The 57,671-nt window shown below is 42.5% G+C and carries 52 protein-coding genes (2 of these 52 cut by a window edge); 20 read left to right on the top strand and 32 right to left on the bottom strand.

Features of this window, described 5'->3' with window-relative positions:
- Nucleotides 1-410 carry the start of a YicC/YloC family endoribonuclease gene (locus DXD68_RS21505; protein ID WP_122363511.1) on the bottom strand. The gene continues 463 nt to the left of window position 1, outside the view, so only the first 410 of its 873 coding nucleotides appear in the window; it begins with the start codon at nucleotides 408-410; its stop codon lies off the left edge, out of view.
- 198 nt (nucleotides 411-608) lie between these two features.
- Between DXD68_RS21505 and tsaB the strand changes: the two genes are divergently transcribed.
- On the top strand, nucleotides 609-1,304 hold the full coding sequence (gene tsaB, locus DXD68_RS21500) for a tRNA (adenosine(37)-N6)-threonylcarbamoyltransferase complex dimerization subunit type 1 TsaB (protein ID WP_122363510.1): 696 nt from the start codon (nucleotides 609-611) through the stop codon (nucleotides 1,302-1,304).
- A 1-nt stretch (nucleotide 1,305) separates the two neighbouring features.
- Here the strand turns inward: tsaB and DXD68_RS21495 are convergent, their stop codons facing one another.
- On the bottom strand, nucleotides 1,306-3,039 hold the full coding sequence (locus DXD68_RS21495) for an ATP-binding protein (protein ID WP_122363509.1): 1,734 nt from the start codon (nucleotides 3,037-3,039) through the stop codon (nucleotides 1,306-1,308).
- 481 nt (nucleotides 3,040-3,520) lie between these two features.
- Between DXD68_RS21495 and DXD68_RS21490 the strand changes: the two genes are divergently transcribed.
- The 3 genes from DXD68_RS21490 to DXD68_RS24680 all read left to right on the top strand — a co-directional run bounded on the left by DXD68_RS21490 (nucleotide 3,521) and on the right by DXD68_RS24680 (nucleotide 6,344).
- Nucleotides 3,521-3,910 (top strand): HU family DNA-binding protein, encoded by a 390-nt coding sequence (locus tag DXD68_RS21490; protein ID WP_122363508.1) that lies wholly within the window; start codon nucleotides 3,521-3,523, stop codon nucleotides 3,908-3,910.
- Nucleotides 3,907-5,988 carry a BT4734/BF3469 family protein gene (locus DXD68_RS21485; protein WP_122363507.1) on the top strand — a complete coding sequence of 694 codons (2,082 nt, stop codon included), beginning with the start codon at nucleotides 3,907-3,909 and terminating at the stop codon, nucleotides 5,986-5,988. Before DXD68_RS21490 ends, DXD68_RS21485 begins: the two co-directional genes overlap by 4 nt.
- A 224-nt stretch (nucleotides 5,989-6,212) precedes the next feature.
- Complete coding sequence (locus DXD68_RS24680) at nucleotides 6,213-6,344, top strand: hypothetical protein (protein ID WP_255419298.1); 132 nt, start codon at nucleotides 6,213-6,215, stop codon at nucleotides 6,342-6,344.
- A gap of 114 nt (nucleotides 6,345-6,458) precedes the next feature.
- Here DXD68_RS24680 and DXD68_RS21480 read toward each other — a convergent pair whose 3' ends face one another.
- The 6 genes from DXD68_RS21480 to DXD68_RS21455 form a co-directional block, all read right to left on the bottom strand.
- A complete protein-coding gene (locus DXD68_RS21480) occupies nucleotides 6,459-7,619 on the bottom strand; it encodes a sodium ion-translocating decarboxylase subunit beta (protein ID WP_122363506.1) in 1,161 nt (386 codons plus the stop codon).
- Between the two features lie 4 nt (nucleotides 7,620-7,623).
- Nucleotides 7,624-8,055, bottom strand: coding sequence for a biotin/lipoyl-containing protein (locus DXD68_RS21475; RefSeq protein ID WP_075558371.1), 432 nt, complete (start codon nucleotides 8,053-8,055; stop codon nucleotides 7,624-7,626).
- A 22-nt stretch (nucleotides 8,056-8,077) separates the two neighbouring features.
- Nucleotides 8,078-8,962: an OadG family transporter subunit gene (locus tag DXD68_RS21470; protein WP_075560077.1), complete on the bottom strand. Its 885-nt coding sequence runs from the start codon at nucleotides 8,960-8,962 to the stop codon at nucleotides 8,078-8,080.
- A 21-nt stretch (nucleotides 8,963-8,983) separates the two neighbouring features.
- Entirely contained in the window at nucleotides 8,984-10,537 is a 1,554-nt protein-coding gene (locus tag DXD68_RS21465) for an acyl-CoA carboxylase subunit beta (protein WP_075558370.1), read from the bottom strand.
- Nucleotides 10,538-10,575: 38 nt separating this feature from the next.
- Nucleotides 10,576-10,986: a methylmalonyl-CoA epimerase gene (gene mce / locus DXD68_RS21460; protein WP_075558369.1), complete on the bottom strand. Its 411-nt coding sequence runs from the start codon at nucleotides 10,984-10,986 to the stop codon at nucleotides 10,576-10,578.
- Nucleotides 10,987-11,188: 202 nt separating this feature from the next.
- The gene (locus tag DXD68_RS21455) at nucleotides 11,189-13,603 is read right to left on the bottom strand and encodes a TonB-dependent receptor (protein ID WP_122363505.1); all 2,415 of its coding nucleotides are present in this window, start codon (nucleotides 13,601-13,603) and stop codon (nucleotides 11,189-11,191) included.
- A 145-nt stretch (nucleotides 13,604-13,748) separates the two neighbouring features.
- On the opposite strand from DXD68_RS21455, the gene DXD68_RS21450 reads away from it, so the two are divergent.
- Genes DXD68_RS21450 through DXD68_RS21435 form a run of 4 tightly spaced genes read left to right on the top strand, consistent with a single transcriptional unit; the run spans nucleotide 13,749 to nucleotide 16,178 of the window.
- On the top strand, nucleotides 13,749-14,303 hold the full coding sequence (locus tag DXD68_RS21450) for a nitroreductase family protein (protein WP_122363504.1): 555 nt from the start codon (nucleotides 13,749-13,751) through the stop codon (nucleotides 14,301-14,303).
- Entirely contained in the window at nucleotides 14,300-15,067 is a 768-nt protein-coding gene (locus DXD68_RS21445) for a Rossmann-like and DUF2520 domain-containing protein (protein ID WP_122363503.1), read from the top strand. Before DXD68_RS21450 ends, DXD68_RS21445 begins: the two co-directional genes overlap by 4 nt.
- Nucleotides 15,060-15,581 (top strand): KdsC family phosphatase, encoded by a 522-nt coding sequence (locus tag DXD68_RS21440; RefSeq protein ID WP_122363502.1) that lies wholly within the window; start codon nucleotides 15,060-15,062, stop codon nucleotides 15,579-15,581. Before DXD68_RS21445 ends, DXD68_RS21440 begins: the two co-directional genes overlap by 8 nt.
- Nucleotides 15,582-15,596: 15 nt before the next feature.
- The gene (locus DXD68_RS21435) at nucleotides 15,597-16,178 is read left to right on the top strand and encodes a Maf-like protein (protein WP_122363579.1); all 582 of its coding nucleotides are present in this window, start codon (nucleotides 15,597-15,599) and stop codon (nucleotides 16,176-16,178) included.
- Nucleotides 16,179-16,182: 4 nt separating this feature from the next.
- On the opposite strand, the gene DXD68_RS21430 is transcribed toward DXD68_RS21435, so the two are convergent.
- A complete protein-coding gene (locus DXD68_RS21430) occupies nucleotides 16,183-16,998 on the bottom strand; it encodes an MBL fold metallo-hydrolase (protein ID WP_122363501.1) in 816 nt (271 codons plus the stop codon).
- 204 nt (nucleotides 16,999-17,202) lie between these two features.
- On the opposite strand from DXD68_RS21430, the gene rplU reads away from it, so the two are divergent.
- On the top strand, nucleotides 17,203-17,520 hold the full coding sequence (gene rplU, locus DXD68_RS21425) for a 50S ribosomal protein L21 (protein WP_007657805.1): 318 nt from the start codon (nucleotides 17,203-17,205) through the stop codon (nucleotides 17,518-17,520).
- Between the two features lie 22 nt (nucleotides 17,521-17,542).
- Nucleotides 17,543-17,809, top strand: a complete 267-nt coding sequence (rpmA, locus tag DXD68_RS21420; RefSeq protein ID WP_075558364.1) for a 50S ribosomal protein L27 — start codon at nucleotides 17,543-17,545, stop codon at nucleotides 17,807-17,809.
- Nucleotides 17,810-17,886: 77 nt separating this feature from the next.
- Here the strand turns inward: rpmA and DXD68_RS21415 are convergent, their stop codons facing one another.
- Both DXD68_RS21415 and DXD68_RS21410 read right to left on the bottom strand, forming a co-directional pair.
- Nucleotides 17,887-19,110 carry a sensor histidine kinase gene (locus DXD68_RS21415; RefSeq protein ID WP_122363500.1) on the bottom strand — a complete coding sequence of 408 codons (1,224 nt, stop codon included), beginning with the start codon at nucleotides 19,108-19,110 and terminating at the stop codon, nucleotides 17,887-17,889.
- Nucleotides 19,107-20,459 (bottom strand): sigma-54-dependent transcriptional regulator, encoded by a 1,353-nt coding sequence (locus DXD68_RS21410; RefSeq protein ID WP_122363499.1) that lies wholly within the window; start codon nucleotides 20,457-20,459, stop codon nucleotides 19,107-19,109. Before DXD68_RS21410 ends, DXD68_RS21415 begins: the two co-directional genes overlap by 4 nt.
- A gap of 213 nt (nucleotides 20,460-20,672) precedes the next feature.
- Between DXD68_RS21410 and DXD68_RS21405 the strand changes: the two genes are divergently transcribed.
- From DXD68_RS21405 to DXD68_RS21385, 5 genes are all read left to right on the top strand, one after another.
- Nucleotides 20,673-21,371, top strand: coding sequence for an ABC transporter ATP-binding protein (locus DXD68_RS21405; protein ID WP_122363498.1), 699 nt, complete (start codon nucleotides 20,673-20,675; stop codon nucleotides 21,369-21,371).
- A gap of 13 nt (nucleotides 21,372-21,384) precedes the next feature.
- Entirely contained in the window at nucleotides 21,385-23,766 is a 2,382-nt protein-coding gene (locus tag DXD68_RS21400) for an FtsX-like permease family protein (protein WP_122363497.1), read from the top strand.
- A gap of 282 nt (nucleotides 23,767-24,048) precedes the next feature.
- Nucleotides 24,049-25,266, top strand: a complete 1,218-nt coding sequence (locus DXD68_RS21395) for an ATP-binding protein (protein WP_122363496.1) — start codon at nucleotides 24,049-24,051, stop codon at nucleotides 25,264-25,266.
- A gap of 59 nt (nucleotides 25,267-25,325) precedes the next feature.
- Complete coding sequence (locus DXD68_RS21390) at nucleotides 25,326-27,050, top strand: ATP-binding protein (protein WP_122363578.1); 1,725 nt, start codon at nucleotides 25,326-25,328, stop codon at nucleotides 27,048-27,050.
- Nucleotides 27,051-27,064: 14 nt separating this feature from the next.
- Nucleotides 27,065-27,517, top strand: a complete 453-nt coding sequence (locus tag DXD68_RS21385) for a DUF6078 family protein (RefSeq protein ID WP_122363495.1) — start codon at nucleotides 27,065-27,067, stop codon at nucleotides 27,515-27,517.
- 174 nt (nucleotides 27,518-27,691) lie between these two features.
- Here DXD68_RS21385 and DXD68_RS21380 read toward each other — a convergent pair whose 3' ends face one another.
- The gene (locus tag DXD68_RS21380) at nucleotides 27,692-28,060 is read right to left on the bottom strand and encodes a helix-turn-helix transcriptional regulator (protein ID WP_158585919.1); all 369 of its coding nucleotides are present in this window, start codon (nucleotides 28,058-28,060) and stop codon (nucleotides 27,692-27,694) included.
- Nucleotides 27,999-28,223, bottom strand: a complete 225-nt coding sequence (locus DXD68_RS24870) for a WYL domain-containing protein (protein WP_353934109.1) — start codon at nucleotides 28,221-28,223, stop codon at nucleotides 27,999-28,001. The genes DXD68_RS21380 and DXD68_RS24870 overlap by 62 nt, the downstream gene beginning before the upstream one ends.
- Before the next feature lie 368 nt (nucleotides 28,224-28,591).
- Here DXD68_RS24870 and DXD68_RS21365 point away from each other — a divergent pair, with 368 nt between their 5' ends.
- Nucleotides 28,592-29,512, top strand: a complete 921-nt coding sequence (locus tag DXD68_RS21365) for a leucine-rich repeat domain-containing protein (RefSeq protein ID WP_122363491.1) — start codon at nucleotides 28,592-28,594, stop codon at nucleotides 29,510-29,512.
- On the opposite strand, the gene DXD68_RS21360 is transcribed toward DXD68_RS21365, so the two are convergent.
- Together DXD68_RS21360 and DXD68_RS21355 are read right to left on the bottom strand one after the other, a co-directional pair.
- Entirely contained in the window at nucleotides 29,509-30,762 is a 1,254-nt protein-coding gene (locus DXD68_RS21360) for an MBL fold metallo-hydrolase (RefSeq protein WP_122363490.1), read from the bottom strand. The genes DXD68_RS21365 and DXD68_RS21360 overlap by 4 nt on opposite strands.
- Nucleotides 30,759-31,733 carry a hypothetical protein gene (locus DXD68_RS21355; RefSeq protein WP_122363489.1) on the bottom strand — a complete coding sequence of 325 codons (975 nt, stop codon included), beginning with the start codon at nucleotides 31,731-31,733 and terminating at the stop codon, nucleotides 30,759-30,761. Before DXD68_RS21355 ends, DXD68_RS21360 begins: the two co-directional genes overlap by 4 nt.
- A gap of 248 nt (nucleotides 31,734-31,981) precedes the next feature.
- Between DXD68_RS21355 and DXD68_RS21350 the strand changes: the two genes are divergently transcribed.
- The 3 genes from DXD68_RS21350 to DXD68_RS21340 all read left to right on the top strand — a co-directional run bounded on the left by DXD68_RS21350 (nucleotide 31,982) and on the right by DXD68_RS21340 (nucleotide 35,275).
- Nucleotides 31,982-32,515 carry a C40 family peptidase gene (locus tag DXD68_RS21350; protein ID WP_122363488.1) on the top strand — a complete coding sequence of 178 codons (534 nt, stop codon included), beginning with the start codon at nucleotides 31,982-31,984 and terminating at the stop codon, nucleotides 32,513-32,515.
- A 92-nt stretch (nucleotides 32,516-32,607) separates the two neighbouring features.
- Nucleotides 32,608-33,882: a serine--tRNA ligase gene (serS, locus tag DXD68_RS21345; protein ID WP_122363487.1), complete on the top strand. Its 1,275-nt coding sequence runs from the start codon at nucleotides 32,608-32,610 to the stop codon at nucleotides 33,880-33,882.
- A 97-nt stretch (nucleotides 33,883-33,979) separates the two neighbouring features.
- Nucleotides 33,980-35,275, top strand: a complete 1,296-nt coding sequence (locus tag DXD68_RS21340; protein WP_122363486.1) for a DUF3472 domain-containing protein — start codon at nucleotides 33,980-33,982, stop codon at nucleotides 35,273-35,275.
- A 77-nt stretch (nucleotides 35,276-35,352) separates the two neighbouring features.
- Here DXD68_RS21340 and DXD68_RS21335 read toward each other — a convergent pair whose 3' ends face one another.
- The 7 genes from DXD68_RS21335 to DXD68_RS21300 all read right to left on the bottom strand — a co-directional run bounded on the left by DXD68_RS21335 (nucleotide 35,353) and on the right by DXD68_RS21300 (nucleotide 42,535).
- Nucleotides 35,353-37,809 carry a CoA-disulfide reductase gene (locus DXD68_RS21335; RefSeq protein ID WP_122363485.1) on the bottom strand — a complete coding sequence of 819 codons (2,457 nt, stop codon included), beginning with the start codon at nucleotides 37,807-37,809 and terminating at the stop codon, nucleotides 35,353-35,355.
- A gap of 65 nt (nucleotides 37,810-37,874) precedes the next feature.
- Entirely contained in the window at nucleotides 37,875-38,240 is a 366-nt protein-coding gene (locus DXD68_RS21330) for a MarR family winged helix-turn-helix transcriptional regulator (protein WP_122363484.1), read from the bottom strand.
- A 156-nt stretch (nucleotides 38,241-38,396) separates the two neighbouring features.
- Nucleotides 38,397-39,374: a dihydroorotate dehydrogenase-like protein gene (locus DXD68_RS21325; RefSeq protein WP_075558340.1), complete on the bottom strand. Its 978-nt coding sequence runs from the start codon at nucleotides 39,372-39,374 to the stop codon at nucleotides 38,397-38,399.
- Between the two features lie 22 nt (nucleotides 39,375-39,396).
- Nucleotides 39,397-40,065, bottom strand: a complete 669-nt coding sequence (locus DXD68_RS21320; RefSeq protein WP_122363483.1) for a YggS family pyridoxal phosphate-dependent enzyme — start codon at nucleotides 40,063-40,065, stop codon at nucleotides 39,397-39,399.
- Nucleotides 40,062-40,571 carry a DUF4494 domain-containing protein gene (locus tag DXD68_RS21315; protein WP_075558338.1) on the bottom strand — a complete coding sequence of 170 codons (510 nt, stop codon included), beginning with the start codon at nucleotides 40,569-40,571 and terminating at the stop codon, nucleotides 40,062-40,064. The genes DXD68_RS21320 and DXD68_RS21315 overlap by 4 nt, the downstream gene beginning before the upstream one ends.
- A 285-nt stretch (nucleotides 40,572-40,856) precedes the next feature.
- Entirely contained in the window at nucleotides 40,857-41,318 is a 462-nt protein-coding gene (ndk, locus tag DXD68_RS21310; protein WP_122363482.1) for a nucleoside-diphosphate kinase, read from the bottom strand.
- A 614-nt stretch (nucleotides 41,319-41,932) separates the two neighbouring features.
- Nucleotides 41,933-42,535 carry a master DNA invertase Mpi family serine-type recombinase gene (locus DXD68_RS21300; protein WP_122363480.1) on the bottom strand — a complete coding sequence of 201 codons (603 nt, stop codon included), beginning with the start codon at nucleotides 42,533-42,535 and terminating at the stop codon, nucleotides 41,933-41,935.
- Between the two features lie 279 nt (nucleotides 42,536-42,814).
- On the opposite strand from DXD68_RS21300, the gene DXD68_RS21295 reads away from it, so the two are divergent.
- On the top strand, nucleotides 42,815-45,652 hold the full coding sequence (locus tag DXD68_RS21295; protein ID WP_122363577.1) for a bifunctional fucokinase/fucose-1-phosphate guanylyltransferase: 2,838 nt from the start codon (nucleotides 42,815-42,817) through the stop codon (nucleotides 45,650-45,652).
- Here DXD68_RS21295 and DXD68_RS21290 read toward each other — a convergent pair.
- The 10 genes from DXD68_RS21290 to DXD68_RS21245 form a co-directional block, all read right to left on the bottom strand.
- On the bottom strand, nucleotides 45,639-46,679 hold the full coding sequence (locus DXD68_RS21290) for a GNVR domain-containing protein (RefSeq protein WP_122363479.1): 1,041 nt from the start codon (nucleotides 46,677-46,679) through the stop codon (nucleotides 45,639-45,641). The genes DXD68_RS21295 and DXD68_RS21290 overlap by 14 nt on opposite strands.
- A 5-nt stretch (nucleotides 46,680-46,684) precedes the next feature.
- Entirely contained in the window at nucleotides 46,685-49,078 is a 2,394-nt protein-coding gene (locus DXD68_RS21285) for an SLBB domain-containing protein (RefSeq protein WP_122363478.1), read from the bottom strand.
- Complete coding sequence (wecB, locus tag DXD68_RS21280) at nucleotides 49,075-50,235, bottom strand: non-hydrolyzing UDP-N-acetylglucosamine 2-epimerase (protein ID WP_122363477.1); 1,161 nt, start codon at nucleotides 50,233-50,235, stop codon at nucleotides 49,075-49,077. The genes DXD68_RS21285 and wecB overlap by 4 nt, the downstream gene beginning before the upstream one ends.
- An 11-nt stretch (nucleotides 50,236-50,246) precedes the next feature.
- The gene (locus DXD68_RS21275) at nucleotides 50,247-50,954 is read right to left on the bottom strand and encodes a WecB/TagA/CpsF family glycosyltransferase (RefSeq protein ID WP_122363576.1); all 708 of its coding nucleotides are present in this window, start codon (nucleotides 50,952-50,954) and stop codon (nucleotides 50,247-50,249) included.
- Nucleotides 50,955-51,023: 69 nt separating this feature from the next.
- Nucleotides 51,024-52,100 carry a glycosyltransferase family 4 protein gene (locus DXD68_RS21270; RefSeq protein ID WP_122363476.1) on the bottom strand — a complete coding sequence of 359 codons (1,077 nt, stop codon included), beginning with the start codon at nucleotides 52,098-52,100 and terminating at the stop codon, nucleotides 51,024-51,026.
- Complete coding sequence (locus DXD68_RS21265) at nucleotides 52,101-53,471, bottom strand: glycosyltransferase family 39 protein (RefSeq protein ID WP_122363475.1); 1,371 nt, start codon at nucleotides 53,469-53,471, stop codon at nucleotides 52,101-52,103. It lies immediately after the preceding gene.
- Nucleotides 53,449-54,543 (bottom strand): glycosyltransferase family 1 protein, encoded by a 1,095-nt coding sequence (locus tag DXD68_RS21260; protein ID WP_122363474.1) that lies wholly within the window; start codon nucleotides 54,541-54,543, stop codon nucleotides 53,449-53,451. Before DXD68_RS21260 ends, DXD68_RS21265 begins: the two co-directional genes overlap by 23 nt.
- A 12-nt stretch (nucleotides 54,544-54,555) precedes the next feature.
- Complete coding sequence (locus tag DXD68_RS21255) at nucleotides 54,556-55,719, bottom strand: glycosyltransferase family 4 protein (protein WP_122363473.1); 1,164 nt, start codon at nucleotides 55,717-55,719, stop codon at nucleotides 54,556-54,558.
- A 14-nt stretch (nucleotides 55,720-55,733) separates the two neighbouring features.
- Nucleotides 55,734-56,723, bottom strand: a complete 990-nt coding sequence (locus DXD68_RS21250; protein WP_122363472.1) for a hypothetical protein — start codon at nucleotides 56,721-56,723, stop codon at nucleotides 55,734-55,736.
- An 11-nt stretch (nucleotides 56,724-56,734) separates the two neighbouring features.
- Nucleotides 56,735-57,671 carry the 3' portion of a lipopolysaccharide biosynthesis protein gene (locus tag DXD68_RS21245; RefSeq protein ID WP_122363471.1) on the bottom strand. It continues 581 nt past the right edge of the window, so the window shows 937 of its 1,518 coding nt (coding positions 582-1,518); its start codon lies beyond the right edge, outside the window — the gene reads right to left on this strand; the stop codon is at nucleotides 56,735-56,737.

The following is a 57,671-nucleotide window of genomic DNA, read 5'->3' as shown; positions in this document are numbered from 1 at the left end:
TTTACTGCTGTGAAAACAACTTCCCATTCGCTTTCGTCTACCTCTACAATTTCCGACTTGATAACATCCGGCATTTTCAGTAATGTCTGGAACCAGTCTGTAGGAAGTGCGATATTCAGTTTGTCTGCGATGTCTTTGATCTGGCTGTAATAACTTTCAAAAGCTGTGAGGTTAATCTGAGTAGGAGTATCTTTTCCTATATATTCAATGTAAATGCTGAAATCGACCTTACCCCGTTCGAGCGACTGAAGCAGCTGGCTACGGATTTGCATTTCTTTATCTTTGTAGATAGACGGAATGCGGGTTGATAAATCCAGTTGCTTGCTGTTGAGCGCTTTTATTTCTACGGTTACCTTTTTTGAAGGAAGTTCGGCTGTAACCTTACCGAATCCAGTCATTGATTGTATCATTGTTCTAAAAATTTGTGCAAAGATAAATTAATCAATTGACAATTGACAATTGACAATTGACAATTAATTGAAAAGGTGAATAAAATAGATGTTTTCGTCCGTTCTGTTCTGTTTATTTTATACTTTTGCATCCATTATCAAAAGATTGGCTTTTGACAAATATAATTGTCAATTGTCAATTATCAATTGTCAATTAATATGTCTTGTATTTTAAATATTGAAACATCGACCTCTGTCTGCTCCGTTGCTCTGTCAGCCGGCGGTGAGGTGCTTTTTGAGAAAAGTTCGTTTGAGGGCCCTTCACATGCAGCCTTGCTGGGCGTTTATGCGGAAGAAGCTATTGCGGTAGTGAAAGCGAAAGGTTTGAAGCTGGAGGCTGTAGCTGTCAGCAGCGGTCCCGGTTCATATACCGGATTGCGTATCGGCGTATCGGTTGCCAAAGGATTATGTTTCGGATACGGTATCCCGTTGATCAGCATTCATACACTGGAAATACTGGCTGTTGCTGCTTTGAAACAGCAACCTGCCGACAAAGATACTTTGTATTGTGCGATGCTGGATGCCCGTCGGATGGAAGTATATGCAGCTATTTACGATACAGATTTGAAAGAAGTTCGCGGAACTTCGGCTGATATAGTAGATGCCGATACCTATGCTTCTTATCTGGAAAAAGGCAAAGTTTGTTTCTTCGGCAATGGTGCTGCCAAATGCCGTGAAGCGATCGCTTCCCCGAATGCGATTTTCCTGGATGATATTCATCCGTTGGCGGTTAATATGATTCCCCTGGCAGAAAAAGCATTTACAGCCGGTCAGTTTGAAGATGTAGCTTACTTCGAGCCATTCTACTTGAAAGAGTTCCAGGCTACGATCGCTAAGAATAAAGTGCTGGGGTAGGTTATACCTCTTCGCACTTTACCATATCCCACCCCCGGAACTGCAATAGCAGCCGGTGGAGGGTTGTCCCTTCCGTCAATTCTTGTACTTTTTTGTCTTCACTATATTGGTATAATTGACTACGTCCTTCTTCTGCCTGTGCTTCAAGCTCCTTGTCGGTTGCATTACGGGTTGCATATTTTAGTTCGAGGATGTAGCTGTGTTTTATATCGGGATAACGCTGTTTGTTTGGCAAAAGGAAAAAGTCGCAATATCCGTAATTCATTTCCAGTTCAGGCTCTACCAGATAATAGGAAGACAATGCCAGGTACGCTTTCAGAAAACCCTGTAAATTCCTTTCCCCTTCCATTGCATCACGTACGGACGAATTTTCATGATAAGCACGTGCAACAGCTTCAAAGAATGGTTTCCAAAGACCGTCGAAAGCAAGGTTGTCAATCAAATCTTGTAGGTAAGATAAATTGACAGGGAATGTTTGCTGGTAGTAATCGCGAAGGAAACCTAAATATTGTTCTCGAACGCAATTATTAGGAATACACATCTTCAGGCGGTCACCGCGTGTACCGCATATCGTGAGTAATCCGTAATAATAGAGTAGGCTTCTGAAATTGTCGTGCTCTGCTATTTTCTCTGCTGGAAACGAGGTATGCAAATCAACAATGATTTCGCCTTTTGCGGCAATCTCTTCGATTGTACTCATACGATTCCCTTCGTGTGCACTATCATGATCGATGCGAGCAAGCATTTTCAATTTGCTGTAATCCGTACGAATATTTTTGTCTACCATCTCATCCGGCGCACGATGTCTCTGTATTTGAAAATTCAGATAATAAAGCGTCATATCACAATTGAACACCCTGTCCTCATTCAAGCTTTTAGGTGCAAAACAATAGTTGTTATACCATGGCTTCATCTCTGTTATCATTGTTTCAATGTCGCCAGTTAACACATTATTCTGATGATAATAGTGGAACATTTCGCGAACTTCCGTTTCGTTAAATCCCATCATGGAGTTGAATGTCTCGTCTGTTGAAATATTCCAGTCGATATTATATCCGCTGGAAAGATCGTCCAGTGTAACGGGACTGACACCCATCATGAAGATACGATCGAACATTCCCTTGAATTGTTTAAAATATTCGCGGTAGAAACCACTGGCATGTGTAAGGTCACGGAACATTTTTTGCCCGTGTTCGCTTAGTATGACATTCGTGAAGTTATCGTATTCATCAATAATAAGGTACAACGGATGATTTTTCTCTTTTGCTTTTATTTCTATGTAGGAAAGTTTAGCCTTTGCGCTTTCCAGGCTTTCTACCGTTGTCTTGAAGTCGGCATCATAGAAAGGGGCATATTCGTGTGCAAACTGGTTAATGATAATACTGCAATACTCATTAAAACTTGACATCATATCGCTTCCCGGCAATGAACATCCTGCCTTCGAGAAGTCGAAATAAAGGACCTGATAGCGGTTACGCTGGTCGGTCGGATGTTTTCCGATCCATAGATCTCCGAAATATTTGTCGAAATTCTTCTGTTGCAAAATGTCATAGTAGGTACGCATCATACTTAAGAACAGGCTTTTCCCGAAACGCCTCGGACGAATGAGGAAAAGATAGCTGGGCATCTTTTCAATAAGCGGCAAATACTCCGTCTTATCCACGAAATAAAAATTATCGTTCCTCATCCGGTTGAAATCGGATATTCCGTATGGTATACCTTTTACTTGATTCATAATGGCAACTTTTTAATAATGAATACAAAGTTAATTTATTCCGGTAAATAAAGCAATGATCGGGAAGATTCCATTATCATATTCCTATCATCTTGTCCAAAATAATTTTTGAAAATAACTATCATACTATCATTATTTTGTTTAACATATTGTTTATTAGTATTTTATATTATGATGGTTGCCGTTTTAAACTATCATTCAACTATCATCAACCATCATTCATGATAAGTGCGTTGTAATACTGAAATCTATAAATAGACAGGTCGGAAATATATTGTCTAAAATGAAATAAACTATTGAAAAACATTGCTTATGTGCTATGTTTTTATTATATTTGTAAGGAGGAAAAGGTGTTGGCCTCCGGGTCTGAATACCCCTGAGACCCGGGTGTGAGCATCGTTCAGATCCGGGTGTAAAATGGGGTAAAATGCCCGTTTTGGTGAAGTTTTCTAGTATTATTATTAAAATAAAGTACCGACCTATGGCACATTTCTATGTAGTTCGCACAAAATCGGATAAGACAGGTCCGATAGAAAAGAAACTGTTTTATGGAGTACCCGTTACGACGGGGCGGGTCACTACCGAGGAGTTGGCGGAAGAGATCGCTGCTCGCTGCTCATTGACGCGCGGAGATGTGCTTGCCACAGTCTGCGAGATGAGTGATATTATTCTTGAACGTTTGAAAGAAGGCTATTCCGTCGAACTGAAGGATATGGGTGACCTGTATCTCTCGGCAGGGAGTGAAGGGTATGAGAAAGCGAAGGATTGTACGCCGCATCGGGTAAAAGCGAAACGCGTCTGTTTCAGGATGGGGGCACGATTACGTAAGGAAATGCAGTTTTTTAAATTTGAAAGATACCCGTTCGAATGAAAGTAAGCCAATATCGTTATAAGAAAGACCAGCTTATGTTGCAGATACGTAGCCTGGAACCTGTGATGGAGATGTTACGCTCAGATAAAATGGGGGTACAGGTGGCTAATGTCCGTACCAGTTTACGCTTTTCATTGCCGGGGCGTACGAACGAGTGGATACGGAAATTGCCTGTGATCGTGTGGGGAGCAACATTTCTGCGGAAAGACGGGAAGGTACAGATGAAAAACTATACCGGGTATATCCTTTTGGAAGTGAACGGTTTGTCCGGTCCGGAAGAAGCCGCATCGATACGTGAGGAGGCGGCTGCCATGCCTCAGACCTTGCTGGCTTTCATTGGATTGAGCGGCAAGTCCGTGAAGATTGTCGTGCCTTTTACGCTGCCCGATGGCAAGTTGCCGCGTAGCCGGGAGAAAGCCGTTCTCTTTCATGCGGCGGCCTATCAGTTGGCGGTCAGGCATTTTCAGCCTCAGTTGAGCAGCATGATCACATTGAAAGAGCCGTCGCCGGAGCGGGGGACACGTGTCAGCTATGATACCGGGCTGTATTATAATCCGGCGGCGATATCGATCCGAATGGAACAACCGATACGGATGCCGGAGGAAAGCGAACTCCGTATCGTGCAGGAGGTTCCGCTCGATCCGATCGAACGTCTGTTGCCGGGCGTGAAACGTAATACGCAGATTGCAACCCTGTTCAGTATCGTGCTTTTGGAAGCGGTCCGTAAATTTGCCGGAAAGGAGAGTGACGATCTGCATGCATTGTTTACGGAGATGGCACAAAATAGTTGCCGTCTGGGGATTCCCGAGGAAGAGGCGGTAGGGTGGACCTTACGGTATGAGGCTTTGAAGTCGCATGAATTACTGGTGAGGCAGGTATTCCGGGGAGTTTATCTGCTGAAGAAAGCGATCGGAGGTAAATTACCTTTGCCGGAATGTCTTTCGATGGTGATGCAACTGGATGAATTCATGGCAAGACGTTATTTCTTCCGGATGAACGAGATGAGTGGGGAGGTGGAATATCTCGACCGTTCGGTCATACAGTTCGCGTACCGGCCTTACACCCTGAAAGTGCGTAACAGTATTTGCCTGGAGGCTCAGAAAGAGGGGTTGAATGTGTGGGATAAAGATATCGACCGGTATGTATATTCAGATCAGATACCCTTGTTTCATCCTATCGATGCTTTTCTTGCGAATCTTCCGGTATGGGATGGCAAGTCGCATATTCATGAGATGGCTGCGCGGGTTCCTAACAATAACCCGTTATGGAGTGATTGCTTTTATCGTTGGTTCCTGAGCATGGTAGCTCATTGGATGCAGCTGGATAAAGAACACGGAAACAGTACGACGCCGTTGCTGGTTGGTGACCAGGGATGCGGAAAATCGACCTATTGCCTGAACTTGTTGCCTCCGTCGCTTCGTCCTTTTTATACCGACAGCATCGATTTCGGTAATAAGAAGGAGGCAGAACTGGCTTTGCATCGCTATGCCTTGATCAATATCGACGAGTTCGATTCGGTAAAGGCTTCGCATCAAAGTTTTCTGAAGCATGTTTTGCAAAAGGCCGTGGTCAATGCTCGCTTACCTTATCAGAGTACGACGCGCAGCCTGCGACGTTATGCAACCTTTATCGCTACCAGCAATAATTTCGATCTGCTGACCGATCCGACCGGAAGCCGTCGTTTTATCTGCGTGGAAGTGGAAGGTCTGATCGACTATCTCCAGCCGGTCGATTACGAGCAGCTGTATGCCGAAGCAAAAGAGATGTTGCGCCGTGGCGAACGGTATTGGTTTACGCATGAGGAGGAGGCGGCAATCGTTGAGAACAACTGGCGTTTCCAGCAAATTCCGGCGGAAGAGCAATTGTTCCTGCGTTATTTCTGTATTTCAGAGGATACGGAAGGGATAGAACCTTTGCTGGCATCGGAGATATTGGATATAATTGCAGAGAAACAACCCGGTTTTGTTATTACGAAGAAGATGATACTCAACTTTGGTAAACTTTTGAAGCGAAACAATGTACCTAATAAACGGATGACGCGAGGGACTTGTTATTATGTAAAGGGTGTAAATAACTGAATATCACTATGTTTATGAAGTGTGATATGATAGTATGATAGATGTTATGATGGTTTAAATGAATAACTATCATAAGGCTAATTCCTTTATAATCATTGTTTTATGTTTGATTGATGATAGTATGATGGTTGTTTTGTGAAAAAAGAATTATGATAGCTGGTTTTAAACCAAATCATTGTATCTGCTGTTTTATGCTCATATAATAGAAACAGAGTAGCATAAATATGAAAAAGAAAAATGTATGGTTGGTCATCGGGGTAGTTGTAGCAATTGTCCTCCTGATGGTATGGTTATTCGTCGGAACAACAGTGGAAGAAGTGGCTGATCCGGTAGTGAGTCCGATGGTGGTTGAATAAAGTATGTAAGTGAACTGCTATTAATGCAAGGATGGCATGCTAAATGGAGTCTTAAACCCATTTCACATGCCATCTTTTATTTTTAGAATATCTATTGAATATCCCTATTGAATCTTATCCCAAGAATCCTAACAGGATACCGGCAGCTACAGCAGAACCGATCACACCTGCTACGTTCGGACCCATAGCGTGCATCAACAGATAGTTGGTCGGGTCATATTCCAAACCTACGATCTGGGAGATACGTGCAGAGTCAGGAACGGCGGATACACCGGCGTTACCGATAAGCGGATTGATCTTGTTACCTTGTTTCAGGAACAGGTTGAAGAACTTAACGAACAATACACCGGCACATGTTGCGATAACGAATGACAACGCACCCAGACCGAAGATCTTAACAGAGTTCAAGGTCAGGAACTGAGTTGCCTGTGTAGAAGCACCTACCGTGATACCTAACAGGATTGTGATTGTATCGATCAGCGGACCGCGGGCAGTTTCTGCCAGACGACGTGTCACACCACTTTCTTTCAACAGGTTTCCGAAGAACAGCATACCCAACAGAGGTAGACCGGAAGGAACCAGGAAACAAGTCAGCAACAGACCAATAATCGGGAAAACAATCTTTTCCGTAGAAGAAACGGCTCTCGGCGGTTTCATACGGATCAGACGTTCTTTCTTTGTGGTAAGCAGACGCATGAATGGCGGCTGGATAATAGGTACCAATGCCATATACGAATAGGCTGACACCGCAATAGCACCCATGAGGTTTGGAGCCAGTTTTGAAGACAGGAAGATAGCCGTAGGACCGTCGGCACCACCGATAATACCGATAGCACCAGCCTGGTTCGGTTCGAATCCCATCTGAAGAGCAATAATGTAAGCACCAAAGATACCGAACTGGGCTGCAGCACCGATCAACATCAACTTTGGATTGGATATCAAAGCGGAGAAGTCGGTCATGGCCCCGATACCGAGGAAGATCAATGGTGGATACCATCCGGAGGTTACCCCTTGATAGAGGATGTTCAGTACAGACCCTTGTTCATAAATACCTACCTGTAATCCTGCATCTTTGAAAGGAATATTACCGATCAGGATACCGAATCCGATAGGAATCAGAAGCATAGGTTCAAACTCGTATTTTATCGCAAGGAATATAAAGAGCAAACCTACCAAAATCATGACGATATGGCCCGGAGTTGCATTATATACCCCTGTATAGGTGAGGAACAACTGTAGGTTGTCACCCAGGAATGACATAAAACTCTCTTGCATATTCTTATCCGATTACGACGAGATCGGCACCTTCCAGTACAGAATCTCCTTTGTGTACTTTAATTTCAATAATCTTACCATCGCGGTCTGCGTTGATGTTGTTTTCCATCTTCATGGCCTCAAGGATAAGAAGAGTTTGTCCTCTTTTTACAGTGTCGCCTACATTACATTTGATCTGCAGGATAACACCGGGCAGCGGAGTTTTAACAGCTCCCTGTGTGGTAGAGGCAGCCGGGCGTGTGATAACCGATTCTCCTGAAGGGGTTGTCGGAGCCTGAGCCGGACGTTTCAGAGTAACCATTTGTTTTTTTGCCGGTTTCTCCATCTTTACATTATAGGGTGTACCGTTTACTTCTACTTCAGCGATATCGTCAACCACTGAATTGATGTGTACTTTATATACGTTACCGTTGATGGTATATTTAAAACTTTTCATTCTTGTTTGTTTTTAGAGATAATCACTTTCTGGGAGTTTCACGTAAGCTATAGATCTTTGAACTCCATGGAGAATATGCACGACGGACTTTACGGATCGTAAGTACTGTATGTTCGATGTCATGGTTGTCATCGCTCATTTCATACAGAGCCGTGGCGATAGCTGCAAAGACTTCTCCTGAAACCTCGTCAGGTGCACTGGCACTGACTGGAGCTCCGGCTTTCTCTGCATTACGTTTGCTGGCGGCAATCGCAGCTTTACCGACCTGTTTGAAGATAAGGTAAAGAAGGAGCAGTCCCAGGAATACAACAGCCATGGCTGTAATCGTCATACCGATACCTAAAGAGTCATTGTTTTTGAAGTTTTCGATCTTTTCATTCGAGTCGAGTGTCAGGTTGTTTGTGCTGGGAGTTACTTTTGTAAGCTGTGCCCATTCTTCCTGACCGTCTATTACTCTACCATAGCTCACATCCGGTCTTTGTGCAGCCGGAACCGTGATTTCGTCGATCAGTGTTCTACCATCCGCATCGTATAAAGCGATATAGTTTTCTTTCGACGGGTCTAGTGTGAAATTAACATGGAAAGTTCCGCGATCCGGCTCTCCGTCAGCCCAAAATAATGTGTGCTGATGAGGAGGAATCTGAGTTAATACATCACCCTTCGGGATCGGATATTTTTTTGGGTTGTTTTTGTCGTCTGTCAAATAACAACCGGCAATGTTTACCGTTCCGGCAGAAGTATTGAATAATTCTATCCAGGCGTGACGTTTGCCGTAGTCGTCAACGAAGTTGTCTTCGTTGATAACCAACACTTCATTTATTCGCATGGAGGTTGCACGCTGTGCTTTTGCTCCGAATGAAACGAGCAAAACGAACAACAGCAATACTCCAATTCTTTTGTTAATCATATTCATTTCCTGTTTTAAGAATTATAGAGGCAGATTGTCATGTTTCTTAGCAGGATTGCTTAACTTCTTAGTCTGCAATTGTTGTAATGCGCGAATAATACGGAAACGAGTGTTACGCGGTTCGATCACATCGTCGATATAACCGTACTGAGCAGCATTGTATGGGTTTGCAAATGCTTTCTTGTATTCTGCTTCTTTTTCAGCAGTTGCTTTTGCCGGATCTTCCGATGCAGCAACTTCTTTTGCGAAGATAACTTCTACTGCACCGCTCGGGCCCATTACTGCGATTTCTGCAGTCGGCCATGCGTAGTTCATATCGCCACGCAGGTGTTTAGAACTCATCACGCAGTAAGCTCCACCATAAGATTTACGCAGGGTAACTGTGATTTTAGGTACAGTTGCTTCACCGTAAGCATAAAGCAATTTAGCTCCGTGAAGGATTACACCATTGTATTCCTGTCCTGTTCCCGGAAGGAATCCCGGAACGTCAACCAATGTTACCAGAGGAATGTTGAATGCGTCGCAGAAACGAACGAAACGACCAGCTTTACGTGATGCATTGCTGTCGAGACATCCGGCCATAACTTTTGGCTGGTTGGCTACGATACCAACTGTCTGTCCGTTGAAACGAGCGAAACCAACGATAATATTTTTGGCATAATCGGCGTGTACTTCAAGGAATTCGCCGTTGTCGATAATTGTTCCGATCACTTCATACATATCGTATGACTGGTTAGTGTTATCCGGAATAATATCATTTAATACATCATCCAAGCGATCGATAGGATCGTTACATTCGATCAGCGGTGTTTCTTCCAGGTTATTCTGCGGAAGGAAGCCGATCAATTTGCGGATCAGTTGCAGACCATCTTCTTCTGTATCGACAGCGAAATGAGCAACACCCGATTTGGTCGTGTGTACGCTTGCGCCACCCAGTTGTTCCTGGGTTACGTCTTCTCCGGTAACAGTTTTTACAACTTTCGGACCAGTCAGGAACATGTAGCTTGTTCCGCGTGTCATGATGTTGAAGTCTGTCAGTGCAGGAGAATAAACGGCACCGCCGGCACATGGGCCAAAGATACCGGAAATCTGTGGAACAACACCTGATGCCAGAATGTTACGCTGGAAAATTTCGGCATAACCGGCCAAAGCGTTGACACCTTCCTGGATACGTGCTCCACCTGAATCGTTCAGACCGATGACAGGGGCACCCATCTTCATGGCCTGATCCATTACTTTACAGATCTTCATAGCTAATGACTCTGACAAAGCACCGCCGAATACTGTGAAATCTTGTGCATAGACGTAAACAAGGCGGCCGTCGATCGTACCATAACCTGTTACAACGCCATCACCCAGGAATTTTGTTTTTTCGATACCGAAGTTGGTACAACGGTGTTGAACGAACATATCGAACTCCTCGAAACTACCTTCGTCAAGTAACATGGCGATACGTTCGCGTGCTGTGTACTTGCCTTTTTTGTGCTGAGACTCGATTCTTTTTTCTCCACCACCGAGACGGGCTTGTTCGCGAAGAGCGATAAGCTCTTTTACTTTTTCAAGTTGGTTACTCATTGTATTTCTGATTTGTTGTTAGAAATGAAGTGTTTTTGTTATTTGTTACCAGGCATGCAAAGTTCTGTCAGAACGCTGCAGGTTGATTTCGGGTGAAGGAAAGCGATGTTCAAACCTTCTGCACCACCACGGGGAGCTTTGTCGATCAGCTTAACGCCTTTTTCTTCAGCTTCATTTAAAGCAGCCTGTACATCGGGTACAGCAAATGCGATATGATGAATGCCTTCGCCTTTCTTTTCGATGAATTTAGCGATAGTGCTGTCTTCGCTGGTCGGTTCCAGTAATTCAATTTTGGTCTGGCCTACTTTAAAGAAAGCAGTTTTCACTTTCTGGTCAGCTACTTCTTCGATGTTGTAGCATTTCATGCCTAAAATTTCTTCGTAATACGGCAGACAAGCTTCGATGCTTTTTACTGCAATGCCCAGATGTTCAATATGTGTAATTTCCATGTCAATAATAATTTATTAATTGATAAATGCTTTTTGTTCTGATGGCAAAGGTACATTCTTTTTGAAGAATCAAGAAATATTTCATTAATAATAATTTGCCAATATATCAATATGTCAATGTGCCAATGAAAGCTTTAACTTCTCATTGACACCCCCTGTCTTTTTATTGGCATATTGGCAAATTATCTCATTGACATATTATTTAGAAATCCACTATCAGCCGAGCGTTGAGTTGTCGACCAGTCAGATAGTTAGGTACTGCGTACTGCTGGTTGTCGATGTTGGTGATCCAGTAGTAGGAGCTGACATTTTTTATATCAAATAAGTTAAAGACATCGAGTCCGATCCAGATGTTTTTCAGGTGGCGGAAAAAGCCGCGGTCCATGATCGCATCGGTGCCTCCGGCCAACTGGTAAGAGAAGCCTAAGTCGACACGTTTATAGGCGGGGGGACGGAATGTTCCTTTGACATCTTCGTATTTTGTACGCGGTGCTATAAAAGGAAGTCCGCCGGAGATGACGCCTTTCAGATTCAGTTTTACACGTTTGTATCCCGGGAAATAATCCTGGAAGAACAAGGAAACGTTATATCCCTGGCTGTTTGGCATGGGTACGGTTACTTTGTCGCGAATGGTTTGCTGGGCTTTCATCAACGAGAAACTGATCCAGGAGTCGGTTCCGGGAACAAACTCGCCGAAGAATTTGACATCGATACCCATAGCATGCCCTTTGGCACAGTTTTCACCGTAATAACGGATCTTTACATTGTCGACGGTATAGGGGATCAAGTCATCCAGTTTCTTGTAATACAGGTCGGTGCTGACTTTGAAGTTACGGTTGCCAGCCTTAAAGGTATAATCGCCCCCCAGAATGAAATGGATGGAACGTTGCGATTTGATATCTTTATTCAGCGCGATGACATCATTGCCTGCCGCATCCTGTACCGTGGTACGCAATTCTTTATAGAACGGTGATTGATAATATATACCCGTTGCTGCACGGAATGTCAGCCGCTGGTCGAAATTAGGAATGAATCCTAGAGAGACACGCGGACTGAAGATAAACTCTTTGTTATAGCTCCAATAGCTTCCGCGAACGCCTCCGATAAGCGTGAACATACCCTGTTTGGTACGGAATTTGAAAACATCCTGAATGTATCCCGATACGCGTGTGCTGGATAAATCGTTATCCGAATATAGGTTGGAGATTACATTGACACCGTTTCCTGTCTGGGGCAGTGAGTAACCTGCCGAGTCACGTTTTTCCCACTCGCTGATGCGGTCGTTTATCTTTTCCATCTGTACGGTCGCTCCCCATTGAAGTGTATGGTTTTTGATTTTGCTGCTACCGAAATGACCTACGTTCATGATCGTAGAGCTTAGTCGGTTGCGGGCATGTTCGTGATAACGGGCTACCTCAAGAGCTTCTTGTCCGCTATTGTTTTCTGTTGTTGCGTCACCCAGCCAGTATTCACCGGTGATGTCGTACGTTTCTATTTCTTTGCTGGAGAATGCCGAAGCCTGAATACCCAGCTCGGTTTTCTCGTTCGGATTATGTTTCAGGGTCAGCGCTCCGAATAAAGTCTGGAACTTATCCCGTTCGCGGCTGTTAGGGAAATATACTTCAAAGCGCTGGGCGTTTTCAACCGTACCGAAGTTGGTTTCACGTTTATTTGGTGTGAATTTGAACGTGTTGGATGCCAGGTTTCCCAGGAAGTTCACTTCCCATTTCGGAGCCAGCTGATAGGTCATGTACGACTGCAGGTCGACGAAGTCCGGTTGGTATTCTGCGTCCGTATCCATTGTTTTCAGCAGGGAGCGTCCGGTCTTGTAACGAATACCTGTTACCTGGGTAAACTTGCCGATCGAACTGCCGATATAGGCATTGGCTCCCAGCAGACTGGCGGATGCCGAACCTTCGAACAATTTCGGTTTTTTATAAGTGATATCGAGAACGGAACTCATCTTATCGCCATACCGTGCTTCGAATCCTCCGGCAGCGAAGTTGACGGCTTCTGTCAGGTCCGGATTGATAAAGCTCAAACCTTCCTGCTGCCCGGAACGGATCAGCAACGGGCGGAACACTTCCAGGCCGTTTACGTAGACTATATTTTCATCGTAGCTACCGCCGCGAACCGAATATTGGGAGCTCAGCTCGTTACTGGAAGAGACCCCGGCAAAGGTGACTACCAGGCTTTCTATACTACCTCCGGCAGGGTCGGGGAGCAGCTTGACACGGTCTGCATTGAGCGATTCTAGCATCGATGTTTGCTTGCGGATAGCGGTAGCGACGACTTCGCCCAGGTCGATACTGGTGTAGTTCATCTGCACATTCAGCCTCATGTCCTGTTGCAGGCTGGGCAGAATGCGTTCCGCTTTGTTGTAACCCAGGCAGGAGAATATGACCGAAACGGAATCACCCGGAGAAGTTGTGATCGAATAATATCCCTTTTCGTTTGTCATTGCTCCGTTCAGGGTATTTTTAATCTGGACAAGTACCAGTTCGAGCGGACTACCGTCGGCATCCCGTACATATCCCGTTATTTTGACATGCTTTTGTCCAAAAGCGCTGATTGAAACCAATATAAATAGCAGTGCAGCTATCGCACGAATCTTCATAATATATAATGTTATAGCTTTACTAACGCGAAAAATGAATGAAGCGTATATTCAGCGTGTAAAAAATCTTTATCTTTGTCCTGTTCGGAAATATCTTCCCTGTAGGATGAAGATGATTAATTAACAGTACAAAAGTAAGATAAAAATGGAGAGTTTTGCATCACTGATCAAGAATAGAAGAAGCACGCGTAAGTTTACCGACCAGTTGCTTTCACCTGAACAAGTCGAAATGATTTTAAAAGCAGCCTTGATGGCTCCCGCTTCCAAGCGTAAGAATCCATGGCAGTTTATCGTGGTGGAGGATAAGGAAATGCTAAAGAAGCTGGCGGGATGCAAGGCGGCAGGTTCTTCATTCCTTGAAGGGTGTGCACTGGCCGTTGTGGTACTGGCGAATGTGATGGAAAGCGATGTTTGGGTAGAGGATGCCTCTATTGCTTCCATTTATATGCAGCTTCAGGCAGAAGATCTGGGATTGGGAAGTTGCTGGTGCCAAATACGTAACCGTCAGACGGAGGACGATACGGATGCCAATACGTATGTGCGTAATCTGCTTGATATCCCTTATCAGCTGGAGGTTCTTTCAATAATCGGTTTCGGTTATAAGGACCAGGAGCGTAAGCCGTTTGACGAAGCTCATCTGCAGTGGGAAAAGATTCACCTGGACAGTTTTAAAATGCCGGAAGAAAATAAGGAAGCATGAAAATAGTTTTTGTTGGAGCCGGAAATTTGGCGACACGTTTGTCACTTGCCATGCAGCGGGTCGGTATGCAGATAGGACAGGTGTACAGCCATACGGAAGAGAGCGCCCGTCAGTTGGCTGCACAACTGGGTTGTCCGTGGACCAACGATCTGTCAGCATTGCAGGCTGATGCGGACCTGTATGTTTTTTCATTGAAAGATACGGCTTTGCAGGAGGTGATTTCCAAGGTTAAATCGAATAACGGAATGTGGATTCATACTGCCGGAAGTATGCCTATGAGTGTTTTTGAAGGATATGCCGGACGGTTCGGGGTGCTTTATCCTTTGCAGACGTTCAGTAAGGGGCGGAATGTGAATTTTGAGGTGATCCCGTTTTTCATCGAAGCCAATACGGAAAAAGATGCGGATTATCTGAAGAATATAGCGAGTGCCCTTTCAGAGAATGTCCGTTTCATGTCTTCTGAAAAGCGTAGGAGTCTGCATCTGGCAGCTGTGTTCGCTTGTAATTTTACCAATCATATTTATACGTTATCTTATAAATTGCTGGAAAACGAATCCATCCCGGCAGAAGTCCTGTTGCCGCTTATCGACGAGACGGCAGCAAAGATACATTCCATGTCGCCGGTAGCTGCTCAAACCGGTCCGGCGATCCGGTATGATGAAAATGTAATTAACAAACATGTGGCTATGCTGGACGATCCGGATATGAAAGCGATCTATCAGCTTCTTAGCCAAAGCATACATAAGGAGGCCCAAAATGAGTAGTATCAATTATGACCTGACGAAGATAAAAGCATTTGTGTTTGATGTAGACGGTGTGTTGTCGTGTGATGTGATTCCGCTCCATCCGGACGGTGATCCGATGCGTACCGTCAATATTAAAGACGGTTATGCCCTGCAGCTGGCTGTAAAGAAAGGCTATCAGGTGGGAATCATCACCGGTGGGTATACAGAGGCTGTTCAGATCCGTTTTTCCCGCCTGGGTATTGAACATATCTATATGCGTAGTGCCGTGAAGATACATGACTTCCATGATTTTCTGCAAAAGACCGGGTTAAAGCCTGAAGAGGTCATGTATGCCGGAGACGATATTCCGGATTATGATGTAATGAAGCTGGTTGGATTGCCTGTCGCTCCTGCAGATGCAGCGCCGGAAATCAAACAGATAGCCAAATATATCTCCTTACGTAACGGGGGTGAAGGTGTTGCCCGCGATGTGATAGAACAAACAATGAAAGCACAAGGCCATTGGATGAGCTCGGAAGCCTTCGGATGGTAAATAACAATGAAGCATATGTTGACTAACCTACTAAAATACCGTATTGTGCTGGGATCGAACTCACCCCGCCGAAAAGAATTATTGTCCGGGCTGGATCTCGACTTTGAGGTCGAAGTCATTCCCGGTATCGATGAGTCGTATCCCGAAACATTGACGGCTGAAGAGATCCCTTTGCATATTGCCCGTAAGAAAGCGGAAGCATATATGGGGAAAATGACTGATAACGAACTGCTGATCACGGCTGATACGATCGTTGCCACTTACGATCGTATTTTGGGTAAACCAGCCAATCGTGAAGAGGCGATCGAAATGTTACGTTATTTGTCTGACCATGTGCATGAAGTTGTGACAGGCGTTTGTTTGACTACCAGGGAAAAGAGTGTTTCTTTTTCTGTTGCTTCGGCTGTCTGCTTTGCGAAGCTGGAAGATGATGATATTATCTATTATGTAGATAAATATCGTCCGTTCGACAAGGCTGGCAGTTATGGTATACAGGAATGGATCGGATACGTCGGAGTGGAAGCCATCAACGGTTCGTTTTATAACGTAATGGGCTTACCCGTACAACGTTTGTACCAGGAATTAAAAAAGTTCTAAGTTGTCATAACTCTTCTATTCCGATAACACTTCCTGTATAATTATAGAATACACGGTCGTTGAATTGCTGATGGAAGAGAGCATATTTATCGACACCCGTACAATGGCAAGTACCCATTCGTTCGGGCGGATTCGCAGCCAAATAGTGAGCGATCACATTGAATTTTTCAGTTTCCGCATTATGAATATGAAAACCTCCCAGAATCAGATCGGGAGATAAAGCCGGAAATCTGTTTTGTATGGTTCGGATCATATTGGTGATTCCCCGATGGGAACAGGCACTGATGACGGAAAAAGAATTATTTGTTATCAGGGCGATCGCCAGTTCATCTTCAAAGGTATCGGGGATTTTACTTTCGGCTTTTCGTGTATAGAAACGGTCGAAGTGCGTGTCTTCCGGATCGACGATTTCTATATGTGGAAAAATAAAAAGACCGGGAACCAGCTCTGTTGTATTATTTATGTATAAGAAGCGGGAACGTTCAGACAGTTCTGTTTCCCTGATTCCGTTTTCCCTGTTTTCTTTAAATTTCGGATATAATATTTCTTTCTTACAGGCTATTTTTGCTGTTTCATTCAGTGTCATGAAATGTTGCAAACCTCCGGTATGGTCGCTGTGCCCGTGCGAAAGGATGAGGTAGTCTACTTGTTTCAAATCAATATTCAGTACATTTGCATTATGGATGAACAAATCCGATGCTCCTGTATCGAAAAGTATTTTGTGTTCAGGAGTTTCTATATATAACGACAAGCCATGTTCTGCACGGAGTTGGCGTCCGTACACGCAATTTTCTACTAGAGTGGTTATTTTGTATTTCATACGAGTGTATTTTGGATGTGTTGAATAGAATTTAGTGATAAAGATAAATAAATATTTCGGGAAGAATAAAAAAATACCAGTAATCCTTGCATAATATATTCGGAAACAGTAATTTTGCGGTCTGAAATTCTGCAGAGGGTAAACAAGTGATACTTAATATGTATCCACCCCCGGGACATAACCTGTTTAAATATAAAAAGACAGATGTACGTAATCGTAGAAATTAACGGACAGCAGTTCAAAGCTGAAGAAGGAAAGAAATTATTCGTTCATCACATTCAGAACGCAGAAAGCGGAGCTGTTGTTGAGTTTGACAAAGTATTGTTGGTTGACAACAATGGTGAAGTTAAAGTAGGTGTTCCTACCGTAGAAGGCGCAAAGGTAGTATGTGAAGTACTGTCTCCGCTGGTAAAAGGTGATAAAGTGCTGATCTTCCACAAGAAGAGAAGAAAAGGTTATCGTAAACTGAACGGTCACCGTCAGCAGTTCACTGAAGTGAGTATTAAAGAAATTGTTGCTTAACGTTTAAAGGAGAAAAGAAGAAATGGCACATAAGAAAGGTGTGGGTAGTTCTAAGAACGGCCGTGAATCACAAAGTAAAAGATTAGGTGTTAAGCTTTTTGGTGGTGAAGTTGCTAAAGCTGGTAACATTTTAGTTCGCCAGAGAGGTACAGTTCATCATCCGGGTGAAAACGTTGGTATCGGTAAAGATCATACGTTGTACGCTTTGAAAGATGGTGTTGTTACTTTCCGTAGAAGTAAAGAAAACAGATCTTTCGTTTCTATCCAGGAAATCGTAGCAGAAGCATAATTCGCTTTACTCGAAAGAATAAGAAAAGCGGAATGTCCGAAAGGATGTTCCGCTTTTTGTGTTTCCCCGGGAGGAGGCTAATGTTTGTTTGGGGAGCTGAATAAAACGGTGAAAGCACTTCCTGCACCTTCCTGGCTTTGCACATGCAGCTTTCCGTTATGAAGTTTGACGATTTCCCGCGAAATACTCAGTCCGATGCCGTTACCGTTCTTTTTAGAACTGAAGAATGGGATAAATATCTTGTCACGTATCGTATCGGATATACCGCATCCATTGTCTGCAACGGTGATGTAAGGATGTCCTTCGTTATCACATCCGGAAAAAAGATGGATTTCCGGATTCTCCTTTTCTTTTACGGCATAAGTCGCATTGGTGACAAAATTAATTATCACCTGTTCGATCAGATCCCTGTCCATATAGGCTGTCACGTCGGGATTATCTGTTTTAAGGGTGAATCCGATTCCTTTCTGCTGCAAAGACGGGTTCATCAGGGAATGAATAGCGTTTAACAGCTCGTAGAGGTTGTAGAATTTCATGTCAGGCACTATCTTCTGGCTTAGACTACGATATGTCTCGGCAAAACGTAGTAATCCGTCACTCCGCCGGTGAATGGTGTCCAACGCAAATTCCATATCTTCCACATCCGGTTCCGACAGTGGGGAAGAAGTTTCTTTCAGTGCATGTATCTTCCTTCTGAGCGTATCCGAAAGAGAGGAGACGGGTACGATAGAATTCATTATCTCATGGGTCATCACATTAAGCAATCCTTTCCATGCGCCCGATTCGACCTCTTCCATTGTGGCGCTTACGTTGTGGAAAGCTATCAGCTTATAGGTTTTTCCTCCTGTTTGAAAGACGGAAGCATTGGTCATTGTTTTGATGGTTTGTTTCCGGGCATGGATAGTCAGCAGGGTACTTTCGTTTACCGGAATATCGAGCAATTCATTGAACAAGCCTTCGTTCTGTTTTTTTAGCCAGTTGATATTTTTGATATGAGGAATGTTGAGCATCGTTGTAAAAGCGTCGTTCATCCATAATGTTTCATAGGTTTCTATATCGTAGGCGAGAATGCCGGTGTCGACCAGTTCCAACATTTCTTTCAGATAATGTTGCTGGGCTTCTTTTTCACGTGCCAGGTTCAGGAATGCATCCGTGATGGTTTGGAAGCGCGGATATTTTTTGGAAAAGTCTTTGTAAAGAATCGACTCGGCAAACTCGTCGATTTCCCGGTTTGTTTTTCTCCGTACATATAGTATATATATAAGGAGCAGGACGATTAGGGTGGATAACAGGATGGTCATAGTCCGTATTTTTCTAACCGGCGGTATAAAGCTCCCCGGGTCAGTCCCAGTTCTTTGGCCGCCTGTGATATGTTTCCGTTATGTTTTTGGATCACCTGCTCGATAGCGGCTCTTTCCAGATCTTCCAGGTTGTGGGTAGGTATCGGCTGATTGTTCCCTTCCGGCTGTTCCATAGGAGAGAAGGTGATATCCTCGGCTTTCAGAACATTGCTGTCTGACATGATAACACCTCTTTCAATGGTATATTGCAGTTCGCGTACGTTTCCCGGGTAATGATACAGCATCAGTTTCTTTTTGGCTGAGTCGGATAAACGGAACTTTTGCTTGAAATACTTTTTCTCATACATCTCCAGGAAATGTTCTGCCAACAAGATAATATCTTCACCCCGCTCACGGAGAGGGGGCACCGTTATTTCCACCGTATTGATCCGGTAGATCAGGTCTTTACGAAAACGTGTCTCATTAGCCAGTTCCCGTAATGGTAGATTGGTGGCGGATAACAGACGGATATCCACCGGTGTCGGTGCATTGGCTCCCAGACGTGTTACCTCCCGGTTCTGTAATACGGTCAGCAGTTTGGCCTGTTGTTGTAAAGTGATATTACCTATTTCATCCAGAAAGAGTGTGCCCTTGTCAGCAGCCTCGATCAACCCGGTTCGATCTTCGCGTGCATCTGTAAAGGCTCCTTTTTTATGTCCGAAAAGCTCATTTTCGAAAAGAGTTTCTGTCAGGGAACCTACATCCACTTTTATATACGGGTAGTTACGGCGCAGGGATAACTGATAGATATAACGGGCTACCAGATCCTTACCCGTCCCGTTTTCTCCCAGTATTAGTATATTGGCATCGGTAGGTGCGATCTTTTGTAATTTATGAAACAATTGTTGCATACTTTCCGAAGCTCCTACAATCTTTACATCTGTTTTCCTTTCATTTATTTTTTCTTTGACATCGGAAGATGTCTGCTTGTGAAGCGTTTCCCTCAGGATATTTATCAGGTTTTCATTATGCCAGGGTTTGACGATAAAGTCGGCGGCCCCTTCTTTCAGGCTTTTGATAGCCAGATCGATATCTGCATAGGCGGTGATCATGATGACAGATTGGGCAGGCTTCCATTTCTTTATTTCCTTCAGCCAGAAAATACCTTCATTGCCCGTGTTGATGGAACTTCTGAAATTCATATCTAACATGACAATGTCGATGTCGTTGGTCATGATCAGCTTATGGATATTTTCAGGATTCGTTTCGGTCAATATCGTTTTTACTTCCATCTTCAGCAAGAAACGTACTGCGGTCAGAACGTCTTTATCATCATCAACAATCAGTATATTTGCCTGGTGTAAGTTCATAATAACTCTTTTTAGTAGATTGCAAATATATCAAGAATGAGGTGAATCCCAAAGTTGTTTCTGTTTTTTGTCCACAGACATACAGAAGGTGTCCGGTAATGGACACTTTGGAAATTTGTGTGTTAGACTAATGCTTTAATAGATAGGGTGTTAATGTTTTGGTACGCTGCTTGTTTTCGAATATAGGTAATATGCTGAATAACTTATAATACTATGATTAGAATAAATGATTTGAGAAAAGTATACCGGACGGATGAAGTAGAGACAATTGCGCTGGACAGTATGTCGCTCCATGTAAAGGAACATGAATTTGTTGCTATCATGGGGCCTTCGGGATGTGGTAAATCCACTTTATTGAATATCCTGGGATTGCTCGACGATCCGACTTCGGGTTCTTATCTTCTTAATGGTGTCGAAGTGACCGGCCTGAATGAAAATAAACGATGCGATTTGCAACGGGAGAATATAGGGTTTGTTTTCCAGAGTTTCAACCTGATCGAAGAACTTACCGTATTTGAGAATATTGAATTACCCCTGGAGAATTGCGGAATGAAGGCTTCTTTGCGGAAAATGAAAGTGGAGAAGGCTTTAAAAAGCGTTCTGCTTAATCACCGCCGTAACTATTTCCCGTCACAACTTTCCGGTGGACAACAGCAACGGGTGGCAATTGCCCGCGCCATAGTCAATGACCCGAAACTGATCCTGGCGGATGAACCGACCGGCAATCTGGACAGCCGGAATGGTTTGGAAGTCATGGATCTATTGACATCTCTCAATGATGCGGGTACTACCGTCGTTATGGTGACGCACAGCGAACATGATGCCCGTTATAGTCATCGTGTCGTTCACATGCTGGATGGAAAACCGGTTACGGAAAACTTCTTGAAAGAATTGGCTTACACTACAAACTAAAAAAGTAATACGAATGAATATAAGAAGATCTATCCGGATTATTTTCCGGAGTAAAACATATAGTTTTTTGAATATCATCGGGCTGGCAATCGGAATTACTTCGGCAGCGCTTATCTTTCTTTGGGTCGAGAGTAAGGTGAATTTTAATAAGGCTATTCCCAACTACCGGAATATGTATATCGGAGCTTATACCTATTATCCAACTACGGGAGATTGCGTCACTGTTTTTGAAACAAATAATTCGCTGGCGAAAACACTGGATGACGAGTTTCCGGAAGTGGAAAACAGTACGAGATACAATGACAAGACACTTATTTTTGTACCGGAAAATACAACGGATTCTTTTCAGGAAAAAGGAGCTTATGCCGATTCTACTCTCTTTAATATGATCGGTATGAAGTTTATTTATGGTGATGCGTCCTATGTTTTTGAACCGCAATATTCGATCATTCTCAGTCGTTCGATGGCGCGGAAGATTTATGGAAAAGAAAACCCGATAGGGAAAGGCTTGATTAATGAAGGTACTATCTATCAGGTGACGGGCGTATTTGAAGATATGCCCGGTAATACTTCCTTCCAGTTTGAATGGGTAATACCTTTTCGTGTTCAGGCACAGGCGATGAAAAAAATATTGAATATAGACGAATGGGGTGTTTCCTGGTTAAAAACTTATGTAGAATTGAAACCGGGTGTGGATATAGACCTGTTGAATAAGAAAATGAATGTATTGGCTTCTCAAAAGGCCGGTCCTACTTATAAATCTATCCAAATGTTTTTCTATCCTCTCGATAAAATATTATTGTATGGTCAGTTTAAAAATGGGGTGGAAACCGGAGGCGGTTATATCAAGACTGTTTCTCTTTTCTTTCTGATCGGTGTACTGATCCTTTTGATTGCCTGCATTAATTTCATGAACCTTTCGACGGCGCGTTCTCAAAAGCGTGCATTGGAGGTTGGGGTACGGAAAACGTTCGGAACTAAACGTAAATACCTGATCCGGCAATTTCTGGCAGAGTCAGGTTTGATAACAGCAATAGCTCTTATCATTTCGGTTGGGTTGATCTGGCTGACCCTTCCTTTATTCAATGGACTTATAGAGACTCAACTATCCTTTAGTCTTCTCAATCCGACGATTGTGATAGGGCTGGTGGCGATCGGTTTGTTCTGTACCTTCCTGGCCGGTAGCTATCCTGCCTTGTATTTATCTTCTTTCAATCCGCTGACTACACTGAAAATGCAGAAAGTGAGTAAAGGAGGAAGTGCGGCTTGGATACGTCAGGGGTTGGTTATTTTTCAGTTTACGATGGCATTTATTCTGATCTGTACCACTTTTGTGATCTTTCTGCAGATACGATTGGCACAAAATCGTGATATCGGGATGGAAAAAGAGAATATGATTAGCTTTCCTGGCACAAAAGAATTATGTAATTCTTATTCCGCTGTGCAGAATGAATTGAAGAATACCGGTTTGGTACAGAGTTGCGGATTTGCAGACAGTCCGCTTCTACAGGTAAGTTACACTACGAATCCCTGGGTTTGGAATGGGAAAGATCCGGATGAAGAAGTTTCAGTCTGTTTCACTTTTGTATCGGATGGATTGATCGATGCTGCCGGAATAAAACTGGTCGATGGGGTTGATATCGATCCCTCTAAGAAAGATAGTAAAGGTGGTACAGGAGTTTTGATCAATGAAGCTTTGGCTAAATTAATGGGACCGGAAGGGCGTGTAGGAGGGAAGATCGGCCAGTCGGAAGGTAACAAAAATGAGATTGTGGGTATCATGAAAGATTTTGTATTTGGAAATCTTTATGCATTGGAACCGGAGCCTGCTTTGTTTTTCTATAATCCTAAAAGAGCTAATTATTTATTTGTCCGCCTGAAACTGGATGTCGATGCAGTAGAAGCAATAATACGGATACAGACTGTATTACGTTCCTTTACACCGTATCATGCGTTTGAGCCGACCTTTATGACTGAACGCTTCGATCGTATGTTTAGTGATGAACGCCTGATAGAGAAATTGTCGGCATTGTTTGCAGCTTTGGCTATTTTTATATCTTGCCTGGGGCTGTTGGGATTGAGTGCTTTCTCTGCCGAGCAGCGAACCAAAGAGATCGGCGTACGTAAGGTATTAGGTGCTACTATAATCGATATTCTGTTCTTGTTAGGTAAAGCCTATACGGTACTTTTACTTATATCTTTTGCGGTAGGTATTCCGATCTCTTTATATGCAGCCAATCATTACCTGAAGGATTATGACTATCGGATTATGCTCGGTTGGGATATTTTTGCCGGAGTAGCCTTGTTTATCACGCTGATTGCCCTTCTGACGGTAAGTTTCCAGTCGCTGAAAGCTGCTATTGCCAATCCGGTAAAGTCAATAAAGACGGAGTGAGTGTGTATTCACTCTGTTTGCCTATGTTTTTTGGACGAAATTTCCGCTTTTTTGCCTATGTTTTTAGTTGTTATTGCTTTTAAAAACAGGTTGGGGAAAAGCGGGGCAAACGATCAAATTAGGTAATTTCGGAGATTCAAATTACAATTGGTAAGAAATAGTTGATCCTTTTAGGGGTATAACCATAATAAAAGGATAATATTGCATAGTTTTTAGGGTTATAACCCTAAAAACTATCAGTAAATATGCTATATTTGTGGTTATATCCCTAAAACTATTTATATGATAAGTCGTGATTCGTATATAAAACAGATAGAACCATTTATAGACAAACCTTTTGTAAAGGTTATGACCGGTATTCGGCGAAGTGGTAAATCAGTCATTTTACGTTTGTTGAGAGATGAACTGATACGACGTGGAGTGGCTGATGATCATATTATTTATATGAATTTTGAAAGCTTTGAATGGATTGATATACATGATTCGAAAGCATTGTACACTTATATCCGTTCCTGTATAGAAGATAAGGATACTTATTATATCTTATTGGATGAGGTACAGGAGGTTGAAGAGTGGGAGAAAGCTGTAAATTCTTTTTTGGTTGACTTTAATTCTGATGTCTATGTAACGGGGTCTAATTCAAAAATGCTATCTTCTGAACTTGCGACTTATCTGACGGGACGTTATGTGAGTTTTCATATCATGACACTTTCTTTTAAGGAATATCTCCGGTTTCATGATCTTTCTTTAGATATGCAGGGATTGAATATTAAAGAAGAATTTGTTAAATATCTTCGTTCCGGAGGCTTTCCTGCTATCCATACGGCTGATTATACGTATGAAACTATCTATAAAATAGTATATGATATTTATTCCTCTGTGATTTTACGGGATACGGTTCAACGAAATAATATCCGGAATATAGAATTACTGGAACGGATTGTCAAATTTGCATTTGATAATATAGGCAATAAGCTGAACGCCAAGAATATAGCCGACTATTTCAAAAGTCAACATCGGAAGGTGGATTTGAATACGGTTTATAATTATTTGAATGCGTTAGATAGTGCATTTATCATTCAGCGCGTACCGCGTTATGATGTAAAGGGGAAAGAGGTTTTACAGACCAATGAAAAGTATTTTGTCAGTGATTTGTCGCTTATTTATGCGGTAATGGGCTATAAAGACCGGATGATTGCCGGCATGTTGGAAAATCTGGTTTATCTTGAATTAAAACGTAGAGGGTATGACGTATACGTAGGTAAGCAAGATGATAAAGAAGTTGACTTTGTGGCGATTCTTCGGGATGAGAAAATATATGTACAGGTTACTTATCAATTATCTTCACCAGCTACTGTAGAACGCGAATTTGCTCCGTTGCTTGCTATTAATGATCATTATCCCAAATATGTAGTAAGTATGGATGATTTCTTTCAGGATAATATAGAAGGGGTGAAACATTGCTATATAGCTGATTTTTTACTGTGTGAAAGTCTCTGATAGCTCGAAATAACGTATATTTGTCTGACCTCAGAAGGTGAACTAAAACAAGCATGAATATGGAGAATGTAAAACGGATACCGTACGGTGTCTCCAACTTTGTGGAAGTGGTGGAGCAAAACCAGTATTATGTGGATAAGACGATGTATCTGCCTCTGTTGGAGGCGCAGCCGAATAGCTTGTTTTTTATTCGTCCTCGTCGTTTTGGAAAAAGTATTTTCCTGAGTATGCTTCGTGCCTATTACGATATATCGCAGAAAGATAAGTTTGAGAAACGTTTCGGAAATCTATGGGTCGGCAGTCATCCGACCCTGTTGCAGGGAAGGTATCAGGTGCTTTTCTTTGATTTTTCGAAAGCCGTTGCCGGGGGAGGAACATTGGAAGAGAATTTTAACCGGTATTGTTGCAATGCGTTGGATGGCTTTATGCGTACGTATGCCGAATTTTATTCCAGAGAGTTACGGGACGAGTTTTTTAGAAGTGATTCGTCTGCCGATAAATTGGCGAAGATAGATATAGAAGCTAAGCGGCATGAGTATCCTCTTTATCTGATCATTGATGAGTATGATAATTTTACGAATATCGTTTTAAATGAACAAGGGGAGCGGATCTATCATGATTTGACACATGCCAGCGATTTTTACCGGGATCATTTTAAGCTCTACAAGGGCATGTTCGAACGTATCTTCATGACGGGTGTCAGTCCTGTGACGCTGGACGATTTGACAAGCGGGTTCAATATAGGCTGGAACATCAGTACGGATTTTCAGTTTAACATGATGTTGGGATTTAGTGAAGTGGATGTGCGTACTATGCTTCACTATTATAAGGATGCGGGTTTGTTGCCGGTCAGTGTAGATATTGAGAATATGATTGCAGATATGAAGCCCTGGTATGACAATTACTGTTTTGCCGAAGAATGCCTGGATCGTGACCCGAAGATGTTTAACTGTGATATGGTGTTTTACTATCTGCGTAGTTTTATAAATTTGGGTCGGTCTCCGGAACAGATGATCGACCCGAACACCCGCACGGACTACAATAAAATGAAGAAGCTGATCCAGTTGGATCGTTTGGATGGTGACCGTAAGGGTGTTTTGCGGAAAATTACCGATGAAGGTCAGATTATCACTTCGTTGGTGACTTCTTTTACCGCCTCCGAAATCACCAATCCGGAGATATTCCCCAGTCTGTTGTTTTATTACGGTATGCTGACGATAACGGGAACCCGTGGCGATCGTATCATATTGGGGATCCCCAACAACAATGTGCGTAAACAGTATTACGAGTTTATGCTGGAAGAATATCAAAACAACCGTTATATCAACCTGAACCATTTGCAGGATTTGTATTACGATATGGCCTACGAGGGCCGTTGGCGTGAAACGTTTGAGTTCATCGCCCATGCTTATAAGGAAAACTCGTCTGTCCGCAGTGCAATCGAGGGCGAGCGCAACCTGCAAGGCTTCTTTACAGCCTACCTGAGCATAAACGGTTATTATCTGACTGCTCCGGAGATGGAGCTGAATCACGGTTTCTGTGATCTGTTCCTTATGCCTGACCTGCAGCATTATGAAACGGCCCATAGTTATATCATCGAATTGAAATACCTGTCCGCCAAAGATAGCGAAGCAAAGGCCGAGCAGCAATGGCAGGAGGCAGTGATACAGATTTGCGATTATGCCCAGGCTCCGCGTGTCCGCCAGTTGAAACAAGGTACGAAGCTTCACTTGATCGTGATGCAGTTCCGGGGACATGAACTGGTTCGGATAGAAGATATTTGATAAAAATAAGTAATATGAACGAAGATAAATATAATTTTTGCGACAACGCACCCGGTGATTTCAGTTTTTGTATGAAGCCCGACTGTGCTTCAGCCGGCGGATGCCTCAGAGGACTGGCCGCTCGCGACACGACGGAGAAGAAGGTCTCTTTGTCTATTATAAATCCGCTGTTAGTCGATCCTACCGGTGAGTCTGCATGTCGTTTCTTCCGTAAGGCGGAGAAGGTTCGTGTTGCTTATGGATTCAAACAGGCTTTGGCAAAAGTGGAATCCGGAAAAGTCAGTACGGTGCGCGACTCCATGTGCAGTTTGGTGTGTCAGCGCAATTATTACCATCTGTTGCGTGGCGATAAACCTCTCTATCCGCGTATGCAGAAGAAGGTCATTGCCATCTTGACCCGATGCGGACTGGAAGAGCCTATTGAGTTCGATCGCTACGAGTGGCATTACGAATGGAATAAGCAGTAATAGTAGTTGTTTTGTATTCAGGGTACAAAATTTTGTATTCGATAGTGCACAGGACTGCATTCGTCAATGCAAGCCTTTGCATTCAGAAGTGCAAAACTTTGCATTGCCGAATGCAAAAGTTTGCACTGCGGGGTGCAAAGCATTTGTGTTTTGGGACAATGTTTTTAATGATGGTTATTGATAACGGCTCAGTAGCTGTTGAAGAATAGAGTAAACCTCCTTTCTGAGTGAAGCTGGCTGTAATACTTCCATATTTTCTCTATGCCATAATAGTTGTTGGATGAAATCGAATGACGGACGTATATAGTATTGAAAAATGGCATAACCATCACCTGTTTCCACTTCCTGCTGAGAATGATGGAGTGGAAGTGATCGCACATAATCCACCTGTTCCTTGTAGACTTTCAAAATTATCTTTTCCGGCTGCTTGTTATCCCGTATAATTCCAAAACAATTCTTGTAGAAATGCTCAGGTGTAATATCAGGGGATGGAAGAAGCGTCTGCTCTCCTATAAATAAGATTTTCCATCTGCTCCAAGGCAAGAACCCGTATTTGGCTATGATCCGGATACTCGCAGATCAAGTACCAGCGGTGTTCAAACAAGCGGACGAAGCACGGAATGACTTCAATGTTATATGTTTTCTCCTTTGCGTAATAGGAAGTATAGTTGAAACAGACAGTCCGCCCTTTGTCGATGGCGTCCAACAGGATATGCAACCTATTAGACCGCTGACGCGATCTCAGTCTGTAGATCTGTCCCCATCCGTTTTATCCGTGTCATCCGCGTTCCTGGTTCTTTTGGAGCCTACAAAAATAGATCGCATTAGCGGTCTCGGGCACTATAAATCCAAACTTGATAGGACAAGGTGGTGCATTGACAAAGTCAGGGAAATTCATACGGCGCAGGACGTTTTTGGATTAGGAAGAAGACATGTGTTATTTGGTGCGGTTACCCTGAAAAAATGTAAACCAACCGAGGTGAAAACAGGGAATTTTTTTGTGCAGCTCCCGTTTATTCTCTAATTTTGGGCGTTTGTTAAGAAGAATCTACGAATAAATCCGGTCATCATATCATGAAATGCGAAAAATGCGGCGGCGAATGGGTTCCGCCTAAAACAATATCGGTCTCATTGACCAACTGCCCCTTTTGTAACGCACCTCTTTTGAATGCGGAGGTGGCAAACAGTTATACGGAGATGGGCGATTTCCTCTGTTATTTGGTGTCGCTCTACGGAGCCGACCTGTATGGCAACCGCCAAAAGCTGAACGACCTCATCTCCGACCTCTACCGGGGCGACGACCGCATGAAACGCGCCTACCGCCGAGCCATCCTCGACGAGTCTTTGCCCCAACGCATCCACGCCCTCTCCCTAAAACCCAAAAACGAACGGGAAGCCTTCCGCAACCAAATCATTGTGCAATTCTCCGAAGCCAATTTCTACTCGTTGGAGTTCGGGAAACAGATTGTCGATAGTTTCGTGAAAGGGCTGGGGGTAGAAATCGAAATGCCTATTTCAACGGAAGCAACAGAAGAGGATGGGAAATGGGTGGATGAATATGGGGTGACGTATAGTGCGGATAGGAGGAAGTTGATAGAAGGTGATTGGAATTTAGAAACTTATAGTGTTAATGAGGGAACGGTAGTTATTTGTGATGAGGCGTTTCGGAGTTGTGAAAACTTGACCCATATAACCCTCCCCAATTCGGTGACACATATTGGAGACAGTGCGTTTGAGAGTTGTAACAACTTAACTTGTATCACCCTCCCTTGTTCAGTGATACATATTGGAGACTGGGTGTTTTATTGTTGTGAAAACTTGGCAAGCATAATTCTCCCCAATTCGTTGACTCACATTGGAGACTGGGCGTTTGATGGTTGTAGGGACTTAACCACCATAAACATTCCCCAAGGCACAACCAACAAATTCAAATCATTATTGTACAAAGAATATCATCCCCTCTTAAAAGAAACTTCATCTGAAAAAGTTTTTTAATGTAATGTTATAGAATTTCCGTCTTGCATAAGAGGCACTGCCCATTGATCACTGAATAGCTTGGCAAATATTTCCGGTGCATCGGTATGTATGGGGATTATTGCTTTGGGAGAAAGCTGTGCAAAGAGATTCTGAAGACTTTCCATATCACAGTGACCGCTGGTATGCCGATAAAGATATTCCTTTCCTAGTGATGCCGCAAGATGTTCGTTATATGCAGGTGAGGATGGATTGTTTATATATCCATTCCACATGGAGAGATAGTGTTGCTTAGGTTCGCCAGGCATTTCCCCTATAAGATAATCCATTCGTGAGTTGCTTCGGGCTATCAATACATATCCTTTTTCTTTCAAGAAACCGATAAACTTATCATTGACAAGGTATTTGTCCATATTATCCTTGTCGTACATCAAGCCCTTTGGTTCGTATTTCCCATAGTTATAGAGCTTGGCTTCTGACCAAATGTGATTACTATTGACAACCATATCCATGATACGCTTTTGATATGGGTCCACTATAAAAGGAATTCCGACTCGCAAAGCCGCATGATACAACGAAAACAAGCGATCGATGTTAGTTGAAGACAAATATACGATGTTGAATTTATGTTGCCGGAAATCTTTTTCGAACTGTAGCTGTAATTCATGTTCCGTCTGTAAAGTTGCCTCAGAACGCTTTACATTTGTTCCTTCGCAAACCACATAATCAACCTTTCCTATGAATTTATCAATCACATCTAGCAATCTTTTGCTACGGAATCCATGTATGCGGAAATCACCGGTATGAAACACCTTTACTTTATTGGACTCTATCTTGAAAGCGTAGGCATCGAAAGCAGAATGGTCTATGCTGATTGGTATTATCTTGAACTGACCAAAATCAAAAGTCTTACCTGCCTCGAAAGGGATTGTCTTTTTAAGGCGTTCAAGTAAAAGCGAATGTTTCTCGTCAACGTGTTTCAGCTGATTGGAAGCTATTTTTTGAATTTCAAGCCCCAATTTGCCCATAAAGACGGGAACGTCATCTGGAATCTGATGAATGTTACCTATATGGTCGCCATGATAGTGGGTGATAAGCATGGCACTCTTTGAAAGGTCTCCTTTTGTCAGTCCCTCAATATCGAGAGGTTCGGATGCTGGCGTACCGGGCAACTGTTCACCGAAATCGACAAACAGTCGCCAGCCTTGATGCTCATACTCTGTTACAGAGCCACCGATTTGGTTTGTTCCGCGATGAATGGTTATTTTCATAGAACATAGTCGTATAATGACTCTTGTAATATATCATCAATATGAAAGTCTGTCGGACTTTGTACTTTCTTGAACAGGAACTTGATATCAAAAGGAGGATTGTTTTCAACGTTGATACCCGTTTCTTTCATAGCATTTTTCGTAGATACACGTGCCGAAGTTCCTCCAACCCAATGCTCACGTGCATCATTGAAAAGATACCGTCCCATTTTTGCTTTGGGGTTACTTTTGTCATCCCATAGCGTTATTACATAAAATTCTATCTTCGCGGAAAAATCAAAAGGTATTTCCAAAAGTTCTTTAGGAACATTTATACCAATCTGATGCAGATTATGAAGTTGGCATACAATTTCCGAACAGAGATTTTCTGAACATACCGGATTTTGGGAAAATATCTTGAAATCCTTTATGTGCTTCACAATACCAGCATCTCCGCCTATTGCAGACGAGTTATATTTTAGTTCTATTACTGCAACTCGGTGGGGTGTTGTCTTTGAAACGGCAATAATATCAAACCGACCGTTAAATTTTTGGTCTATATTTTCCTGAACTTTCGTTGATTGGCGATATTCTATATCAATACAAAACCATTCGGAATCAGGATTAGAGTTGTTCTTAGAGACAAGGGTGTGCTGGGCATTTTTTTCCGGAGTACCACGACTTAAACTGTTTGCCTTTATGTCTTTGATTTTCGTACATATCTCCTCGGCCTTATATGAATGTTCTTTCTTGGTATGTTTTCCTGACATGTAGAAATCATTAACTTTGCATACCAGCTCTCCCTTTCTGTTGTGTACCATTGCCACCTTGTCAGCAAGGTGATAAATACCGATGGCGTTATCGCGAATACAAGCCAATAAGTCCTTGTCTTTTTTAATAAGATCACACAAAGGTGATGCTCCGAATTGTTTTATCAGCGTTTCATCTATGCCACGTAGATTTGGTCTCTTGCTTTCTTTTACCATTTTCATACTCCTTGATTTCTAATTGTATAACGTAAGACAAAGATACGGATACTTTTGAAAATGCTTGATGCTTTTCGGGAAAATTAGAAACTGTTCTTTTGGGCACTTAGTGCATCAAGGATTTGTTTTTTTGTTAAGATATTAGTTGCGGAAATTAGGTAATTCTTAACTGAATGCGAAAATGAGGATGTTAGCGGATTATTGGGACGAATATACTATATTTGTAGAACATATTCTTAACATGTAAAATTGTTATGATTCATAAAAAATATAACCTGTTTTTCTTTTGGATACTGTTGTTTGTTTTGACGCTTACGTCTTGCGGCAGTAAAAAACGTGTTGCGCTTCCTGCTGACTTCAAAGGGCCGAAAGAATTGTCACGTTTATATGGTGTTCGTATTACTCCCGATGATAATATATTTCTTTATAATGAAGGGGCGAAATGGCTTGGTACACCTCACCGGATGGGAGGAAGCACGAAGCGGGGAGTGGATTGCTCCGGGTTTGTGGCGATTGTTTTTCGTGAGGTTTATAGAAAACAATTGGCTCGTTCGTCGGCCGATATGCTGAAATATAATTGTAAAAAAGTGAGTCGCTCTAAGTTACAAGAGGGTGACTTGGTGTTTTTCAGGACAGGTAGCGGAAAGAAAAAAGTGCCAAACCATGTCGGTATCTATCTGAAAAACGGAAAGTTCATACATACCAGTACCTCGAAGGGAGTGATGGTCAGTAGCCTGAGTGAACCTTATTATACGCGGACCTGGATAACAGGCGGACGGGTGAAGTAAAATATTTTTGTAAACATCTGAATGGAAGTTGCTTTTTTATGTATTAGGTTTACACTATCTTTGCACTTCAAAATAATAAACATAGATCAAGTATGTTGACGCTTAAAATGATTACGGAAGAAACAGACCGCGTAATTCGTGGTTTGGAGAAGAAACACTTTAAGGATGCTAAGGAAGCTATCGCTAAAGTGATCGAGCTAAACGATAAAAGACGTAGTACACAGAATCAATTAGATAATAACTTGGCAGAGGTAAACTCGCTGTCGAAAGCTATCGGTGGCCTGATGAAAGAGGGCAAAAAGGAAGAAGCTGAGGCTACTAAAAAGCGTGTTGCCGAAATCAAGGAAGTCTGCAAGGGTATCCAGGCTGAAATGGATCAGGCGTCGGAAGAAATGCAGAACTTGCTTTACACCATTCCGAATGTTCCTTATGATGAAGTACCCGAAGGTGTTGCAGCCGAAGATAATGTGGTAGAGAAAATGGGCGGTATGGAAACGGAATTGCCGAAAGATGCACTGCCTCACTGGGAATTGACAAAGAAATATGACTTGATAGACTTTGACCTGGGTGTGAAGATCACAGGTGCCGGTTTTCCGGTTTACAAAGGACAGGGAGCACAATTGCAGCGTGCCCTGATAAACTTTTTCCTGGATGAAGCCCGCAAGTCCGGTTATATGGAAATTATGCCGCCGACAGTGGTTAATGCCGCTTCCGGTTTTGGTACAGGTCAGCTTCCTGACAAGGAAGGACAGATGTATCATTGCGAAGTGGATGATCTTTATCTGATACCGACAGCCGAAGTTCCGGTAACAAATATCTATCGTGATGTTATTTTGGATGATAAGCAGTTGCCGATTAAGAACTGTGCCTATACACAGTGTTTCCGTCGTGAAGCAGGTTCTTACGGAAAGGATGTACGCGGTCTGAACCGTCTGCACGAGTTTTCCAAGGTAGAACTGGTTCGCATCGACAAGCCGGAACATTCAAAACAGTCACACCAGGAGATGTTAGATCACGTGGAAGGCCTGCTTCAGAAGCTGGAACTTCCGTATCGTATTCTTCGTCTGTGCGGTGGGGACATGAGCTTTACGGCGGCTCTTTGCTTTGACTTCGAAGTTTATTCAGAAGCTCAGAAGCGTTGGTTGGAAGTAAGTTCTGTATCCAACTTCGACACTTACCAGGCAAACCGTTTGAAATGTCGTTATCGTGATGAGAATAAAAAGACTCAACTGTGTCACACCTTGAACGGAAGTGCATTGGCTTTGCCGCGTATCGTGGCTGCCTTGCTTGAAAACAACCAGACTCCTGAAGGTATCCGCATTCCGAAAGCGTTAATACCTTACACAGGATTTGATATGATCAAATAATATTCGTAGATTAGCTGCGGAGGAAATAACAGGAAACGGGACGGAGAGTAATAGGTTTACTTCCGTCCCGTTTTGCTTTAAATCTAAGAAATAGACAATGAAGAAGATCAAACAAGTTATTTTACTGGGTATGGCTGTATGGATGATGTGCAGCTGCCAGGGTAAGAAGTTGGAACTGTCTGCAGAAGCAGTTGCTGTTCCGTTAGGTGGTAATACGTATGTGACTGCCGGAAAAGAGGGTGCGAAGGTTTCTACCGAGGGCATCAAGTCGTGGACAGGCTCTGATGCTGTTCTTTCGTCGTGGTTTAAGGTTAGTCAGGCCGGAGAATTGAAATTGTTCCTGAAGGCTACTGCTACGGATGGTCCGTCGGTTGTGAAAGTTACTTTCGGTGGGAAAAGTTTTACGGTAAAGATCACAGAAGCGGAAGAAACGATTGTTCCGGTGGGTAGCGTATTGCTTGCGGAACCGGGTTATGTTCGTGTGGATTTACAAGGGGAGAAGAAGGAAGGTGCTCAGTTTGCCGGTATTTCCGAACTGTTGATAGACGGGCCGGCTGCTCAGGAACCTCTTTATTTTATCCGGGACTTTGAACCTTATTGGGGTATGCGCGGGCCTTCGGTACACATGAAATACACATTGCCGGAAGAGCCGGTTGAATATTTCTACAACGAAATAGCCGTTCCCGAAGGGGAAGATAAGATCGGCAGTTATTTCATGACTAATGGCTTTGGTGAAGGATATTGTGGTATCCAGGCGAATAGCGATACGGAACGACGTATTTTGTTTTCTGTCTGGAGCCCGTTCGAAACGGATGATCCGAAAGCTATCCCGGAAGATCATCGTATCAAGTTACTGGCTCAGGGGAAAGATGTACATATCGGAGAGTTCGGCAATGAAGGCTCAGGTGGTCAAAGTTATTTGATTTATCCCTGGAAAGCCGGGCAAACTTATCGTGTGATTACACGTGTCCATCCGGACGGAAAAGGGAATACCGCTTATTATGCCTGGTTTTTTGCTCCCGAGGAGAATCAGTGGCGATTGATAGCAGGTTTCCTTCGCCCGCAAACAAATGCCTGGTATACCGGGGCGCATTCTTTCCTTGAAAACTTTATTCCGGGGCAAGGCTGTCTGGAACGTAGCGTACGTTTCGGTAACCAGTGGGCTCGTACGGCAAAAGGTGAATGGAAGGAACTTACGGAAGGGATGTTTACTTATGATGCAACCGCCCGGGCCGGTGTTCGTCAGGACTATGCCGGTGGTGTGGCTGACAATATGTTCTTCCTTCGTAACGGCGGTTTCTTTAATGATAATACGGAATTTAAATCAGTTTTTACGCGTCAGCCGAATGGAGTGAATCCTGAAGTCGACGTAACGACGTTGCCTTTAAAGTAAAAGCATATGACTTCTTTAAAAAAAGGATGCACCCTTTCCACGAAGAGGGTGCATCCTTTTTTTGTAGCTAATCTTGGTTAGATGAATAGGTTTACATTGGCATCTTCTGCGCGTTCCAGGTAAGTGGCAACACCGCCCAGTGTAACGTTATCCATCAGTTCTTCTTCCTTGACGCCCATCACATCCATACTCATGGTGCAGGCAATCATTTCGACACCGTTTTCGGCGGCTTGTGCGATCAGGCTTTCCAGGCTGTCGATATGTTTTTTCTTCATGATCAGACGCATCATCCAACTTCCGGCGCCTCCCATGTTCATCTTCGACAACTTCAGTTTACCGCTGTGGGCAGGAAGCATCCAGCCGAACATTTTTCCGAAGATATCTTTCGATACGGCCGGTTTCTGTCTTTTCTTGATTACGTTTAATCCCCAGAAGGTGAAGAACATGGTTACTTTCTTACCGGTAGAGGCCGCTCCGTTGGCGATGACGAAGGAGGCCAGCGCTTTATCCAGGTCGTCGCTGAATACAATCAGTGTTTTATTGTCGGCCCCGTTTACCATTTTGCAGGAACTTTTAGGTTCTGCTTTTTCGATTGTGGCGTGAATGATACCTGATTTATTCTCGACACTCACCAATTGTGCCCCTGTCATGTTACACCAGGCTCCTACATCTTTGCCGAACCCTTGGTCGGTGGCTGTGATCAGCAAACGATCGCCTGTATTTATTTCGGCATAATGCTTTTTCAATTGCATAACCGGTCCGGGGCATTGCAAGCCGCAGGCATCGACCTGTACGGTCTTCTGTGAAGCAGGGCGAGCGGAGGTTACAGCAGACGGTTCTTCCGGTTTTGTTGTTTGTTGATTACTTTCGGTCTGTTTTAAAACAGGTTTAGCGGTCGCGATGCTCCATGTTTTATAACCACCCGACAGGTTCTTTACATCTTTATAGCCATGCTGAACCAGAATGCGATAAGCCAGGTATCCGCGCAGACCAACGGCACAGGTCACCACGATCGGTTTATCTTTAGGCAATTCCGACAGGCGGTTGCGGAGTTCGTCGACCGGTATATTGATTGCACCCGGAATAGATCCCAAAGAATATTCGTCGGCCGTGCGTACGTCTACCAGGATGGTGTCGCTACTCAGTTGGCTTATTTTACGCCAATCTATAACCTCTACCTTTTTAGTAAGAATGTTTTCTGCTACATATCCGGCCATATTTACCGGATCTTTTGCCGATGAATAGGGGGGAGCATAGGCTTGCTCAAGTTCGGTCAGGTCGTAGACTGTCCCTTTGCGCTGTATAACCTGTTCAAGCATTTCGATCCGTTTGTCCACTCCGTCGAATCCGACAACCTGTGCGCCCAGCAGCTGTCCGTTATCCGGTGAGAATAATATTTTGATAGACATCGGGACTGCTCCCGGATAATAACCGGCATGTGATGCCGAATGCGTATACGACGACTGATAGGGGATACCTTCGCGTTTTAACAATTTGGCATTGGCTCCGGCAGCAGCAACTGTCAGGTCGAATACCTTTGCAATAGAGGTGCCGATAGTTCCCTTGTAAGTTTCGCGGTTGCCGAACACGATATTGTCGGCAACGATGCGTCCCTGTTTGTTGGCCGGCCCGGCAAGTGGGATCAGGGCTGGTTTTCCTGTTACCGGATTGAGTACTTCAACGGCGTCTCCCAAGGCGTAGATGTCCGGATCGGAAGTTTGCATGTAGTCGTTTATGGCAATGCCTCCTAATGATCCCAGGGATAATCCGGCTTCTTTTGCCAACCTGGTTTCAGGACGAACTCCGATACTGAGTAATACCAGGTCGGTTGTAATCTGTTTTCCGCTACGCAGATGAACGATGATCCCTTCAGGTGTTTCTTCGAAACGAGATACACCATCTTCCAGGCGGAGGTCCACCTGTTTTTCTATTAATTGCTGATGTACAATGGCAGCCATGGAATAATCCAACGGAGCCATGACTTGGTTTGCCATCTCAACGACCGCTACCCGGATGCCTAGATGATGCAGGTTTTCTGCCATTTCCAATCCGATAAATCCGCCGCCCACTACTACTGCATGGCGCGGATTATTCCGGCTGACGTACTTTTTGATTGTGTCTGTATCGGGTACATTACGTAATGTGAATATCTTATCGCTATTGATCCCTTCGATGCCGGGACGAAGCGGTTCCGCTCCGGGAGAAAGAATTAATTTGTCGTAGTTTTCAATGTATGTCCGGGCTGTATTGAGTTCTCTTATTTCAACAGTCTTTTCTTTCGGATGGATGGCTGTGACTTCCTGCTCGGTACGAATATCTATATTAAAACGGGCGGTAAATCCCTGCGCTGTCTGTACGAACAGTTTGTCGCGCTCAGTAATAGTTCCGCCAATGTAATAAGGTAGTCCGCAATTGGCATAAGAGACATATTTGCCTCGTTCGAACAGGATTATTTCTGCATTTTCATCGATTCTGCGTAAACGGGCTGCTACGGTAGCTCCACCGGCAACTCCTCCAACTATTAAGTATTTCATGTTGTAGATATATTATTTTTATTATACATATTTGTCAATGGAAAACATATTGATAAAAAAAGGTTTTACCCTTTTTTCATGCATTGCTGCAATTTATCGAACAGACTGTCGAAACGCAATTCGGCATTCATCATCTGCTGAACTTTCTCTTTGCCTTTCGGGGTAAGAGAGAAAAACATCTGCCGCTTATCTTCCTTACTGATTGCACGGTGGATGAATCCTTTGTTTTCGACGGAAGTAATAACCTTGGATACTCGTGAATTCGATAAACCGATATAATCACAAATCGTACCGGCTGATTTTGCCTGGTTGTCTTTCAGGCAGCAAAGCAGCATGGCTTCATTGATTGTGATCTCATGTACCTCCGAGAATGCTTTCTCAAATTGGTACAATGTTTTATAGATGTCTTTTATTACGCAAATTGCTTCCATCTTGTTTTCTTTAATGATGGTGCAAATATAATAATATTTCAGATATAAATAGTGTTTAGTGGAAAATATATTTTAAAATGCTTTTGACTATGATCAAGGGATAAAAAAATGGACAAGGTAGTGAAGCCTTGTCCATTTTTATTTTATAAGATGAATTTAGTCTCTGTTTGAGAAGTATTTCATAAACTGTGAACGCTCGTACATTGCCGGATTAGGAATGTTGGCGTAGTTCAGTTTACCCTGGAATTGTGACAGGCTTTGATAGTGTGCCTGGTGCATCCATTCTTCTATGCAGGTAAGTACCTGTGAAATGATTTCACCGCCATGTGTATATAATGCGCTGCACATCTGTACGGCTGAAGCTCCTGCCAACAGGCATTTGATCACGTCTTCCCAGTCATGAATACCGGTAGAAGAAGCAATGCTTATTCCGGGTACCTTTCCGGATACAATTGCGGTCCAACGGATCGTATCACTCAGGTCGGAGTGGTTGCTGAATACATTGCCGGATACTATCTGCATATTATTAATGTCGATATCCGGCTGGTAGAAACGGTTGAACATAACGATACCGTCTGCTCCGTTTACCTTTAATGTGTTGACCAGTGCCGGGATATTTCCGACATTTTTCCCGATCTTTATAATAACAGGTATTGAAATCGTTTCCTTTACTTTCCGGATGATATTGACGTAGAGGTCGCGTATCTCGTCGGGGTTGTATTCCAAACTTGTTTCAAGGAAGAATACATTCAGTTCCAGAGCGTCTGCTCCTGCCAGCTCTATCTGGCGGGCAAAATCAATCCATACATCAGACTTGTAACAGTTGATGCTGGCAATGATAGGAATGGTGCACTGTTCTTTCGTCTTTTTGATCAGTTCCAGGTAGTTGTTTACCTGGTTTGCTTTTACATAACCGCGGATATAGTCAGCGGCCTCTGGATAATCGGAGTCCTGCATAAGCGAATCGCTCTGCATTTCGATTTGTTCCTCAAAAAGAGATTTGAGAACAATGGCTCCGGCACCGGCCTTTTCGAATTCCTTGTTTCGCTCAGGATTATTTGTCAAACCTGAACTTCCTACAATTAAAGGATTGCGAAGTGTTAGTCCCGCGTATTGGGTTTTAATGTCAATCATGTCAGATTCAATTTTAATGTAATTAGTACTCGCGTTCGCCGAAAATACTGGTTCCAACCCGTATCATAGTGCTACCCTGACGAATGGCAATCGGATAATCGTGGCTCATTCCCATGGATAACACTGCAAAATTATCATTTCCTTTGAAATATATAGATTTTAATTCACTGAAAAGTTCATGCAAGGTGTGAAATTCCTGTTGGATGAGCGTTGTATCATCTGTATAGGTCGCCATTCCCATCAATCCGCATATCTGAATATTCCTTAGTTCGGCGAGTTGTTCGTTTTGCAGAAGTTCGCGGCATTCGTCTGGTGACAGTCCGTGTTTTGTTTCTTCCTGTGCAACGTGTATTTCCAGCAAGACACGGATAACACGGCTGTTTTTTAAAGCTTGCTTGTTTACCTCCTGCAATAATTTGAGGGAATCGATGCTATGGATCGTATGGATAAAAGGTGCGATATCTTTCACTTTATTGCTTTGCAGCGGACCGATAAAATGCCATTCTATATCACCCGGTAGTACTTTTTGTTTAGCCGTCAGCTCCTGTGCCCTGCTTTCGCCGAAGACACGCTGGCCAGCATTGTAGGCTTCCTCCAATGCTGCTGCCGGATGAAACTTAGACACGGCTACCAGCGTGACGTTTGCCGGTAACGATGCCTTTAGCTGTACTATATTCTGGGAGATGCTCATGCTTCCTGTGCTTTGTCTTCAGCCTGTTTCTTCTGTTCAGCAATCAGTTCTTCTCCTGATTTAGGTGTTTTGTCGTCGCTGGCAGAGAATGGGAATACATCCATCAGCATGGTTTCCGTAACCGATGCGATCGTGTAATCGGCCATTGTACCTTTCATGCCTTCTTCCAATACAGCGATGGCTTCTTTTAATGTGCATGCCTGGGCAAGCATTTGTGCTGCTGTTTTTTTCTCAGCACCGCTTTTCTCGTCGAGCGTGATGAAATAGACCTTGATCTTGTAGAAACGGTCGCCGTTTTCGTTGAAGAATAATTCAGAGAGGCGTGCGCGTTTAATGTCTGTAACAGTAAATTCGCCGGAAATGAACGGGCGGATTTCTTCGATGATACGTGCTTCTGCTTCCGTAAAGGAGAGGGCATCGACCAGGTAAGGTTCTGTTACTTTCTTTTGCATTCCGTTCTCCAGTACTTTTTCAAAGGAGACTTTACATTCAAACCAACTATGCATATTGTTTTCTTTTAATTTTTGTCTGTACTCATGTTTAAAATACAGTACAAATATAGGTCCAATTCGGGAATAATACAACTGCAATGAATTTCTTTATTTATTTGGAAACATTTCATGCAAAGGGCTTGTTTATATGATATAGTGTGTTTTTCATGGTATTAGATTTTTAGATTAGTAATGAGGTTGTTCATCCGGTCCGGGAGGATAGGATGAGATATCTGAAATAGAAAAGCCGGAAAAGAGTATGAAATTTCTTTTTTCCGGCTTTTTGTTTTGTTTTATTTCTCAGAATTCGTCATTTGCGTAAAGGCTGAGCAGGTTTTTTGTCTCATAATTAAATAATTCGTCATCATTGAAGAATCTTTTTAATTCGATGGCAGCTGTCTCCTGTGAGTCGGAAGCATGTACGATATTTTCCTGTACACTCATGCTATAGTCCCCGCGAATAGTACCGGGAGCAGCGTTTCTACCATTGGTAGCGCCTGCCAACGTGCGTACTACATTTACGGCATCGACTCCTTTCCAGCAACAAACAACGACAGGACATACTGCCATTGCATCTTTAACTCTTTGGAAAAAAGGCCTTTCTTTTAGGTGAGCGTAATGTTCGCTCAAAATTTCATCTGTTAACCAGGTCATTTTCATACCTTCAAGGATTAATCCTTTTTTTTCGAAACGAGCAATGATTTCACCGATCAAACCTCGCTGAATAGTGCATGGTTTCAATATTACAAGTGTTCTTTCCATTTTGAATTTCTTTTTATAAGGTTCAACATTCCACTTTACGCTAATTATTCCAAAGATAGTATATTTATTCACTATTACTTAATTTATAGTATAATAATGTGTAAAAAAGAGATAGAAAAGTAATGTTTTCTCTATACACAACTAATTCTTTACTAAAGTAAGATATGGAGTCTTTGTCCTTTTAATTTCTTGCTGCGCTATGGAATCATCTTTTTCATTTTTTAAACAGGATGCCTATATCCATTTTGTTTATTCCTTGATTTTTTTCTCTTGGTGTAATTTTTACAATCTCTGATTTATTATCAAAAAACATCTGCCTTGACCGAAGATTATCCGTATATCTGCCTTTAATGCGTAAATCATTGTAAATTAATTTTATACAGATTGATAGTTGATGCTAAATGGCTGGAAATTAGTGTGTAATTGTGGGTAAAATATTCCCGTAGAACACAAACAGTATTAATATTGGAAATTTCAATACCGGCGTTTCCCGTGTATTTAGAACAAACAACTATAAATAAACAATTTAGCTTAGAATTCATTTACTAGGATTGCATTGTTTAACAATTTAGGCATATACTCTTCGGATGACAAAAAACTTAATATTTCTATAATCAGTCCAATTCCGGATTCATTTTCATAAAATCCCTTAGAGTTTGTCTGTTTACACCTAATTTTTTACTAATGTACAGCTTGGTTTTCTTTTCCTCCAGGAGCTTTCGAATCATGCTTTCCTTACCGGAAAGTTTGTACAGTTCAGATTTTCCTCCTTTAGGACGTCCCAGCTTTGTACCTTCTTTCTTTTTTCTGGCTAATGCCTCTTTGGTACGTTGTGAAATCAGGTTACGTTCGATCTCTGCACTCAGGCTGAAAGCGAATGCCAAAATTTTGCTGTTGATGTTGTTTCCCAACTCATAGCGCTCCTTTACCGTAATCACAAAAATGTCTTTTTCCATGCATTGATGGAGAAAGCTCATAACCTGCATCAGATTACGTCCTAAACGTGATAACTCGGTTGTAACCAGGATATCTCCCTTACGAATTTGTTTAATTAAACGGCCAAGCTGCCGTTCTGCGACATCAGTCGTTCCACTGATTGTTTCTTCTACCCAGCGATCAATACGCATGCTTTTGGCTTTTGCGAACTTTTCTATTTCAAATCGCTGATTTTCAGTACTTTGCTTATCTGTACTGACTCTTACATAACCGTATATCATACAATTGAATATTAAATGAATAACTAAAGATACGTTAGAAAACTAAATGAGAGGGGGTGATTAGTAAAAACCAACGTTTTTTATCGTCAACTGGATATGTAAGTTGTTTTTCCCTACAAATATGAATATAATAATTTAAACCAATAGCATATTGAATGGTAAAATTAAATTAAAATTTAACTTCCATGTAATCGAAATGGAAGGAAAAACTACTTTTGTAACAAAGATTAGATTAATTGGATGGAATTGATTTCATCATTTCCTGATACATATATAAATATGAAGAAATTATTATCATTGCCTCCCAATTTGGTAAATAGTTTCCACAGAATAACAAAAACAGATGTGGATGAGTGGTTTTGTACTTCAGATCCGGTAGGTGCCCGTTTGGGATCCGGAGGAGGAACTACCTGGCTGATTGAAGCATGTTGGCAGAAAGAGGCATCTAGTCTCCCTGTGAAAGAATGGTTGGCAAAGGAGAAAAGGATATTGCTACATGCCGGCGGGCAGAGCCGGCGTTTACCGGGGTATGCTCCTTCCGGAAAAATATTGACACCAATTCCTGTCTTTCGGTGGGCGAGGGGGCAGAAGTTATCACAAAATCTATTGTCTTTGCAGCTTCCCCTTTATGAGGAGATTATGGAGAAAGCTCCTGAATCGCTCCATACACTGATTGCCAGTGGGGATGTATATATACGAAATAGTGAACTGTTGCAGGATATTCCGGATGTGGATGTCGTTTGTTACGGGCTATGGGTCGATCCGGCTTTGGCAACCAATCATGGTGTATTTGTTTCCGATAGACAAACTCCCGATAAATTGGACTTTATGCTTCAGAAACCGTCTTTGTCCGATTTGGGGCAGTTGGCTCAGACACATCTTTTTCTGATGGATATAGGCGTGTGGTTACTAAGTGACCGGGCTATGGAGTTGCTGATGAAACACTCGTATACAGCCGATGGAAAGACCATGAAATCATACGACCTCTATTCCGAATTTGGACTGGCTTTGGGTGAACATCCCCGTATTCCCGATGAAGAGTTGAACCGGTTGAGTGTGGCTATCCTTCCTTTGGAGGGAGGGGAGTTTTATCATTATGGGACGAGCCGCGAACTGATCTCTTCGACGCTGGCTGTGCAGAATTTGGTCCGCGATCAGCGGGCTATCATGCACCGGAAGGTTAAACCTCATCCTGCCATGTTTGTGCAGAATGCATCGATTAATATCATCCTGACTGCCGCGAATTCGGAGTTATGGATTGAGAACAGCTATATAGGTAAGCACTGGAAGCTGGATAACCGACATATTATAACCGGAATTCCTGAAAACGATTGGACATTGGATATCCCGTCCGGTGTTTGTCTTGATGTTGTACCTGTCGGAGAACAGGACTGGGTGGCTCGTCCGTATGGATTCAATGATCCGTTTAAAGGAACATCGACTGATGAGAAAACAGTCTTTATGGGATATCCTGTCGCTAAGTGGGCAGAGGATAGAGGTATCCTATTGGAGGTTTTCGCTGACTTACAGAATGCTGCATTATTCCCGGTATGTAAAAGTATCGAAGAATTGGGCTTGGTTATGCGGTGGATGGTTTCTGAACCGGAACTGGAAAGTGGCAGGGATATATGGCTGTCGTCGGAGAAAATGTCGGCAAATGAATTATCCGATCGTGCTAATCTGAGCAGACTTTTTGCCCAGCGTGAGAAATTCCGTTATGCCAATTGGCCTATGTTGGCAGCCAATCATGAGAAAAGCGTATTCTACCAGTTGGACCTGGCAGATGCTGCTCGCGAGTTTGTTGGAGGAAATCTTGATTTGCCGGATGTACTTCCTACTGAAACACCATTGATGAAACAGATACATAACCGGATGTTCCGAGCTCGTGTATTACAATTGGAAGGGAAACCGTATGAGGGAGAGCAACAGGAAGCTTTTTCTTTATTACGAGAAGGATTGATCAGTTCCGTATCCGGAGAAAAGCAATCTCCTTATCTGAATGTATATCGTGACCAAATTGTGTGGGGGCGAAGTCCGGTCCGCATCGACCTGGCTGGTGGATGGACTGATACTCCTCCTTATTGCATGTACGCCGGAGGGAATGTGGTCAATGTAGCCATCGAGTTGAACGGTCAACCACCTTTGCAGGTATATGTAAAGCCTTCGAAAGAATATAAGATCATCTTGCGTTCTATCGACCTGGGAGCGATGGAAGTTGTTTCTACCTGGGATGAATTGCGTGATTATAAAAAGATCGGTTCTCCTTTCTCTATCCCGAAAGCGGCTTTGTCTCTAGCCGGCTTTATCCCTGAATTTTCTGCAACGCATCACTCTTCACTGGAAGATCAGTTGAAAAGTTTCGGTTGTGGACTGGAAGTTACTTTACTGGCGGCTATTCCGGCTGGATCGGGACTCGGGACCAGTTCTATTTTGGCTGCGACCGTGCTTGGAGCAATATCCGATTTTTGTGGTCTGGCGTGGGATAAAAGTAAGATAGGATATCGTACCTTGATTTTAGAGCAACTGCTTACAACAGGCGGAGGCTGGCAGGATCAGTATGGCGGGGGATTACATGGTCTGAAACTGTTACAGACAGGAGAAGGCTTCAATCAGAATCCTTCCGTGCGTTGGTTACCGGAATATTTGTTTACCGACCCGCAATATCAGGCTTGTCATTTGTTATATTATACAGGAATAACCCGTACGGCCAAGAATATTCTGGCAGAAATTGTACAAGGTATGTTTCTGAATAGTACCACACATCTTCGTCTGCTTTCAGAAATGAAGACGCATGCTCTGGATATGTTCGATGCTATTCAATGCGGTAATTTTGAAACGTACGGTAAACTTATCGCAAAGACCTGGGAACAGAAGAAGGCACTCGATTCCGGAACGAATCCCCCTGCAGTAGAAGAACTGATCGCGCAGATAAAAGATTATGCCTTAGGTTATAAACTACCTGGAGCAGGCGGTGGCGGCTATTTGTATATCGTAGCAAAAGACCCGGAAGCTGCTTTGCTGATACGTAAACAGTTGACGGCTTCTCCGCGTAATCCGAATGCCCGTTTTGTAGAAATGGGGCTTTCGGATAAGGGGTTGCAGATCAGTCGGTCCTGACAGTATTATCTTTTATAAACAGGTATCCTATAGTGGCTACTAATGCCATAAAGAGGAATGCCATTATAATAATCACTTTATTAGGAGAGATTGCTTTTAAAGGTACAGTAGCAGGGTCGATAATTGCATATACCGGCGTTTGCTCCTGTACTTTTAGTTTATCCTGTTCATATTTTTGTGCCAGTGAGTTGTAGACATTGAATGTTAATGTCATTTCGTTTTTTAGGCGTTCCTGTTCCGTGCGGTAGCTGGCAGATATGATATTTTTGTTGGAATCCTCGAATTTTGCGTATGCCTGTTGGGATTTATAATAGGCATCCCGGGCTTCTGCATACACTTTTTCTGTAAATTTCAAATCTTGTTTTGCCTTTTGGGTCCGATAGCTGGTAATATAGGTCTGGAGTTTCTCCAATATGACATCTGTTAATGTTGCAGAAATGACAGGATCTTGCATACGGACATTAATCGTTATTACCATTGTTTTTTTGTCGACAAAGATGGATATACGATTTCTTAATCCATTTATAACCTGTTGCTGCTCGCCTGTCAGATAGAAAGGATTCACTTCATCCGATTGTTCTCTTTTTTCGGAAAACAGTTGTTTTATAGCTGTCAGTCCTCGGGAAGGAATGCCCAATATATAGTTCCACCAGGCTTCACGCTGGTGTTTACTGATGTAATCATACACTGACAAGTGGAGTGTCCCTTTTTTATCTGTAACTTGCACAGGAAATAATTCAACCAGAAAAGGTATGCTTTGAACAACATCCGGATACAGTTCGGGAGAGATGGCGTCGGAACTGCCTGTATTATTCAGGTTGATACCTGCCATCGCTGCCAGTCCCCCTAAATCTCCGACCTTTTTGGTATTATCATTTGTTTCCGGAGCCAGTTTAGCGGTAGTTATATATTCTTTGGGAATGCTGACTGCTATAATCAAACCGATGATAATAGCAGTTCCACACGTTTTTAGAAATAACATTCGCTTTTTCCATGCATACAGGAGTAGTCTAATTTCATTACCCATGGATATTATTTTTTAATCATATTTATGATGGAAGTTACCATTGCAGCCATTGATGTTGCAGAACTGCTGATACTCATTATTTCTGATAAGCTGGCTCCACGGTTACGCTGCGATTTGCTTGGTACGACAATTTCACATCCGGGTTCGACTTTCGGATATCGCTTAAAGAATATTCCGGTCCTTCGGGTTGTTGCAACCTGTCCGTTCATGTAAATGACGATCGGATATTTGCGGGAAAGATCGTTATAACCTCCGGCTTGTGAGAGACAATCGCGAACCGACATTCCTTTGTTATAAGTGATACTGTTAGGATAGGTTACTGCTCCACTGATCTTTACGGTGCTTTGTAACTGAGGAATATATAGAATGTCTCCATCCTGTAAAACCAGGTCCTCCGTACATCCCGGATGAGACAGTGCTTTCTCCAGGTCGATACCGACCGGATAATCATGTATGTCTGCCATCGATAAGGCGATCGAATCTTTACTTTGTTTATTGGAATTGCTTAATTGTAAAAGAGTTTCGACCTGTCTGATCTCGTCGTCGCTGAGTTTTCGTTTTAGGCTGGCTCCTTTTACATAGGCTCCCGGGGTGATACCTCCCGACTCTTTGATCAGATCGCTTAATCGTGTGTTTTTATGCGGAAGAGCATAGCTTCCGGCAAACATAATTTCGCCGTTCACTTTCACAACTTGTTGCTTTTGGTATTCCGGAGAGAAACGGACATATACTTCGTCAAAAGGATCCAATGTGAATAATGTGTCACCAGAGGTTATTTCCAAGCCATCTTTTAGGGTAAACTTGAACACTTTGGCTATTTGTTCCGTACTTTGGGAGGATTGGGGATTTTTTATGCGCCTGGCAACTTCCACATTGACAGTTGCCGCCGCTTCCTGTAATCCTCCTGCCAGTACGATCGCATCCTCTATTGTCATATTCTTACGATAGGGTAAGACGGTATCCGGCTGGTTCACGGCTCCTCCAATCTTGATCGTATAAGGCTCCCGCAAATCAAACAGTGAGGGGATATATAACTGGTCTTCGTTCTGTAACTCAATGTCCGGTGAGGTGCCGTTCAATATATCTTGTATATTGATCGCAATGACAGAATGTGTGAAATCGGGGTTCAGGCGGGTAATTTGAGCTCGCCCTGTAAATTCATCTCCTTTTAAACCGGCAGCCTGCTGTATCAATTGTTTGACTGTATGGACAGAAGGACTCAGTTCATATTCTCCCGGACGCCATATGGCACCGGAGATGGTTAATCTATTTTCGTAAAAAGGAATGACAGAGTCAACCAGTAGTGAGTCACCGTCATGAAATGTGAATGTGGGGAACTGTTCCTCTGTAACTGTTGCAATCTGATAACGTGTTCCGGATTTTCTTTTTACGGTAACATCCCTGGTGTATGCATCTCCGGTAAATCCTCCCGCCATATCCAGTAATTGTGAAAGAGTTTCTCCCTTTTTTAATTCAAAGATTCGATTGCGTTTTATTTTTCCTTTGGCTACTACGAGCTGTTCATACGGACCGATGATGATCATATCGTTATCTTCCAGTCGTATATTTGTATTGTATTCGCCGTGGAGCAAATAATTATAAACATCCAGATTGGCAATTTCTTTACTGTTACGGTATACTTTGATACTACGCAGCGAACCGATGTTGTTTACTCCACCGGCAGCGTATAAGGCATTGAACAGAGTGGCAAGTGAGGTCAATGTGTAAGTTCCGGGAACTACTGCCTCACCGACAATGTTGACCTTGATGCTGCGGATCTGTCCAAGACTGACCGATACAAATGTATTAGGCTCCCTGCCGTCTATAGTAGCCATAATGCGGCCGAGTTCCTGTCGTATCCGTTGTTCGGCAGCTTCTATGGTCAGTCCGCTAAGGGTGACAGGTCCGATATCGGGTATAATAATTGTTCCATCGGGCGATATTGTCAGTTTCAGGTTTAATTCCGAATCTCCCCATACATGGATGAGTACTTCATCACCGGCTGAAAGCCGGTAATTAACGGGCGTCGGAATATTTAAGACCGGTTCAAAAGTCAGATTCTTTTCTGAGAATATTTCACGTCCGAATACGATATCTTCCAGTTTCTGCTCCGGCTTATTCTCTTCTCGCTGGAGTTCCAGGGGAGGTAATTCTTTATTGGTAAGAGGTGCCCGGCCGGGAATCTCTTTTTCCGGAATGAATTGTTCTGTTTGGGATTGTTGGGTAGTTGTTGACGTTTTCGTCTTATCGATGTATTTTGACATTTCCTGCTGAATCTGCTCCTCCGACATACCTGCCTGCCGGGCTTTATCCAGTAGCTCCTGAGATACCTGTGCTTTGATGCCGGTACATATTAAAAGACAGAAAATACAAAAAGAGTACCTTTTTACAGTGTTCATACAATTTCTTTTGTTTTTGTTACGATTCTCTGGCAAGCGAACCCATCTCCATACGGATTCACGGCTTTACTCATTTGATCATAATACGTACTGTCTTCCAGTAGTCGGGATGTCTCCGCTACGATCTTGTTGAAGTCCGTTCCGACTAACCTGACAGTTCCGGCGTTTAATGCTTCCGGGCGTTCTGTTGTTTCACGCATGACCAAAACCGGTTTTCCCAGTCCTGGTGCTTCTTCCTGAATACCTCCGCTATCTGTAAGAACAAGTGTTGACAGTTCCATCAGATAGATGAACGGTAAATATTCCAAAGGTTCTATAAAGAACATATTGGATGGTTTTGAATCTCCGAATATTTCCCGGATCGGTTGCCGTACATTCGGATTCAGATGCATTGGATATACAAAGTCGATATCCGGATGATTCTCGGCTAATGTCTTAATCGCTTTGCATATAGAAATAAATCCTTTTCCGAAGTTCTCACGACGATGACCTGTTATTAAAACCAATTTCCGGTTACTTTGTTCGGTTAACCGTGAGATTTTATATCCGGATCTATTCAGTTCATTCTCCAGTTGTTGCCTTAATTCTTCATTCTTTTTTATTTTTTCTACCATCTGATACAAGGCATCGATGACCGTATTTCCCGTAACGATGATATTCTTTTCTGCAATATTTTCGTCCAGTAAATTTTTTTTGCTTAATTGTGTGGGGGAGAAATGAATGGAAGCGATTCGTCCGGTAAGTTGCCGGTTCATTTCTTCCGGCCACGGGCTGTATATATTATGTGTCCGCAAGCCTGCCTCTACATGTCCGACAGGGATTTGCTGATAGAACGCGGCGAGGGCAGCAGCGGTAGAGGTGGTGGTATCTCCGTGTACCAGCACGAGGTCCGGACGTGATTCGGATAAGACCTCCCGCATACCAGTCAGAACCCGGGCGGTTACATCATATAAATCCTGTCCTTGTTTCATTATATTCAAATCGTAATCAGGGTGGATGTCGAAGATATGAAGGACTTGGTCCAACATCTCCCTATGTTGTCCTGTGACGCATACGATGGTCTGGAAATCTTCCGGATATTTCTGATATTCTTTAATGAGCGGAGCCATTTTGATTGCTTCGGGACGAGTGCCGAATACTAACATTACTTTTTTCATACTTGTGTTGATTATATTTTACCTAGTTTGACTAATATTAAAAAGCGGATCAGATGGATTTGCCGTTTGATACGGCTGGGTTGTTTTATCAGACGGTAAGCAAACTCCAGGTTATGGTCGACCCACCATTTTGGAGCACGTTTGACCTGACCGGTATAGACATCGAAACTTCCACCCAATCCTTGGTAGATGGCCGGATGTACTTTGAACATTTCCTCCATAAGCAACTCCTGTTTAGGTGATCCCATGGCAACAAATACGACATCAGGTTTCTTACTTTGGATATCGGCGAGTAACGCCGCTTTCTCTTCTTCGGATTTGATATATCCGTTTCGATAATTGGCGAATCGGATACCAGGATACTCCTGTTTTAATTTGCTGATGGTTTGTTCGATGACTTCCTGTGTACTGCCAACCAGATAGAATGTTTTATTTTTATCATACAATGCAGCTGTTATTTTCAGCCATAATTCACAGCCTGGAATCTTAGCTACATTTTTATAACCTTTCTTTTTCAGCGCCATAACGGCTCCATATCCGTCACAATAACCGATGTTCCGGTTTATGATATCGCGCGTCTGGCTGGTTGCATGTAATATCTTTTCTGCGTTGATAGCTATTAAGATTCCTTTCCGGCTATTTACATATTGTAAAAGCTCTTGGGCAGAAATAAAGGGGAAAACCTTTATACCATTTAATGTAACTTGTTTTTTTTGCATATTCCTTATTTGTGTTTCATTGTTTTCTTTATATTGGAACAAGTGTTTCATATGGTAGAAACAGTTGTTTCACCTAAGTGGAACAGTTGTTTCATCAGGATGAAACACTTCTGATAATGCCGTTTCCAAACACTTGGCAACGGTAGAAGCAAGGAAATGCTCCAAGGCATATCGGTGATTGGTCTCTGATATTGTTCGGGTGAGTTTAGGATTTACTATCAGTTGTCTGATGGCTTCATAGAAATCCTGTGCGTTGAGGGTCGGGATCAGATAACCCATTTCTCCTTCGATAAAGTAATCGACGATACCTCCGACAGGTCTTGAAACGATCGGCAGACCGAAAGCCATTGCTTCCAGAATGGAAGTCGCCATACCTTCTTCATAGGAAGGAAGGATGTATAGATCGCTGTTTTTGAAAGCGTTGATCAGAGTGTTACCTGAAACAGCTCCAGTAAACAGGACATCCTCCAGATGATTTTGCAAAATATATTCTTCGGCTTTGATTCGGTCAGAACCCTCTCCGCAAATCAATAGTTTCAGCCAGGGAAATTCTTTTTTCAATAGTCTGAAAGTATCTAGTGCAATGAAAATTCCTTTGGTTTTGATAATCCGTGCCAGAAAGAGTATTTGCCGTATTTCACCATTCCTATGGTTAATATCGAAGGTTTTCAGAAGTTTGTCATCCACTTTGGTGGTAGTTAACCTGATGGGACTGGTAATCCCCATACGAATTAGTTGTTTCTGGAATTCACTGGATAAGACAAACAGGAGAGAGGATTTATTATATACATATTTAAACAATCCGGGTTTCCTGATCAGAACAGAGGCCAGGCTCGTATCCCAGCCATGAATAAAAGTCACGACCTTTTTGCGGAATAGTTTAGCCAGTAAAATGTATATGCCGTCCCGTATCAGTTGATACCTTCTTAATGAAGGATTGACGAATACGATATCTATCCGGCAGAACATCAGTTTGAATATGTATTTGAGGATATCGAAAGGGAAACAGATGATGGCCGGAATTCCTTTCCGTTTCCCATAATATTCATAAGATACGGGGAAAGTCCAGTAATCATGTAATCCCGAATAATGGTTGGCAACTCCTCCCAGATTCGAAAGGTCCGGAACAACAAACAGTAAATTCATTTATGATAATCTTAAATTATAGATGAGGATAAGTATAAATACACCGCCTATATAAGTCGTGAGCATCCGCTTTCCAACTTTGCTTTGCTGATGAACGAATACATTCAATCCGTATCCGGCAATGATCAGTTGAAACGGGATATGAGGTAATTGATAACGGATATGCAGCGTATAGAAAGTAAAGAAAATCATTATGCTTTGCAGAAAGATAAAAGCAAGCATCGGCAGATAATAGTAAAGCTTCCTTTTGAAAATGTACCAGATTCCGTAGAGATAAAAAAAGGAGAACAGCATCTTTATAAATGCCGTATAGCTGTATATAGTAATATAATTAGCCTTGTCACTGTCAGATATAAAGTTGGGGAAGGGGCCAATTAGCATGGCTATAAAATTAACCAACATAGTAAAAGTACCTCCGTATGAATTTTCTCCGATCCGGTAAGCAACTGCGTCGAGTAGAGCTTCATAAGAACCTCCTTGTAATGTTGCGATAAGATCTACGGCAATCTTGAAAGCAAAACCACCTAAAACACATGCTCCGATAAGCAGATATTTCAGTCTTTTGCTACTTTGGCTGTTAAATAGTAGTAAACCGGTAATCAATGAAATGAACATCATAAAAACGAGTGCATATCTGAAGAAGAATAACCCGGAAGTATAGATCAGAAAGTACAGGAGATTTTTCAGGTTCTTTTTTTGCAGATACCTATACATATAATATAAAGACGAGATAGTAAAGAACAGAAAAAAGTTTTCTTTCAACCCGACTACCGTTGTGTAGGCCAGAAACGGCAGCGTCCCCCAAATAAATGTAACCAGGAGCGCATAACTTTTGTCCAAAAAATAACCGGCTAGCTGATATAGCCGGAATGAAGAGATTGTGATAACCAGTATGTTGAGAAGTAATAGCAAATCGATTCCTATATTATCTCCCAAAATATGGTAAGCAAAGTAGACAACAAGAGGGAATCCCCAGTCGTCTACATTAAAGCTATTACTCTTCAGATAAGTGAAGAATTCTTCCAGCGAATAGTTCTGAACCGCAACGCCTGTTGAATGGTATAGCCATGAATCGATCGGATTATATCCCAGTGGATTTCCGAAATGTTGGATATAATAATAACGTAGTGTCACCGATGCTATATATTGGAATAGAATAATACCCAGTAGGCATCCGGTTATTTTATTTTTGGAAAAGACCTCGATGCCCAATATAAAAATCAATAAGGCGAAAAATAGTTGAAACAGAATCATCCCGTTATCCGGAGCATTTGCCGGATAAAACAAAGGTAGCACAATGGCTAATCCTGCATAAGAAACGAAGATGCAGGAACTGATGAAGACTGTGTTATAATGATTGGTATATAACATCTTTATACATCTTGTTTATAGAAACCGAATGATAAAAAGCGAGTGCTTTTTTACTATAAAACTCATATTCGCTATCTATAGCCTGGATTGCATTCAATATCTCTCCAATCCTATCTGTATCTACGCAGATGCCTGCCTGCGATGCTCCGATAGTCGATTGAAGACCCGGTATATTGTTTCCGAGCATCGGTATGCCAAAACCTGCATATTCCCAGATTTTATTAGGTGCACAAAATATGTTATTCAGTGATTCATACGTATAAGTGACAATACCGATATGTGCATGACTGGTGATATTAAGGTGAAGAGGCGGGGAAACATAGTTTTGATGGATGATAAACGGAAACCGGCTTTTCAGGTCGACCAGGTAGTCCGTTTCCTTACCCATCAGGACCAGGCAGTAATCCGGCAATTGCGATATGGCTTCACAGATAGCATCCAGTCTTCTTTCTTCAATGATGTGTCCTTGATATAGAATGATCTTTTTAGATATATGTTCTAAAATGGTGTTACCGATTTGGTCGACAGACAGATTCTTACAACACGGATGTTCGGAAGGTTTGTTCGGTATGACAAACGGAGTTTCCGGCAGATTGAACCATACCCGGAATATATTGGCTCTGTTTATTTCAGGAACTACTATGTTGCGGGCATACGCAGATAAATGATGCAGCCATTTTAACCGAACGGGAAAAGTATCGTAAAGTTCAAACAGGTTCAGGATAAAATTATGTTTCTCGATGATCCCCCGTAAGTGGAGGGCTGTATCGGCTGTTGCTACCCACACAACATCATATGCATTGTTTGTCAAATAGTTCTTTACAAACTTCCTGTATTTAATGATCCGGCTTATACGGTTGTATGCTTTGTGGAGCAGATTTCCCATATAAGGTTTCCCGTACAGGTGGAAAAAGGTTGCCTGTTTCTGATAACGTTTATCCATGTTGGGATCATGTTCTCCCTCGATAACGGTAACGGAGAAGTCTTCTTGCAGGGTTATTGCATCCAAAAGGGCTATAACGGGAGGGTATCTTTCGATATTTGTATCAATTAGAACAACGATATGTATCATAGTCGATTTACTTTAAGCGTTTATGTATATTTGATATAATTTGTTTGTCTGTTTCTCTATATTGAATGAGTCGTTCCATCTTTCTTTGGATCGGATAGCCATCTCACGATGAATTTTTTTATCCTGATATAGTTTATAAAGATAATGAGCCAATTGGACCGCAGATTCACTTTTTATCAGGAAGCCATTCGATTCGTGGGCAATAACCTCCGGTATCCCGCCAACTCTGGTCCCAATAAGAGGCAGTCCGGCAGAAGCCGCTTCCATCAAGGAGACTCCTATGCCTTCTTGTCTGGAAGGATGGATGTACACATCAAAGGCCGGTAATATATATTGTATATCAAATCTTTTCCCTAGCCAGACGATGTGTTCCCGGACCTGAAGACGAGCTGACAGCTCTTTTATCATTTTTGAATAATTGTCATTTCTTCTGTCAGTCCCTATTAAGTAAACTTTGAAATCCCTTAATTGATACTTTTCTTTCAAAAGGGCTGCAGCCTCAATGATTATATCTATTCCTTTCAGATGTTCGAAAGCGGAAATATGACATATCCGAAATCTCGTTTCATCTTCAAAATGCAGTATTCTTTTAGCCTTTTCCTGACTGGTTATAGTAGGATTAACTCCTAAATACAGACACTTGACTTTTCTATTATGATGTAAAAACTGAAGATACTGTCGCTTTACAGCTTGGCTGACACAAATAATGGCATTACTTTGCTGATATATAAAGCGGCAATACCAGGTGTAAAGTAATGTTTTGACAAATCCTTTCTGTTTCCTGTACTTTTTATAGGAAGAGCAAGGGTTTACTGTCGAATGAAAAGAGATAAACAGTTTGAAATGATAAAAAAGACGAAGGAAACAATTCAGCAATTTGAATAACGACGTAAAATGAACATGGACGATCGCAGGTTTGTACGAATTGAAACAGGTTAGATATTCCTTCAATAGTTTCAGTGTACCGGATTTGGAATCCAGTAAAACGATCGTATGTCCGTTTTCTGTCAGTTCCTCGCGATAGACAGGAGCATATTCCAGTGTATCATAAAACAGGAATATATTCTGATAATGGTCTTCTGCCAATTTGTTTGCCAGCATAAGAGTAAACCGGTCGAGTCCTGAGTATACCTTTGGCGAGTAACACATGCAATGGAATATATATTTTTTATCCATATTTCGTTTATGTATCAGTGATCGATAAAGTCTGTATACAAATGAAACTCAACGTTTCCTTCCAGTAAAGTCAAAAAGGATAAAGCTGAGTATGTAAAATCTTTGGGATGGTCTAAAAATACCAGCAATTCCTTTTTCTCTTTCTTTAAAGCATAGAGCAATACATAAGGAGACAGGCGTGACAGCGTGAATCTGGACAGGATCGAACTATTCTTCCGGATCTTTGTCGGAAGAGTCCCGTAAGAAATCCGGGAATGGGTGCCGTCTGTTGTTTGTCTGAATAATCCGGGATTGATGTATCGGTGTATACTATTGATAATCCGCATAGGAAATGTATATTCGTAAGAAGATATCGGAAATTCAACAAATTCTCCGTCTTTATCTTCTACCAGGACATCGTCTTTGAATGTATATACCGGTTTGTCCGGCACATGTGTGAAATCATAAAAGGAATCGTTCCCTTTGTAGCGAAATCCGCAGGAAACGGAAGAGTCTATTTTTATATTCGCTTTCTTAAAAGCTTTGTGTAAATGGGAAAAAGGTTGTACTGCCCATCCGCCTGCCCGGAAAGCTACCACCTTATAGGATGGATCGACAGTTCCGGCAATTTTGTTCAACATCTCGCAACCTTCGGTAAATAGATCGGAAACAGTGTCTTCCGGCAATGAATTCAAACTGTAGTGGGTGAAATCTTTAAAGTCCCAGGTCCCGTCTCCATTGTAACGGGCATCTATCCAATGCGGATGGATGTGTAGTTCGATACGATGACCTTGCTGTACTATTTCCTGCAGTTGGGTTGTTATCTTGCGGGCCTCTTTGGTTGTTTTCAGCTGTGCTTCTAAATATTTGATCATTAAGTAATCGACGAAAAAGGTTGCTTTCCCGTTGATCTTATCCAGTTTATTAAGTAATAGTTCCGTAGGACGTATAATACTGTTGTCTACAGTACCGGATCTTTCTCCGAAAAATAATTCATAATCGAATGATAATATAACTTTCTTCATGCAATCAATAATTATAAGATCGATTTGACTTTGTTTTTCACCCAGTCCCTGGCCTGTTTGTCCAATACGATGAAATAGGAGCATGCTATGACGGAGAATGATGATGTTACGACGACCATAAATAGTCTTAACAGACTGCTATTCATATGTAAATAAACAAGGACGGGCAGAATGGACGACAGGGTTACCATATAGAAGAGAGGATAAATGATCTGTTGTAAGATTACTCTTCTGGAAATATTTATCCATTTATTCAGATAATGAGTTTCTACCACCAGGCAGAGAATCACTACTATAATATTCAGTATGAACGGTGTATAAAAGGGTAATCCGATCTTGAGAAGCAGGTACGACACCGGTAATACCATTATCTGCATAGGGCCGGTAAACAGATTTACTTCTTTCATGCGTCCGACTGCCTCGATAGCAATATCGAACGGACGGTTGAAGGTATAGAACAGGCTTTGTATAATCACCAGCCGGGCCATGATCATAGTTTCGGAAGGAACTTCTTTCAACCATAGAACGAGTATTTTGTTTATCTCCAGCAAGACCGGCAATGAGAGAAGCCATAGCAATGAAAAACCGTATTTTGAATTCTTATACAACAGGTTTTTCATTGATTCCTGCTGGTCGTCGGCATATAACTTGACGACTTGAGGTGTTACGGCAATCTGGAAATTATTGACAAACGAGGTTAAAGCCGAGTTTATCTGATAAGCGATCGCACGTGCAGCATTGATAGCCGGATAGAAGAATATATTCAACAATATATTTACTCCCTGGCTGCTGAGTAGATAGCCGAACATACTCATCATGTTCCAGCCGGAAAAAACAAGTATGGGTTTATATAATGCTTTATCTCTGACGATTATAAATGCGCATTCCGGGTATTTTTTTCGACAATATAATATGTATATTCCAATGACTACTAGATTGACAAGGAAT

This window comes from Parabacteroides sp. TM07-1AC (assembly GCF_003480915.1).
In the GTDB taxonomy this organism is placed as follows: Bacteria; Bacteroidota; Bacteroidia; order Bacteroidales; family Tannerellaceae; genus Parabacteroides; species Parabacteroides chongii.
The sequence above is the reverse complement of the archived record's forward strand: the minus strand, read 5'-3'. Positions and strand labels throughout refer to the sequence as shown.

Excerpts from the sequence above, each read along its gene's own strand:
- DXD68_RS21315 (WP_075558338.1), bottom strand. The coding sequence starts at position 40,571 with ATGCATAGTTGGTTTGAATGTAAAGTCTCCTTTGAAAAAGTACTGGAG.
- DXD68_RS21290 (WP_122363479.1), bottom strand. The coding sequence starts at position 46,679 with ATGGGTAATGAAATTAGACTACTCCTGTATGCATGGAAAAAGCGAATG.
- wecB (WP_122363477.1), bottom strand. The coding sequence starts at position 50,235 with ATGAAAAAAGTAATGTTAGTATTCGGCACTCGTCCCGAAGCAATCAAA.
- DXD68_RS21435 (WP_122363579.1), top strand. The coding sequence starts at position 15,597 with ATGTTGACTAACCTACTAAAATACCGTATTGTGCTGGGATCGAACTCA.
- DXD68_RS21365 (WP_122363491.1), top strand. The coding sequence starts at position 28,592 with ATGAAATGCGAAAAATGCGGCGGCGAATGGGTTCCGCCTAAAACAATA.
- mce (WP_075558369.1), bottom strand. The coding sequence starts at position 10,986 with ATGGAAATTACACATATTGAACATCTGGGCATTGCAGTAAAAAGCATC.
- DXD68_RS21405 (WP_122363498.1), top strand. The coding sequence starts at position 20,673 with ATGATTAGAATAAATGATTTGAGAAAAGTATACCGGACGGATGAAGTA.
- DXD68_RS21475 (WP_075558371.1), bottom strand. The coding sequence starts at position 8,055 with ATGAAAAGTTTTAAATATACCATCAACGGTAACGTATATAAAGTACAC.
- DXD68_RS24680 (WP_255419298.1), top strand. The coding sequence starts at position 6,213 with ATGAAAAAGAAAAATGTATGGTTGGTCATCGGGGTAGTTGTAGCAATT.
- DXD68_RS21415 (WP_122363500.1), bottom strand. The coding sequence starts at position 19,110 with ATGACCATCCTGTTATCCACCCTAATCGTCCTGCTCCTTATATATATA.
- DXD68_RS21355 (WP_122363489.1), bottom strand. The coding sequence starts at position 31,733 with ATGAAAATGGTAAAAGAAAGCAAGAGACCAAATCTACGTGGCATAGAT.
- ndk (WP_122363482.1), bottom strand. The coding sequence starts at position 41,318 with ATGGAAAGAACACTTGTAATATTGAAACCATGCACTATTCAGCGAGGT.
- DXD68_RS21300 (WP_122363480.1), bottom strand. The coding sequence starts at position 42,535 with ATGATATACGGTTATGTAAGAGTCAGTACAGATAAGCAAAGTACTGAA.
- DXD68_RS21455 (WP_122363505.1), bottom strand. The coding sequence starts at position 13,603 with ATGAAGATTCGTGCGATAGCTGCACTGCTATTTATATTGGTTTCAATC.
- DXD68_RS21250 (WP_122363472.1), bottom strand. The coding sequence starts at position 56,723 with ATGAAGAAAGTTATATTATCATTCGATTATGAATTATTTTTCGGAGAA.
- DXD68_RS21470 (WP_075560077.1), bottom strand. The coding sequence starts at position 8,962 with ATGATTAACAAAAGAATTGGAGTATTGCTGTTGTTCGTTTTGCTCGTT.
- DXD68_RS21270 (WP_122363476.1), bottom strand. The coding sequence starts at position 52,100 with ATGAATTTACTGTTTGTTGTTCCGGACCTTTCGAATCTGGGAGGAGTT.
- DXD68_RS21275 (WP_122363576.1), bottom strand. The coding sequence starts at position 50,954 with ATGCAAAAAAAACAAGTTACATTAAATGGTATAAAGGTTTTCCCCTTT.
- DXD68_RS21320 (WP_122363483.1), bottom strand. The coding sequence starts at position 40,065 with ATGAGCATCTCCCAGAATATAGTACAGCTAAAGGCATCGTTACCGGCA.
- DXD68_RS21295 (WP_122363577.1), top strand. The coding sequence starts at position 42,815 with ATGAAGAAATTATTATCATTGCCTCCCAATTTGGTAAATAGTTTCCAC.
- tsaB (WP_122363510.1), top strand. The coding sequence starts at position 609 with ATGTCTTGTATTTTAAATATTGAAACATCGACCTCTGTCTGCTCCGTT.
- DXD68_RS21330 (WP_122363484.1), bottom strand. The coding sequence starts at position 38,240 with ATGGAAGCAATTTGCGTAATAAAAGACATCTATAAAACATTGTACCAA.
- DXD68_RS21395 (WP_122363496.1), top strand. The coding sequence starts at position 24,049 with ATGATAAGTCGTGATTCGTATATAAAACAGATAGAACCATTTATAGAC.
- DXD68_RS21445 (WP_122363503.1), top strand. The coding sequence starts at position 14,300 with ATGAAAATAGTTTTTGTTGGAGCCGGAAATTTGGCGACACGTTTGTCA.
- DXD68_RS21480 (WP_122363506.1), bottom strand. The coding sequence starts at position 7,619 with ATGCAAGAGAGTTTTATGTCATTCCTGGGTGACAACCTACAGTTGTTC.
- DXD68_RS21335 (WP_122363485.1), bottom strand. The coding sequence starts at position 37,809 with ATGAAATACTTAATAGTTGGAGGAGTTGCCGGTGGAGCTACCGTAGCA.
- DXD68_RS21400 (WP_122363497.1), top strand. The coding sequence starts at position 21,385 with ATGAATATAAGAAGATCTATCCGGATTATTTTCCGGAGTAAAACATAT.
- DXD68_RS21465 (WP_075558370.1), bottom strand. The coding sequence starts at position 10,537 with ATGAGTAACCAACTTGAAAAAGTAAAAGAGCTTATCGCTCTTCGCGAA.
- DXD68_RS21260 (WP_122363474.1), bottom strand. The coding sequence starts at position 54,543 with ATGATACATATCGTTGTTCTAATTGATACAAATATCGAAAGATACCCT.
- rpmA (WP_075558364.1), top strand. The coding sequence starts at position 17,543 with ATGGCACATAAGAAAGGTGTGGGTAGTTCTAAGAACGGCCGTGAATCA.
- rplU (WP_007657805.1), top strand. The coding sequence starts at position 17,203 with ATGTACGTAATCGTAGAAATTAACGGACAGCAGTTCAAAGCTGAAGAA.
- DXD68_RS21265 (WP_122363475.1), bottom strand. The coding sequence starts at position 53,471 with ATGTTATATACCAATCATTATAACACAGTCTTCATCAGTTCCTGCATC.
- serS (WP_122363487.1), top strand. The coding sequence starts at position 32,608 with ATGTTGACGCTTAAAATGATTACGGAAGAAACAGACCGCGTAATTCGT.
- DXD68_RS21490 (WP_122363508.1), top strand. The coding sequence starts at position 3,521 with ATGGCACATTTCTATGTAGTTCGCACAAAATCGGATAAGACAGGTCCG.
- DXD68_RS21485 (WP_122363507.1), top strand. The coding sequence starts at position 3,907 with ATGAAAGTAAGCCAATATCGTTATAAGAAAGACCAGCTTATGTTGCAG.
- DXD68_RS21360 (WP_122363490.1), bottom strand. The coding sequence starts at position 30,762 with ATGAAAATAACCATTCATCGCGGAACAAACCAAATCGGTGGCTCTGTA.
- DXD68_RS21255 (WP_122363473.1), bottom strand. The coding sequence starts at position 55,719 with ATGGATAAAAAATATATATTCCATTGCATGTGTTACTCGCCAAAGGTA.
- DXD68_RS21410 (WP_122363499.1), bottom strand. The coding sequence starts at position 20,459 with ATGAACTTACACCAGGCAAATATACTGATTGTTGATGATGATAAAGAC.
- DXD68_RS21440 (WP_122363502.1), top strand. The coding sequence starts at position 15,060 with ATGAGTAGTATCAATTATGACCTGACGAAGATAAAAGCATTTGTGTTT.
- DXD68_RS21325 (WP_075558340.1), bottom strand. The coding sequence starts at position 39,374 with ATGATTGACATTAAAACCCAATACGCGGGACTAACACTTCGCAATCCT.
- DXD68_RS21430 (WP_122363501.1), bottom strand. The coding sequence starts at position 16,998 with ATGAAATACAAAATAACCACTCTAGTAGAAAATTGCGTGTACGGACGC.
- DXD68_RS21340 (WP_122363486.1), top strand. The coding sequence starts at position 33,980 with ATGAAGAAGATCAAACAAGTTATTTTACTGGGTATGGCTGTATGGATG.
- DXD68_RS21285 (WP_122363478.1), bottom strand. The coding sequence starts at position 49,078 with ATGAACACTGTAAAAAGGTACTCTTTTTGTATTTTCTGTCTTTTAATA.
- DXD68_RS21495 (WP_122363509.1), bottom strand. The coding sequence starts at position 3,039 with ATGAATCAAGTAAAAGGTATACCATACGGAATATCCGATTTCAACCGG.
- DXD68_RS21385 (WP_122363495.1), top strand. The coding sequence starts at position 27,065 with ATGAACGAAGATAAATATAATTTTTGCGACAACGCACCCGGTGATTTC.
- DXD68_RS21450 (WP_122363504.1), top strand. The coding sequence starts at position 13,749 with ATGGAGAGTTTTGCATCACTGATCAAGAATAGAAGAAGCACGCGTAAG.
- DXD68_RS21390 (WP_122363578.1), top strand. The coding sequence starts at position 25,326 with ATGGAGAATGTAAAACGGATACCGTACGGTGTCTCCAACTTTGTGGAA.
- DXD68_RS21350 (WP_122363488.1), top strand. The coding sequence starts at position 31,982 with ATGATTCATAAAAAATATAACCTGTTTTTCTTTTGGATACTGTTGTTT.